Source organism: Pseudonocardia sp. Ae331_Ps2 (assembly GCF_001932405.1).
Taxonomy (GTDB): domain Bacteria; phylum Actinomycetota; class Actinomycetes; order Mycobacteriales; family Pseudonocardiaceae; genus Pseudonocardia.
In genome coordinates this window covers 1338305-1393335 of the sequence record NZ_MCIM01000001.1, presented here as the reverse complement: position 1 = coordinate 1393335, position 55031 = coordinate 1338305, and the positions used below count along the sequence as shown (strand labels likewise).

59 protein-coding genes, 3 tRNA genes and 1 pseudogene (2 of these 63 running past the window's edge) are annotated in these 55031 nt (G+C 72.9%); 44 read left to right on the top strand and 19 right to left on the bottom strand.

Annotation, left to right across the window (positions count from 1 at the left end):
- Together Ae331Ps2_RS06600 and Ae331Ps2_RS06595 are read left to right on the top strand one after the other, a co-directional pair.
- Positions 1 to 121 carry the 3' end of a GNAT family N-acetyltransferase gene (locus Ae331Ps2_RS06600; protein WP_170918308.1) on the top strand. 1046 nt of this gene lie to the left of the window's left edge, so the window shows 121 of its 1167 coding nt (coding positions 1047-1167); its start codon lies off the left edge, out of view; it ends in the stop codon at positions 119 to 121.
- Positions 122 to 140: 19 nt separating this feature from the next.
- Positions 141 to 350 (top strand): hypothetical protein, encoded by a 210-nt coding sequence (locus Ae331Ps2_RS06595; protein ID WP_226358927.1) that lies wholly within the window; start codon positions 141 to 143, stop codon positions 348 to 350.
- Positions 351 to 368: 18 nt separating this feature from the next.
- Here the strand turns inward: Ae331Ps2_RS06595 and Ae331Ps2_RS06590 are convergent, their stop codons facing one another.
- Entirely contained in the window at positions 369 to 632 is a 264-nt protein-coding gene (locus Ae331Ps2_RS06590) for a hypothetical protein (RefSeq protein WP_075310084.1), read from the bottom strand.
- Between the two features lie 92 nt (positions 633 to 724).
- Complete coding sequence (locus Ae331Ps2_RS06585) at positions 725 to 1711, bottom strand: patatin-like phospholipase family protein (protein ID WP_075310086.1); 987 nt, start codon at positions 1709 to 1711, stop codon at positions 725 to 727.
- A gap of 185 nt (positions 1712 to 1896) precedes the next feature.
- On the opposite strand from Ae331Ps2_RS06585, the gene Ae331Ps2_RS06580 reads away from it, so the two are divergent.
- The 3 genes from Ae331Ps2_RS06580 to Ae331Ps2_RS06570 are packed head-to-tail and all read left to right on the top strand — an operon-like array spanning position 1897 to position 4406.
- The gene (locus Ae331Ps2_RS06580; RefSeq protein ID WP_139318920.1) at positions 1897 to 2697 is read left to right on the top strand and encodes a class I SAM-dependent methyltransferase; all 801 of its coding nucleotides are present in this window, start codon (positions 1897 to 1899) and stop codon (positions 2695 to 2697) included.
- 51 nt (positions 2698 to 2748) lie between these two features.
- The gene (locus Ae331Ps2_RS06575) at positions 2749 to 4005 is read left to right on the top strand and encodes a serine hydrolase (RefSeq protein WP_075310090.1); all 1257 of its coding nucleotides are present in this window, start codon (positions 2749 to 2751) and stop codon (positions 4003 to 4005) included.
- Positions 4002 to 4406 carry a phage holin family protein gene (locus Ae331Ps2_RS06570; protein WP_075310092.1) on the top strand — a complete coding sequence of 135 codons (405 nt, stop codon included), beginning with the start codon at positions 4002 to 4004 and terminating at the stop codon, positions 4404 to 4406. The genes Ae331Ps2_RS06575 and Ae331Ps2_RS06570 overlap by 4 nt, the downstream gene beginning before the upstream one ends.
- Positions 4407 to 4411: 5 nt before the next feature.
- On the opposite strand, the gene tenA is transcribed toward Ae331Ps2_RS06570, so the two are convergent.
- Positions 4412 to 5080 carry a thiaminase II gene (tenA, locus tag Ae331Ps2_RS06565; RefSeq protein WP_075310094.1) on the bottom strand — a complete coding sequence of 223 codons (669 nt, stop codon included), beginning with the start codon at positions 5078 to 5080 and terminating at the stop codon, positions 4412 to 4414.
- Between the two features lie 211 nt (positions 5081 to 5291).
- On the opposite strand from tenA, the gene Ae331Ps2_RS06560 reads away from it, so the two are divergent.
- Positions 5292 to 5522, top strand: coding sequence for a hypothetical protein (locus tag Ae331Ps2_RS06560; RefSeq protein WP_020623463.1), 231 nt, complete (start codon positions 5292 to 5294; stop codon positions 5520 to 5522).
- Between the two features lie 7 nt (positions 5523 to 5529).
- Here Ae331Ps2_RS06560 and Ae331Ps2_RS06555 read toward each other — a convergent pair whose 3' ends face one another.
- The 6 genes from Ae331Ps2_RS06555 to mrf form a co-directional block, all read right to left on the bottom strand.
- Positions 5530 to 6156, bottom strand: a complete 627-nt coding sequence (locus tag Ae331Ps2_RS06555; RefSeq protein ID WP_139318921.1) for a hypothetical protein — start codon at positions 6154 to 6156, stop codon at positions 5530 to 5532.
- Between the two features lie 210 nt (positions 6157 to 6366).
- The gene (locus Ae331Ps2_RS06550) at positions 6367 to 8067 is read right to left on the bottom strand and encodes a class I adenylate-forming enzyme family protein (RefSeq protein WP_075310098.1); all 1701 of its coding nucleotides are present in this window, start codon (positions 8065 to 8067) and stop codon (positions 6367 to 6369) included.
- Positions 8068 to 8247: 180 nt separating this feature from the next.
- Complete coding sequence (locus Ae331Ps2_RS06545; RefSeq protein WP_075310100.1) at positions 8248 to 11292, bottom strand: LuxR family transcriptional regulator; 3045 nt, start codon at positions 11290 to 11292, stop codon at positions 8248 to 8250.
- A 70-nt stretch (positions 11293 to 11362) separates the two neighbouring features.
- Positions 11363 to 11656 (bottom strand): hypothetical protein, encoded by a 294-nt coding sequence (locus Ae331Ps2_RS06540; protein ID WP_075310102.1) that lies wholly within the window; start codon positions 11654 to 11656, stop codon positions 11363 to 11365.
- 91 nt (positions 11657 to 11747) lie between these two features.
- On the bottom strand, positions 11748 to 11927 hold the full coding sequence (rpmF, locus tag Ae331Ps2_RS06535; RefSeq protein ID WP_060710513.1) for a 50S ribosomal protein L32: 180 nt from the start codon (positions 11925 to 11927) through the stop codon (positions 11748 to 11750).
- Positions 11927 to 13177: a ribosome hibernation factor-recruiting GTPase MRF gene (gene mrf, locus Ae331Ps2_RS06530; RefSeq protein WP_075310104.1), complete on the bottom strand. Its 1251-nt coding sequence runs from the start codon at positions 13175 to 13177 to the stop codon at positions 11927 to 11929. Before mrf ends, rpmF begins: the two co-directional genes overlap by 1 nt.
- 81 nt (positions 13178 to 13258) lie before the next feature.
- Here mrf and rpmG (Ae331Ps2_RS06525) point away from each other — a divergent pair, with 81 nt between their 5' ends.
- The 14 genes from rpmG (Ae331Ps2_RS06525) to rplA all read left to right on the top strand — a co-directional run bounded on the left by rpmG (Ae331Ps2_RS06525) (position 13259) and on the right by rplA (position 18634).
- Entirely contained in the window at positions 13259 to 13426 is a 168-nt protein-coding gene (gene rpmG, locus Ae331Ps2_RS06525) for a 50S ribosomal protein L33 (RefSeq protein ID WP_020623297.1), read from the top strand.
- Positions 13426 to 13668 (top strand): 30S ribosomal protein S18, encoded by a 243-nt coding sequence (gene rpsR, locus Ae331Ps2_RS06520; protein WP_020623296.1) that lies wholly within the window; start codon positions 13426 to 13428, stop codon positions 13666 to 13668. Before rpmG (Ae331Ps2_RS06525) ends, rpsR begins: the two co-directional genes overlap by 1 nt.
- Positions 13669 to 13671: 3 nt before the next feature.
- Positions 13672 to 13908 carry a 50S ribosomal protein L28 gene (rpmB, locus tag Ae331Ps2_RS06515; RefSeq protein WP_020623295.1) on the top strand — a complete coding sequence of 79 codons (237 nt, stop codon included), beginning with the start codon at positions 13672 to 13674 and terminating at the stop codon, positions 13906 to 13908.
- Entirely contained in the window at positions 13908 to 14213 is a 306-nt protein-coding gene (rpsN, locus tag Ae331Ps2_RS06510; RefSeq protein ID WP_020623294.1) for a 30S ribosomal protein S14, read from the top strand. The genes rpmB and rpsN overlap by 1 nt, the downstream gene beginning before the upstream one ends.
- Before the next feature lie 127 nt (positions 14214 to 14340).
- A tRNA-Thr gene (locus tag Ae331Ps2_RS06505) sits at positions 14341 to 14413 on the top strand.
- A gap of 40 nt (positions 14414 to 14453) precedes the next feature.
- A tRNA-Met gene (locus Ae331Ps2_RS06500) sits at positions 14454 to 14529 on the top strand.
- 42 nt (positions 14530 to 14571) lie between these two features.
- Positions 14572 to 14739 (top strand): 50S ribosomal protein L33, encoded by a 168-nt coding sequence (gene rpmG / locus Ae331Ps2_RS06495; RefSeq protein ID WP_020623293.1) that lies wholly within the window; start codon positions 14572 to 14574, stop codon positions 14737 to 14739.
- Positions 14740 to 14765: 26 nt separating this feature from the next.
- On the top strand, positions 14766 to 15233 hold the full coding sequence (locus tag Ae331Ps2_RS06490; protein WP_075310106.1) for a MaoC family dehydratase N-terminal domain-containing protein: 468 nt from the start codon (positions 14766 to 14768) through the stop codon (positions 15231 to 15233).
- Positions 15230 to 15679: a MaoC family dehydratase gene (locus tag Ae331Ps2_RS06485; RefSeq protein ID WP_020623291.1), complete on the top strand. Its 450-nt coding sequence runs from the start codon at positions 15230 to 15232 to the stop codon at positions 15677 to 15679. The genes Ae331Ps2_RS06490 and Ae331Ps2_RS06485 overlap by 4 nt, the downstream gene beginning before the upstream one ends.
- A 109-nt stretch (positions 15680 to 15788) precedes the next feature.
- Positions 15789 to 15864: transfer RNA gene (locus tag Ae331Ps2_RS06480), tRNA-Trp, on the top strand.
- Positions 15865 to 15993: 129 nt separating this feature from the next.
- Complete coding sequence (secE, locus tag Ae331Ps2_RS06475; protein ID WP_075310108.1) at positions 15994 to 16341, top strand: preprotein translocase subunit SecE; 348 nt, start codon at positions 15994 to 15996, stop codon at positions 16339 to 16341.
- A gap of 58 nt (positions 16342 to 16399) precedes the next feature.
- Positions 16400 to 17323, top strand: a complete 924-nt coding sequence (nusG, locus tag Ae331Ps2_RS06470; RefSeq protein WP_075310110.1) for a transcription termination/antitermination protein NusG — start codon at positions 16400 to 16402, stop codon at positions 17321 to 17323.
- A gap of 71 nt (positions 17324 to 17394) precedes the next feature.
- A complete protein-coding gene (gene rplK / locus Ae331Ps2_RS06465; protein ID WP_020623288.1) occupies positions 17395 to 17829 on the top strand; it encodes a 50S ribosomal protein L11 in 435 nt (144 codons plus the stop codon).
- Positions 17830 to 17911: 82 nt separating this feature from the next.
- Positions 17912 to 18634 carry a 50S ribosomal protein L1 gene (gene rplA / locus Ae331Ps2_RS06460; protein WP_020623287.1) on the top strand — a complete coding sequence of 241 codons (723 nt, stop codon included), beginning with the start codon at positions 17912 to 17914 and terminating at the stop codon, positions 18632 to 18634.
- 72 nt (positions 18635 to 18706) lie between these two features.
- On the opposite strand, the gene Ae331Ps2_RS06455 is transcribed toward rplA, so the two are convergent.
- The 4 genes from Ae331Ps2_RS06455 to Ae331Ps2_RS06440 all read right to left on the bottom strand — a co-directional run bounded on the left by Ae331Ps2_RS06455 (position 18707) and on the right by Ae331Ps2_RS06440 (position 21459).
- Positions 18707 to 19807: a CaiB/BaiF CoA-transferase family protein gene (locus tag Ae331Ps2_RS06455; RefSeq protein ID WP_020623286.1), complete on the bottom strand. Its 1101-nt coding sequence runs from the start codon at positions 19805 to 19807 to the stop codon at positions 18707 to 18709.
- 59 nt (positions 19808 to 19866) lie between these two features.
- The gene (locus Ae331Ps2_RS06450; RefSeq protein ID WP_020623285.1) at positions 19867 to 20151 is read right to left on the bottom strand and encodes a hypothetical protein; all 285 of its coding nucleotides are present in this window, start codon (positions 20149 to 20151) and stop codon (positions 19867 to 19869) included.
- 92 nt (positions 20152 to 20243) lie between these two features.
- Positions 20244 to 20654, bottom strand: coding sequence for a sterol carrier protein (locus tag Ae331Ps2_RS06445; RefSeq protein WP_020623284.1), 411 nt, complete (start codon positions 20652 to 20654; stop codon positions 20244 to 20246).
- Between the two features lie 130 nt (positions 20655 to 20784).
- Entirely contained in the window at positions 20785 to 21459 is a 675-nt protein-coding gene (locus Ae331Ps2_RS06440; RefSeq protein WP_020623283.1) for a response regulator transcription factor, read from the bottom strand.
- 53 nt (positions 21460 to 21512) lie between these two features.
- Between Ae331Ps2_RS06440 and Ae331Ps2_RS06435 the strand changes: the two genes are divergently transcribed.
- The 9 genes from Ae331Ps2_RS06435 to Ae331Ps2_RS06395 all read left to right on the top strand — a co-directional run bounded on the left by Ae331Ps2_RS06435 (position 21513) and on the right by Ae331Ps2_RS06395 (position 30117).
- Entirely contained in the window at positions 21513 to 22796 is a 1284-nt protein-coding gene (locus Ae331Ps2_RS06435; protein ID WP_043277602.1) for a sensor histidine kinase KdpD, read from the top strand.
- A gap of 83 nt (positions 22797 to 22879) precedes the next feature.
- Positions 22880 to 23986, top strand: a complete 1107-nt coding sequence (locus Ae331Ps2_RS06430; RefSeq protein WP_043277598.1) for an NDMA-dependent alcohol dehydrogenase — start codon at positions 22880 to 22882, stop codon at positions 23984 to 23986.
- Between the two features lie 86 nt (positions 23987 to 24072).
- Positions 24073 to 24765, top strand: a complete 693-nt coding sequence (locus Ae331Ps2_RS06425) for a GntR family transcriptional regulator (protein ID WP_020623280.1) — start codon at positions 24073 to 24075, stop codon at positions 24763 to 24765.
- Between the two features lie 65 nt (positions 24766 to 24830).
- A complete protein-coding gene (locus Ae331Ps2_RS06420) occupies positions 24831 to 26189 on the top strand; it encodes an allophanate hydrolase (RefSeq protein ID WP_075310112.1) in 1359 nt (452 codons plus the stop codon).
- 59 nt (positions 26190 to 26248) lie between these two features.
- Positions 26249 to 27004, top strand: coding sequence for a cysteine hydrolase family protein (locus Ae331Ps2_RS06415; protein ID WP_170917007.1), 756 nt, complete (start codon positions 26249 to 26251; stop codon positions 27002 to 27004).
- Positions 27001 to 27678 carry a cysteine hydrolase family protein gene (locus Ae331Ps2_RS06410; RefSeq protein WP_075310114.1) on the top strand — a complete coding sequence of 226 codons (678 nt, stop codon included), beginning with the start codon at positions 27001 to 27003 and terminating at the stop codon, positions 27676 to 27678. The genes Ae331Ps2_RS06415 and Ae331Ps2_RS06410 overlap by 4 nt, the downstream gene beginning before the upstream one ends.
- A complete protein-coding gene (locus Ae331Ps2_RS06405) occupies positions 27675 to 29345 on the top strand; it encodes a regulator (protein WP_075310116.1) in 1671 nt (556 codons plus the stop codon). Before Ae331Ps2_RS06410 ends, Ae331Ps2_RS06405 begins: the two co-directional genes overlap by 4 nt.
- Complete coding sequence (locus Ae331Ps2_RS06400) at positions 29342 to 29746, top strand: AtzH-like domain-containing protein (protein WP_075310118.1); 405 nt, start codon at positions 29342 to 29344, stop codon at positions 29744 to 29746. The genes Ae331Ps2_RS06405 and Ae331Ps2_RS06400 overlap by 4 nt, the downstream gene beginning before the upstream one ends.
- A complete protein-coding gene (locus Ae331Ps2_RS06395) occupies positions 29740 to 30117 on the top strand; it encodes a hypothetical protein (RefSeq protein ID WP_075310120.1) in 378 nt (125 codons plus the stop codon). The genes Ae331Ps2_RS06400 and Ae331Ps2_RS06395 overlap by 7 nt, the downstream gene beginning before the upstream one ends.
- Before the next feature lie 48 nt (positions 30118 to 30165).
- Here the strand turns inward: Ae331Ps2_RS06395 and Ae331Ps2_RS06390 are convergent, their stop codons facing one another.
- From Ae331Ps2_RS06390 to Ae331Ps2_RS06375, 4 genes are read right to left on the bottom strand one after another with little or no spacing between them, the layout of a single operon-like run.
- Entirely contained in the window at positions 30166 to 31182 is a 1017-nt protein-coding gene (locus Ae331Ps2_RS06390) for an LLM class F420-dependent oxidoreductase (protein ID WP_075310122.1), read from the bottom strand.
- Positions 31179 to 32453 carry a cytochrome P450 gene (locus Ae331Ps2_RS06385; RefSeq protein ID WP_075310124.1) on the bottom strand — a complete coding sequence of 425 codons (1275 nt, stop codon included), beginning with the start codon at positions 32451 to 32453 and terminating at the stop codon, positions 31179 to 31181. Before Ae331Ps2_RS06385 ends, Ae331Ps2_RS06390 begins: the two co-directional genes overlap by 4 nt.
- 37 nt (positions 32454 to 32490) lie before the next feature.
- Positions 32491 to 33270 (bottom strand): coniferyl-alcohol dehydrogenase, encoded by a 780-nt coding sequence (locus Ae331Ps2_RS06380; RefSeq protein ID WP_075310126.1) that lies wholly within the window; start codon positions 33268 to 33270, stop codon positions 32491 to 32493.
- A complete protein-coding gene (locus Ae331Ps2_RS06375) occupies positions 33267 to 33683 on the bottom strand; it encodes an SCP2 sterol-binding domain-containing protein (protein WP_020625180.1) in 417 nt (138 codons plus the stop codon). The genes Ae331Ps2_RS06380 and Ae331Ps2_RS06375 overlap by 4 nt, the downstream gene beginning before the upstream one ends.
- 405 nt (positions 33684 to 34088) lie before the next feature.
- Here Ae331Ps2_RS06375 and Ae331Ps2_RS06370 point away from each other — a divergent pair, with 405 nt between their 5' ends.
- The 14 genes and pseudogenes from Ae331Ps2_RS06370 (at position 34089) to rplL (ending at position 48419) form a co-directional block, all read left to right on the top strand.
- Positions 34089 to 34667, top strand: a complete 579-nt coding sequence (locus tag Ae331Ps2_RS06370) for a TetR/AcrR family transcriptional regulator (protein WP_020625179.1) — start codon at positions 34089 to 34091, stop codon at positions 34665 to 34667.
- Between the two features lie 308 nt (positions 34668 to 34975).
- Positions 34976 to 36088, top strand: a complete 1113-nt coding sequence (locus tag Ae331Ps2_RS06365; protein WP_075310128.1) for an ABC transporter ATP-binding protein — start codon at positions 34976 to 34978, stop codon at positions 36086 to 36088.
- Positions 36085 to 36858 carry an ABC transporter permease gene (locus tag Ae331Ps2_RS06360; RefSeq protein WP_020622220.1) on the top strand — a complete coding sequence of 258 codons (774 nt, stop codon included), beginning with the start codon at positions 36085 to 36087 and terminating at the stop codon, positions 36856 to 36858. Before Ae331Ps2_RS06365 ends, Ae331Ps2_RS06360 begins: the two co-directional genes overlap by 4 nt.
- Complete coding sequence (locus Ae331Ps2_RS06355) at positions 36858 to 37700, top strand: ABC transporter permease (RefSeq protein ID WP_020622221.1); 843 nt, start codon at positions 36858 to 36860, stop codon at positions 37698 to 37700. Before Ae331Ps2_RS06360 ends, Ae331Ps2_RS06355 begins: the two co-directional genes overlap by 1 nt.
- Positions 37697 to 39148, top strand: a complete 1452-nt coding sequence (locus tag Ae331Ps2_RS06350; RefSeq protein WP_075310130.1) for an MCE family protein — start codon at positions 37697 to 37699, stop codon at positions 39146 to 39148. Before Ae331Ps2_RS06355 ends, Ae331Ps2_RS06350 begins: the two co-directional genes overlap by 4 nt.
- Positions 39149 to 39159: 11 nt before the next feature.
- Positions 39160 to 40149: pseudogene (locus tag Ae331Ps2_RS06345) on the top strand (MCE family protein); the annotation flags it as partial.
- A gap of 245 nt (positions 40150 to 40394) precedes the next feature.
- The gene (locus Ae331Ps2_RS06340) at positions 40395 to 41360 is read left to right on the top strand and encodes an MCE family protein (protein WP_075310132.1); all 966 of its coding nucleotides are present in this window, start codon (positions 40395 to 40397) and stop codon (positions 41358 to 41360) included.
- Entirely contained in the window at positions 41360 to 42754 is a 1395-nt protein-coding gene (locus Ae331Ps2_RS06335) for an MCE family protein (RefSeq protein ID WP_020622225.1), read from the top strand. The genes Ae331Ps2_RS06340 and Ae331Ps2_RS06335 overlap by 1 nt, the downstream gene beginning before the upstream one ends.
- A complete protein-coding gene (locus Ae331Ps2_RS06330) occupies positions 42751 to 44070 on the top strand; it encodes an MCE family protein (RefSeq protein ID WP_075310134.1) in 1320 nt (439 codons plus the stop codon). Before Ae331Ps2_RS06335 ends, Ae331Ps2_RS06330 begins: the two co-directional genes overlap by 4 nt.
- Positions 44067 to 45362 carry an MCE family protein gene (locus Ae331Ps2_RS06325; protein WP_075310136.1) on the top strand — a complete coding sequence of 432 codons (1296 nt, stop codon included), beginning with the start codon at positions 44067 to 44069 and terminating at the stop codon, positions 45360 to 45362. The genes Ae331Ps2_RS06330 and Ae331Ps2_RS06325 overlap by 4 nt, the downstream gene beginning before the upstream one ends.
- Before the next feature lie 190 nt (positions 45363 to 45552).
- Positions 45553 to 46200 carry a hypothetical protein gene (locus Ae331Ps2_RS06320; RefSeq protein WP_083695288.1) on the top strand — a complete coding sequence of 216 codons (648 nt, stop codon included), beginning with the start codon at positions 45553 to 45555 and terminating at the stop codon, positions 46198 to 46200.
- 79 nt (positions 46201 to 46279) lie between these two features.
- Positions 46280 to 47101 (top strand): nuclear transport factor 2 family protein, encoded by an 822-nt coding sequence (locus tag Ae331Ps2_RS06315; protein ID WP_075310138.1) that lies wholly within the window; start codon positions 46280 to 46282, stop codon positions 47099 to 47101.
- Positions 47102 to 47422: 321 nt separating this feature from the next.
- Entirely contained in the window at positions 47423 to 47989 is a 567-nt protein-coding gene (gene rplJ, locus Ae331Ps2_RS06310; RefSeq protein WP_020622230.1) for a 50S ribosomal protein L10, read from the top strand.
- A 40-nt stretch (positions 47990 to 48029) separates the two neighbouring features.
- Entirely contained in the window at positions 48030 to 48419 is a 390-nt protein-coding gene (gene rplL, locus Ae331Ps2_RS06305; RefSeq protein WP_020622231.1) for a 50S ribosomal protein L7/L12, read from the top strand.
- Between the two features lie 66 nt (positions 48420 to 48485).
- Here the strand turns inward: rplL and Ae331Ps2_RS06300 are convergent, their stop codons facing one another.
- Positions 48486 to 50153, bottom strand: coding sequence for an AMP-binding protein (locus tag Ae331Ps2_RS06300; RefSeq protein ID WP_075310140.1), 1668 nt, complete (start codon positions 50151 to 50153; stop codon positions 48486 to 48488).
- Positions 50153 to 51124: a cyclase family protein gene (locus tag Ae331Ps2_RS06295; RefSeq protein WP_075310142.1), complete on the bottom strand. Its 972-nt coding sequence runs from the start codon at positions 51122 to 51124 to the stop codon at positions 50153 to 50155. The genes Ae331Ps2_RS06300 and Ae331Ps2_RS06295 overlap by 1 nt, the downstream gene beginning before the upstream one ends.
- Before the next feature lie 514 nt (positions 51125 to 51638).
- On the opposite strand from Ae331Ps2_RS06295, the gene Ae331Ps2_RS06290 reads away from it, so the two are divergent.
- On the top strand, positions 51639 to 55031 hold the 5' portion of the coding sequence (locus Ae331Ps2_RS06290) for a DNA-directed RNA polymerase subunit beta (protein WP_075310144.1). The gene runs 117 nt beyond the window's last position; 3393 of the gene's 3510 nt are visible here — the first part of the coding sequence; the start codon lies at positions 51639 to 51641; its stop codon lies off the right edge, out of view.

The following is a 55031-nucleotide window of genomic DNA, read 5'->3' as shown; positions in this document are numbered from 1 at the left end:
CCCGCGGGCCGACGGGGTGCACGGCACGGAGAACGAGATCGTCGACGACGGGGTCTGGTACGACCTGCTCGCCACCGACCCGGTCCCGCCGCCCACCGGAACTGTCGGGGGTGCCCCGTAGCCTGCCCGCCGTGCGGATCATGCGGATGTCCTGTTGCGGGACCGAGTGGGTGGGGCCGGACCGGGCGCACTGCTGCCGCAGGTTCGGTGGCTGCGGAGCCGTCTTCGACGACGCGGCGCTGTGGGACACCCACCGCCCCCGCGGCGTGTGCGTGACCGACCCGCGCGAGCTCGGGCTCGTCGCCACCCGCAACGGGATCTGGCAGCGGGCGCTCGACGCGGCCGGCTGAGCGGAGGGAACCGGCGGGTCAGGGCGGCCCGCGGGTGATGCCGCGGAACACCGCCTCGTCCGGGCCGGGGTTGCGGATCCGGACCAGGCTCAGCCCGGTGAACCACAGCACCGAACCGGCGCCGAAGGTCCGGCTCCCGCCCGCGGCGCAGCACAGCTCGATCCGCCCGGCGTCGACCACGACGACGGCGCCCCGCCACTCGTCCTCGACGTGCGGGCGGACCTCACCGGGGGCGAGCACGACGGTGCGGGTCCATGTCCGCGACGGCGTGTCGTCGTGCACGGGCCACCCCCGTTCCGGTGCGGGGCACGGTGCCCACACCGGCTCCGACCGCCCGGGAGCGCCGAAGTCATCGACGCACGTCGGGACGGGGCTCAGGCCGCGGCGGCGGGTGCCGTCGCGGACAGCACCGTCTCGTAGCCGATCCGGGCCGCGGCGGCGACCCGCCCGGGGTCGGTGGACAGGCCGTGGACGCCGGCGGAGGAGTGCGGGCTCAGCGTCAACAGGTGCGCCCCGGACCGGTCCGGGTGGGCGGCGTCGGCGAGCAGCGGCAGGCACTCGCCGTGCCGGGCAGCGTCCTGCGCCATCCGCCCCAGGCCCGGTGCGAGCCGGTCCAGCGAGCGGGCCCACAGTGGGGTACGGGCATCCGGTGGAGTGCCGGTGAGGTCGTCGGCGGTGCGCGTGAGCAGGGCCAGGACGTGCGTGGCGCCGTCGCGCAGGGCTCGGGCCACCGGGAGCGGGTCACCGACCGAGCCGTCGACGAAGTCCTCGGCGTCCTCGCCCGAGCCGACCCGTACCGGGGGGCCCGCCAACAGCGGGATCGCCGCCGTCGCCCGCATGGCGGCCTTCCACGTGGCGCCGTCGGGCAGCGCGGTCAGCACCCGCGGGCGCAGGTCCACGGCCCCGGTGACCACCACGTTCAGCGGGACCGGCGGGTCGACCAGCCGTGACCAGTCGGTGGGCAGGGAGTCGACGAGGATCCGGTCGAACAGGTGGTCCAGCGACACCATCGGGCGGCGGCTGCCGAACCGGCGCGGGTCGATGAACTCGCGGCACGCCATGTCCCGGACGAACACCCGGGACACCTCGGCGCCGTGCCCCATGACCAGCGCCGTCCCGACGAACGCCCCGGCCGAGCTGCCCCACACCTCGTCGACGCCGGCGGCGAGCCCGAGGTCGGACAGTGCGTGCACCATCCCGGCCGCGTAGGAGCCGCGCATCCCGCCCCCGCCGACGACCAGCGCGACCCGCGCCCCGTCGGCGTGCCCACCGGGGCGAAGCCCGGCGTCGCGCCGACGCTCGAGCAGGCGCAGGACCTCGGCGTCGCCGTGCGCGGCGGAGGTGAGGAGGGCGGGGGACACGGCCCCATCATGGAGGTCCGCGACCCCGCGGCCGCGCCCCGGTGGCAGGACCGTCCACGGGCCTCCGACCGCGAGCCACCCACCGCCCGACGCCTCCCGGCTCGGGCACCCCGCCGGGCAACTAGTACGTTCGCGCGACCAGCGCCGACGCCACGCGGAGGCCCGCTGGAGGGGGGAAGGACACCGTGACGCAACGACGCCGTCCGCGGTTGCACGCGCTCGAGGCGACGTCGCTGCCCGCGGCACACGCCAGGGCCCGCGATGCCCGTCGCCGCCATCCGGTGGTCGGGGGCCACGCCGCCGCCGTCGTCGCCGAGGACCTGGACCTGGGCTCGGCGCCCGGACGGGCCGACACGCTGTCCACGTTGCTGCGGGTCGCCGTGTTCGACGAGTGGGTGCGCGAGTTCGCGCGCCGGCACCCGGGCGGCACCGTGGTCGAACTGGGGCCGGGGCTGGGCGACCGCGCGGGACGACTCGGCGACGAGGGCCCGGCGCACTGGGTCGATGTCGAGCTGCCCGGGGTGGCCGAGCTGCGCCGCGAGCTGCTGGCGGGCCCGGCGCACCTGGTGGCCGGGTCCGCGCTCGACGAGGACTGGCTGGAGCTGGCCCGCGACCTGCCCGGCCCGCACCTGGTCGTCTCCGACCGGGTGCTGACGCTGCTGCCCGAGCAGGGCGTGCAGCGGATCGTGTTCACCGCCGCCCGGATGCTCCCGGGCGCCGAGCTCGTCACCGACCTGCTGTCCCGCGGCGCGGCCGGGCGGCTCGCCGCGGGCCCGCTGCGCGAGCTGGAGGTCGACTGGACCTGCGAGGACCCGCGCGAGCTGGAGCCGTGGGGGCTGCGCCTGGCCGCCTCCTGCGACGCGGCGTCCCCACCCGCCGAGGTCGCGGCCCGGCTGCCGCGGGCGTCGCGGGCACTGGCGGCGGCGCTGCGGGCGACCGCGCTGCGCGGCGAACGCCTGGCCCGCTACGAGATCGTGCCGGTCTGAGCCGGGGCAGCAGGATCGTCAGAACCGTGGACGCGGCTCGCGGGTAGGGTCGTGACCGTGACCTCCCCGACCTTCGGCACGCTCGAGGCCGACCCGGCGGAGGTCGGCCTCGACCCCGCCCGGCTGGCCCGGATCGACGGCCACTTCCGCCGCTACATCGACGACGGCCGCCTCGCCGGCGCGACGATTGCCGTCGCCCGCCACGACCGGCTCGCACACCTGACCCACCTCGGCGTCCGCGACCTCGACTCCGCGGCCCCGGTGACCGACGACACGCTGTGGCGCATCTACTCGATGACCAAGCCGATCACCTCGGTCGCCACGCTGATGCTGGCCGAGCGTGGCGCGCTGGAGCTCACCGACCCGGTGTCGCGCTACATCCCGGCGTTCGCCGAGCAGCGCGTCTACAGCGGCGGCTCCGCGCAGAACCCGGGCACCGTGGCCGCGCTCGGACCGGTGCGGGTGCACCACCTGCTGACCCACACCGCGGGCCTGACCTACGGCTTCCACCACGCCCACCCCGTCGACGAGATGTACCGGGCCAAGGGCTTCGAGTTCGGCGCACCGTCCGGGATGGACCTCGCGACCGCGAGCGAGCAGTTCGCGTCGTTCCCGCTGCTGTTCCAGCCGGGCACCGAATGGAACTACTCGGTGGCCACCGACGTGCTCGGCCGGGTCGTCGAGGTCGCCTCCGGGCGCCGTCTCGACGAGTTCCTCCGCGAGGAGATCACCGAGCCGCTCGGCATGACCGACACCGCGTTCTGGGTGCCGGAGGACTCCCCGCAGGCCGGCAGGCTCGCCACGCTCTACAACGCCCGGCCCGGCGGCGGCCTGGTCGAGAACAAGGTGCTCGCCCGGGCCGCGACCCGCGAGCCCACCTTCCTCTCCGGCGGCGGCGGACTGCTGTCCACCACCGGCGACTACCTGCGGTTCGCCCGGATGCTCGCCCGCGGCGGTGAGCTCGACGGCGCCCGGATCCTCGGCCCGCGCACGCTGGCCAGGGCCACCCGCAACCACCTGCCCGGCGGCGGGGACCTCGACACCGTCGGGCGCCCCATCTTCTCCGAGTCCGCGTTCTCCGGTGTCGGCTTCGGCCTCGGCTTCTCCACCGTGATCGACGGCCCGGCGACGAAGGGCTTCGCCAACGAGGGCACCTTCGCCTGGGGCGGGCTTGCCTCCACCGCGTTCTGGGTGGACCCGGTCGACGACATCGCGGTCGTCTTCATGACCCAGCTCGTCCCCTCCAGCACCTACCCGATCCGATCCCAGCTCCAGACGCTGGTCCAGCAGGCGGTGACCGACCGATGACCCCACCGAGCCCCGTTCTCACCTTCACCATCCGCACGCTCGTCGTCGCCGCCTCGCTGTGGGTGGCGACGGTGCTGGTCGGCGGCATCCGGCTGGAGAGTGCGGGCACCACCACCTCGATCCTCACGCTGATCGGCGTCGCCCTGGTGTTCGGCCTGGTCAACGCCGTGGTGAAGCCGATCGTGGCGACGTTAGGCTGCCCGCTCTACCTCCTCACGCTGGGACTGTTCGCGCTCGTGGTGAACGCGCTCATGTTCCTGCTGACGGGATGGCTGTCGTCCGTGCTGAACCTGCCGTTCGCCGTCGACGGCTTCTGGGCGGCGTTCTGGGGCGCGATCGTCGTCGGGATCGTGTCGTTCTTCCTGCACCTGGTGATCCCGGACCGGTTCGACGACCGCTGAGGCGGTCAGACCGGCCAGGTCTCGCGGCGGTACGCGCCGTCCCAGAACATCCACTCGTAGCGCGAGGTCGTCGTGAAGTGCTCACGCATGCGACCGAGCTCGGTCGGCGACGCGGCGGCGCCGACCCGGTCGGTCGCGTCCAGCACGGCCTCGACGACTGCGTGGTACTCCTCGCCCGCGTACATGTCGATCCAGCGCTGGTAGACCGGGTCCGGGGAGCCGGCGCCGACCAGGTGCTCGCCGACCCGGCCGTAGATCCAGTAGCAGGGCAGCACCGCGGCGACGCCCTCGGCGTAGGACCCGCCGTACGCGGTCGCGAGCAGGTAGCTGACGTAGGCGCGGGTGGCCGGGGCGACCGGGATCTCGCGGGCCTGCTCCGCGGTGAGTCCGAGCGCGCCGAGCAGGTCGGCGTGCAGCTCGCGCTCGGCGGCGATGGCGCCGGCGGCGTGCTCGGCGAACATCAGGGTGTCGTCGTCGCTCGGGGCCTTCGCCGCGCACACGGTGAGCGCCGTGGCGTAGCCGCGCAGGTAGTGCGCGTCCTGGACGATGTAGTGCCGGAACGTCTCGTGCGGCAGCGAGCCGTCGGTCAGCCCGGTGACGAACGGGTGGGCGAGGATCGCCTGGTACAGGGTGTCGACGTCGGACCAGAGCAGGTCCCGGGTGCGGTCGGCCATGCGGTCACGGTAGCCACCGGGGCCCGGCCGGTCGGGTGATCGCCCGTGCAACGTCGGCGTGACCGGGGAGGAACACCGCGGTGACGCGGGGCCTGAGATCCTGCGCACGTCGTCTGCTGCTCGGGCGTGGGGGTGTCACCATGGAGGGCAGGCGAGCCACTCAGTGTGGAGGACGCGCCACGTCCAGTCCCCCTGACGTGGAGGTGAGGGTATGACCGACCCGCAGCCCATGGATCACCACGAGAAGATGCGGATCCGCGCGGCCGCGTTCCGTGCGACCCGGATCTACCCCGGACCGGTCGGCGAGCTGATCTCGCGCGAGCTGCTCGGCTGGGAGGACTTCGGATACCGTCTCGGCGGCAACCGGATGGTCCTGAACCTGGTGGACCATGTCATGAAGGCGGTACCGCCGGAGCGGGCGACGCGCTCCGACGCGGCCTGACCCCTGCTCAGCGCAGGGTCGTCACGGCGACCTCGGCTGCGGCTCCGGTCGGCGGGGTGTCGTCGGCGAGCCCGGCCAGCGCGGCGGACAGGACCAGCATGGCCGCGATCGTGGTGATGCTGCCGACCCGGCCCAGGACGTCCAGGGTGCGGGCGACGGGTGACGGCCCGTCGGCGCGTCCGTCCCCGGCGGCGGCCTGAGCCGCGACGACGCCGTGCGGCCGGTCGGGAGTGCCGGTACGGGGTGCCGGGACGGGACTGCCCGTGGGCAGCGTGGGCGTGCCGGCCGGACGCGGGGCCGGAGCCGGGGCCGGACGCTGAGCCGGAGCCGAAGTGGTGCGGTACTGCTGCGTGGCGCGCTGCTGCTGCGTGGTTCGGTGCTGCTGCGCCGCACCCGCACGCCCCGCCGACGCCGGCCGCGGTGCGGGGACGCCCGGTGCCTGCGGGGAGGTCGACCGCGGACGCTCCCGGCGGGGCGCGGGCAGGTCGACGTGGTCCTCGCGACGACGGTGCCGCCCCTCGACCCGGTCCGTCGGCACGGCCCCACCGACCCGCGGTGCGGGGACCGACGGGGTGGCGGGGACAGCGCCCAGGGGGCGGCGCGGGCTGGGGATGCGGACGGCTGGCGCGGACATGACGATCACCACGATCTCGGGGGAGTCGATACGGGGTTCTTCGGGACCCGGTGCGCGCCGCCGGCTCCTGCTTCCACCCGTCTGTCGTGTCGTACGACCACCCTGTTATCCGGTCACCCCCTGCGCCAACCGTCGGAGTGACTACTCCACTCGTTGGGGGTACACGCCCACCCGTGTAGCGGTCTTTCACTCACGTAGCGTGGCTGTGCATCACTCCTTTGCTGCGCGCGGGGGCGGCGTCGGCAGCTGCTCGCGGAGGTCCCGCTTGAGCACCTTGCCCGCCGCCGAGACCGGGATCGCCCCGACCAGGTGCACCTCCCGCAGACGTTGGTAGGGCAGCAGACGCTCGTTCAGCCCGTCGACGCCGGCGCGGACCGTGTCCTCGTCGACATCGGGCGCGGTGGTCAGGAACGCGACCGGGTGCTCGCCGTCGACCCCGACCGGGCGCCCGACGACGGCCGCACCGGTCACGCCGGGCAGCGCCAGCAGCCGCTCCTCCAGGTCGCGCGGGTACACGTTGTAGCCCTTGTGGAGCAGCATGTCCTTGAGCCGGTCCACGATGCGCAGGTAGCCGTCCTCGTCGAGGACGCCGACGTCGCCGGTGTGCAGCCACCCGTCGCCGTCGAAGGCGGCCGCGGTCTCGGCCGGGCGCCGGTGGTAGCCGCCGGTGACCTGCGGCCCGCGGATCCACACCTCGCCCTCGGCCCCGGCGTCGAGCTCCTCACCGTCCGGTCCGGAGATGCGGATCTCGGTGCCCGCGACCGGCAGCCCGACGGTGCCCGGTCGCCGGTCCGCCGAACGGGCGGCGGGGCCGAGGGTGGCGGCCATCGTCACCTCGGTCAGGCCGTAGCCCTCGGAGATGACGAGGTCCTCGCCGAGCCAGTCGCGCAGCGCCCGGATGATCTCGGCCGGCAACGGCGCCGCGCCCGAGGTCAGCGACCGCACCGACGACAGGTCCCCGGCCGTCTCGCGGTGGGCGAGGAGCGCGGCGTACACCGGTGGCGCCCCGGACAGCGTGGTGACGGCGAACCGGGTGGCGTCGGCCAGGTAGGCGCGCGGGTCGAAGCGGGCGTGCACGATGGTCGTCGTCCCGGTGAGCAGCGGGACGTTGAGCCCGCCGATCGTCCCCATCGCGTGGAACCAGGGGGCGATGCCGATCGCCCGTCCGGTGCCGATCGGGGTCGGGAACTCCGAGACGGGGCCGGGGTGGGCCAGGACGACGCCGGGCCCGTACCCGGTGGCGGTCACGTCCGGCCGGGCGCCGGTGCCCCAGCAGGCGGCCTGCAGGGCGTTGGTGAGCACGTGCCGGTGGGTGACCCGCACGCCCTTGGACCGGCCGGTGGTGCCACCGGTGTAGGCCAGGTGGGCGAGGTCGCGGTCCGGGTCCACCTCCAGGTCGGTGCCCGGCGGTGTCGACGGCCTGCCGTCGAGGTACGCACCGAGCCCGGTCACCTCCGGCCCCGGCTGCTCCGGGTCCCCGTGGGCGCCGGTGACGAGCACGCGCTTCAGCGAGGTCGCCGGCCGTGCGGCGAGCGCCGCGGGCAGCGCCGCCTCCCAGCTGAGGACGACGACGGCTCCCGCGTCGGCGAGCTGTGCCCCCAGGTCGTCCGGGGCGAGCAGCGGGTTCGCCGGGGTCACGGTGGCCCCGGCCAGCAGCGTCCCCCAGTAGGCGATCGCGTACTGCGGGCAGTTCGGCAGGTGCAGCGCGACGACGTCGCCGCGGCCGACCCCGTCGGCGTGCAGCGCGTGCGCGAACGCCGAGGCACGCTCCAGCAGCCCGCGGAACGAGAGCTCGTGCCCGGCCTGGTGCAGCACCGTGGTGTCGCCGAACCGCTCGGCGGCGCCGCGGATCGTCGCCGAGGCCGGCAGCGCGGGCACGTCCAGGTCCGGGGCGGGCGAGCGGGCGATCATGCGGTCACCCCCGCTCCGTTGCCGGTCCGGGACGGCGGGACGACCCCGTGGGCGACCATGCGACCTCCATCGGTCTGCCGGTGACGTGCGGTGCGACCGACCCTAGGTACGACCGGTGGCGCACGTCACGGCCCGCACGGGCCCGGTCCGGTCCGGAGGGGACAGCCGGTGGGCACGGGTTCACTCCCGTGGGGAGAGCAGACCCCGGGAGTGTGCGAGCGCGACCGCCTCGGCGCGGCCGGAGGCGCCGAGCTTCGCCATCGCCCGGGACAGGTGCACGCTCACGGTCTTCTCGGAGATGAACAGCCGCTCGCCGACGGCCCGGTTGGTCAGCCCGTGCGCGACCAGCTCCAGCACCGCGTGCTCGCGCGGGGTGAGCGGGGAACCACCGGCGCCGGCCGCCGGACCGGGCCGGGGACCACCGTCGCCGGCCCGCACCCGCAGCGCGGCGACGGCCTCGGCGAGCGGGCGGGCGCCGAGCCGGTCGGCCTCGGACGCGGCGACCGCCAGGTCCTCGGCGGCGGCGCGGCGGTCGGCCTCGCCGTCGGTGCCGGGGCCACCGCGGTGCGCCCGTCCGAGCAGGGCCTCGGCCCGCCGCCACCGGGCCTCCGCGGCGCGGTAGAGGTCGCCGTACCCGGCGAAGGTCTCCACGACGGGGTCCCAGACCTGCGGCGCCGTGTCGCCGCGGGCCCGGGCGGCCTCGGCGCTGGCCCGGGCCAGCCACGCCCGGCCCTCCGGCCCGACCGAGGTGCCGCGGGGCAGGCCGCGTTCGGCGGTGCGTGCCGCCTCGTCGACGAGCCCGGTCGCCGCCCCGGCGTGCGCGTCGGCCCCCGCCGGGTCGCCCGCTGTACGGGCCGCCTCCGCGAGGTCGGCCCGGGCCGCCGCGCCCAGCGCACACAGCGCCAGCTCGCCGAGGTGGTGCGGGTACTCCGCCCGCAGCACCCCGAGCGCGCCGGCGACCCGGTCCACGGCCAGGGCGGGATCCCCGCGCCAGCGCGCCGACTCGGCCCCGACGACGCCCTGCAACAACGCGGCCTGGTCGTGCGCCGGCGGCTCGGCGGCCAGCGCGGCGAGCAGCTCTTCGGCGTCGTCGAGGTCTCCGCGGGCCACACCGACCACCGCGCCCGCCACCGCCAGCATCCCGGTGACGCGCAGCGGCAGCGTGGGGTCGACGTCCGCCGCGGTGCGGACGGCGGCGTCCCACTCCCCGCGCTGCACGTCGACGCGGACCTGCGCGATCCGGAACTCCAGGCCGTACCCGCCCCAGAGCAGCCCGTACGCGGCCGCCCGGCGGGCCCCCTCGGCGAACTCCTCGGCGGCGGCGTCGAGCAGGCCGTCCTCGACGAACGACACCCCGCGGTTCCACACGGTCCGCAGCTCGACGACCTGGTTCCCGGAGGCGGCGGCCAGCGAGGCAGCCCCGGCGAGCCGGTCCCGGGCGGCCTGCGGGTCCCCCTCCAGCCGGGCGCAGAAGGCCAGGGTGATCAGTGCGTCCGCGCAGACCGCGCTGAGGTCGCGGTACCCGGCCGACCCGTCCGCGGGGGGCGCGGTGTCGTGCACCGCCCGGGCCACCGCCAGCGACGCGCGGGCGTGCGACCAGGCGGGCTCGGCGTGGTCGGCGTTCAGGTGCGCCCGCGCGAGCACGGCGTGCGACCAGGCCAGCTCCGTGTCGGGCGGGCCCCCGGAGTGCAGCTCGACGGCCTCCGTGGCCGCGGCCACCGCCGCGTCCACCCGGGACCCGCTGTCGAGCAGCCGCATCGCGTAGTGCCGGCGCGCCTCGGCCCTGACCCGCGGATCCCCGCCGAGGTCGGCGACCCGGACCGCCCGGGCCCCGAGGGTGGTGCCCCGTTCCGGGTCGCCCGAGGCGCTCGCCGCCCAGGCCGCCTCCCGGGTCAGCGCGCTCTCGGTGACCCCGGTGAGCCGCTCGGGGTCCTCGACGGCGGACCACAGCTCCAGTGCCCGCTCGGCGTGGGCCAGCATCTCGGCCGGGCCGTGCCGCCGGCGGGCCTCCTCGGCGGCTCGTACCGACGCCGCGAGCGCCCGCGGCAGGTCGTGGGCGGCCAGCGAATGCCGGGCGAGCGCGGCGGCCACCCCGGGGGCGTCGTCCCGGCGGGCGAGCAGCGCGGCGAGCCGGGAGTGCAGCCGTACCCGTTCGCCCGGGAGCAGGTCGTCGTGCACGGCCTCGCGGAGCAGTGCGTGCCGGAAGGCGTAGGACTCCGCGCCGGGCGCCGGATCCGCGACGAGCAGGTGGTGCGACACCGCCTCCCGCAGGCCCGCATCCAGATCGGCCGCGGAGAGCCCGGACGCGTCGCGCAGCAGGTCGTGGGAGATGCTCCGCTCGGCCAGCGAGGCCACCCGCAGCACCTCCCGCGCCGGTGGGCCGAGCCGGTCCAGCCGGGTCAGCAGCACGTCGGCCAGTCCGCCCGGCAGCCCGTCGGACCCCGCCGCGACGAGCTCCTCGGCGTAGAAGGCGTTGCCCTCGCTGCGGGCGGCGATCCGGCGCAGGGTGGCCTCGTCGACGCCCCCGGTGGCCGCCCGGGCCCGGACCAGCGCCAGCACGGCGTCGGGCGCGAGCGGCCCGAGCTCGACCCGACGGACGGCGGGCAGTCGGACGAGCTCCGCCAGCGACGCGCGCAGCGGATGCCTGCGGTGCAGGTCGTCGGAGCGGTAGGTGCCCAGCACCAGCAGCCGCTGCGAGCCCAGCCGGGCGAGCAGGAAGGCGAGCAGCTCCCGGGTGGAGCGGTCCGCCCAGTGCAGGTCCTCCAGTACGACGAGCAGCGGGGCCGCCGCGGCCGCGTCGCGCACGGCACCGGCCACCGCGTCGAACACCTGCAGGCGCCCTGAGTCCCCGTCGCCCGCGGCGGGGCGGGGTGCCTCCGCCGCACCGGGCAGCAACCCGTGCAGCACCGGCCGCAGCGCGGTGCCCGCCCGGTCCAGCGCGCCGAGTACCTCGGAGAAGGGCAGGTAGGGGAGTGCGGCGCCGCCCTCGTCCAGGCACCGCCCGACGACGACCTGCACGCCCGCCTCCGCGGCGGCCCGGCCGAGCGCGGCGGCGAGCCGGGACTTTCCGATCCCCGCCTCCCCGGCGAGCAGCACGGCGCGGGCCCGCCCGGCCCGGGCCGCGTCGAGGTCGCGGAGCAGTCCGGAGAGCTCCTCCGCACGGCCGACCAGCTCGTCCGTGTCCGGGCCGGTGGGGCCGCCCCCGTGGGTCGCTGCCGCCGTCATGGAGCGCATCGTGGCACGGGACACCGACACTCCCGGGCCCACGACGGCGGGCCCGGCCCGGACGCGCGGCTCAGCCACGCGACCCGGCCCGCACCGGGTGCGGCGCACGGCCCGGTTCCGGTGCGGCCGCGGTGGCTCCGGGCGGGAGCGTCGCTGGCCCGGCCGGCCCGGGGGCCCGTCCCGGCCGCCGGGCGGCGGTGAGTCGAGCACGTAGCCGCAGCCACAGCCGTCCCACCGCCGACGGGCCGGTCGCGCCGCGCAGCAGCCGCGCCGCGCGGTACCGGTCCGCCTCCTCCCGCAGCCGGGCCTGCCGCTGTTCGGCGAGGGCGACGAGGGAGTCCATCGGGATGTGTGTCATCAGCATGGTGACGACACTGCGGCTGAGGGGACCGCCCGGGCATCGGGCGATCACGCCGTCCCGCGGGCCGCGCGGGGCCCGCGGGTAAGGGGTCTCCTCAGTCCCGCCCGGTGGGCGGCGGCAGCAGACCCCGTCGGTAGGCCGGGACGAGCGCGCGCGGCACCAGGTGTCGGCGTCCCTCCAGGGTGACCGGCACGAGGTCGGGCGTGGTCGCCTTCCACTGCGACCGGCGGTGCCGGGTGTTCGATCGCGACGTCCGTCGCTTGGGAACGGCCATCAGAGGTCTCCTTCTCGGTCGGAACGGACGGTGGGGTCGTCCAGGGCGGCGGGCCCCACGGGCTCGGACTCGGCGCAGGGCTCGTCGTGGGCCCAGCCGAACGGGTCGGGCAGCGCGGACCAGGCGTCCTCGCCGGCCGCGATCTCGGCGTCGGTGAGCAGCGCGGCGCGCAGGGCCGCGTCGATCTCGTCGGGGTCGGCGTCGTGGCAGATCGCGACGACGTCCTGGGCACGGTCACCCCAGCGCGGGTGCCAGGCCAGCGCGGCCATCGCCCGGCGCTGGTCGCCCGCCTCGGTCCAGGCCTGCTCGTCGGCACCGGCGAGCCAGTCGCCGGCGTGCCCGATCCGCATGCCGCCGCCCGCGCTCTCCAGCCACAGCACGGCGTCCGGCCGGGTGGCCAGCCAGATCCGGCCGCGGGCCCGGACGACGCCGTCGAGCAGGCTGTCGATGGCCTCGTGCAGCCGGTCCGGGTGGAACGGGCGACGGGCGGAGAACAGCAGGGTGCGGACGCCACTGGCGGCGTCCAGCGGGGGTGCGCCGCGCAGCAGCGGGTCGTGCACCCCGCCGGGGACGCCGCGGCGGGACTCGGGGCCGAGCCCGTCGCAGAAGACCCGGTGGTCGGCACGTCCGGCGAGCAGCCGGGGTGCGGTCGGGCACAGCCGGTCCAGGACGGCGGCGGTCCGGTCCGCACCCCCGGGCCCGACCGCGCGGGTCAGCACCAGGACGTCGGCGAACTCGGCCTGGCCGACGGCGAGCTGGGCGACGGTCCGCTCGTCGTCGGGCAGCGTGGACAGCCCGCGCTCGGGCAGCGTCGCGTCCCCGGTGGCGTCGTCCAGCCAGCTGTCCGGGTCGAGCACGGCCACCACGCCGCGCAGGTCGACGAGGTCGGTCGCGGTACAGGCCTCGCGCCCCGGCGGCTCGAACACCACCGCCCCCAGGGCCCAGCACACCGGCTCGGGCTCCAGACGCGGGTCCAGGTGCAGCACCACCCGGTCCACCGTCCCGGACAGCGCGGCCAGGGTCGGCAGCACGTCCTCGCGGATGGTGCAGCTGACACAGCCGTGGGCGAGCTCCAGGACGGTGCGCTCGTCGCGGTCCGCGTCGCGCAGCCGCCGGTGCACCACACCGCGGCCCAGGTCGCGCAGGTCGTGGTGGAGCACGACGACACCCGGGTCCAGCTCGCGCATCCGCGTGATCGTCCGCTCCACCCCGTCGGCCTCGGTCCCGCACAGGACCACCAGCTCGGTCATGTCTTCCTCCCGGAGTCGGACGTGGTCGCGGTCCGGTGTATCGTAAACGAAAACGATTCCCATGTTGAGAGGAGGGGCGCGATGGCGAAGTCGACCGACGTCCGGCCGATCGTGAAGCTGCGCTCGACGGCGGGGACGGGCACGACGTACGTGACCCGCAAGAACCGCCGCAACGACCCCGACCGCCTGGTCCTGCGCAAGTACGACCCGAAGGTGCGCAGGCACGTCGAGTTCAAGGAGGAGCGCTGATGCCCGCACGCGCCAAGCCGGTGCGCGCGCCGCGCCGCAAGGCCAACCCGTTGAAGCAGCGGGGGATCGAGCACGTGGACTGGAAGGACGCCGCGCTGCTGCGCACGTTCATCTCCGACCGCGGCAAGATCCGCGCCCGCCGGGTGACCGGACTCACCGGCCAGCAGCAGCGGCAGGTGGCCACCGCGATCCGCAACGCGCGGGAGATGGCCCTGCTGCCCTACCCGCACGCGGGACGGTGAGCGATGGCCAAGCGCTGTGACCTGACCGGCCGTGAGCCGGGCTTCGGCAAGTCGGTCTCGCACTCCCACCGGCGGACCAGCCGGCGCTGGGACCCCAACGTGCAGACCCGCCGCTACTGGCTGGCCGAGGAGAACCGCTGGGTGAAGCTCACGCTCTCGGTCAAGGGGATCAGGACGGTGGACCGGATCGGCGTCTCCGCCGCGGTGGCGAAGGTCCGGGCGAACGGGGTGAAGGTCTGATGGCCACGACCGGACAGATCGCGAAGAACGAGCGGCGGAAGGCGATCGTCGCCCGCTACGCCGAGCGCCGCGCCGAGCTGAAGGCGATCATCGCCCGCCCGACGACGCCGGAGTCCGAGCGGGCCGCCGCGGTCGCCGAGCTGCGCCGCCAGCCGCGCGACGCCAGCGCGACCCGGGTCCGCAACCGCGACTCGGTCGACGGCCGTCCGCGCGGACACCTCCGCAAGTTCGGGGTGTCCCGGGTCCGCCTGCGCGAGCTCGCGCACGACGGCGCACTGCCGGGTGTCCGCAAGTCGAGCTGGTGACGAACCGTGGTTGACGTGCGGTGACCGGGTTCCGGGGCCCCCCGTTCGGGGCCCTGGAACCTCGGTGTAAAGTTCTTCCCGTCGGTGAGAGCGAGCCCCTCGGGGCCCGCGGGACACCGGTGCTGCCGCCCCCTTAGCTCAGTCGGCAGAGCGTCTCCATGGTAAGGAGAAGGTCTACGGTTCGATTCCGTAAGGGGGCTCGACAAGGGGCCTCGCCGCATGCGGCGAGGCTTCTTGCATGACGGTGTAGCTCAGTTGGTAGAGCAAGCGGCTCATAATCGCTGTGTCGCCGGTTCAAGTCCGGCCATCGTCACCACGTTGGCGCATCATTCACGAGACATGCTGGGAGGCACCCGCGATGGCCAAGGCCACGGACGTGCGGCCGAAGATCACTCTGGCCTGCGAGGAGTGCAAGCACCGCAACTACATCACCAAGAAGAACCGGCGGAACGACCCCGACCGGCTCGAGATCAAGAAGTTCTGCCCGAACTGCGGCACCCACCGGGCGCACCGCGAGACCCGCTGAGTGCGTAGCGACTCCCGGAGCTGACGGTGGTCGACCAGTCCTGGGTCGGGCACAGCTCGGACCCGGTCGGGCCGTACCAGGTCGGTCGCGAGAAGATCCGCGAGTTCGCCGTCGCCATCGGTGACGACGACCCGCTCTTCCGTGAGGTGGACGCGGCGCGTGCCGCGGGCCATGCCGACCTGGTGGCCCCGCCGACGTTCTCGACCTGCTTCACGATGCCGGTCATCGAGGACTTCCTCCGGGACCCCGCCTTCGGGTGGGACTGCACCCGCATGGTCCACGGCGACCAGCGGGTCACGTTCCGCAGGCCGCTCGTCGCCGGCGACGAGCTCACCACGGTGCTGCACGTCGACGAGCTGCGCACCCGGGCCGGCAACCACATGCTGACGCTGCGGTGCGAGATCACCGACGCGGCGGGCGAGCCGGTCGCGACCACGCACTCGATGCTGGTCAGCCCCGCCGGCGAGGACACGGGCACCGAGGGGGACGCGTGAGTGCACCGCTGACCTCGCGGACCGCCGCGGACTGCGCCAAGGGCGACGCACTGCCGTCGCTGACCGTCCAGGTCACCCGCGCCGACCTGGTGCGCTACGCCGGTGCCTCCGGCGACCTGAACCCGATCCACTGGAGCGACCGCGTCGCCGCGGTCGCCGGGCTGCCGGGTGTGATCGCGCACGGGATGCTCTCGATGGCGCTCGCCGGGCGCGTGCTGACCGCGTGGACCGGGGACCCGGCCGCGATCCGCAGCTACGGCACCCGCTTCACCCGGCCCGTCGTCGTCCCGGACGACGACACCGGTGCGACCGTCGAGCTCTCCGGCACCGTCGCCGAGGTGCGCGAACAGGACGGCGAGCGGATCGCCGTCGTCGATCTCAAGGCGACCTTCGAGGGGAAGACGGTGCTCGGCCGCGCCCGCGCCGAGGTCGTCCTCCCCGGGTGAGACGACCCGGCGTACGGGCCCGCGGGAGCGGGTGCGTACACTCGTTCCAGCCGGGCGCACCGGATGATCCGTTGCGTCCGCCCCGCGGCCACCTGGTGGACCGGGGCAAAGGGGTGTAGCTCAATTGGCAGAGCAGCGGTCTCCAAAACCGCAGGTTGCAGGTTCAAGTCCTGTCACCCCTGCCACGACGCCGCAGGCCACCGGAGATCACGGCGGCGCGGCAGACGGCACGGACGAAGCGACGAGGGTTCTCCCGAAGCGGAGGACGTGACCGAGGGCGGGCGGACGCCCGCCACCTGCGGAGGGCGACACGCGTGAGCGACGAGCACGAGTCGGAGCGGCCCGGGCGGGAGCGCCCGAGCAACGCCGCCGACCGTCGTGGACGGCGGGCCTCCGGGCCCGCGAGCACCCCCGGCAAGGGTCGCGCCACCCCAGGTCGCGCCGCCGCGGCGACGAAGGAGAAGAAGCCGTCGCTCTTCGCCCGGCTCGCCCGGTTCCTGCGCGAGGTCGTCGCGGAGCTCCGCAAGGTCATCTGGCCCGACCGCAGCCAGATGGTGAAGTACAGCATCGCGGTCCTGATCTTCGTGTCGATCATGGTGGCGCTGGTGTTCGTGCTGGACTCGGCGTTCGCCGAGGGCGTCGCCCTGCTGTTCGGCAACTGACGCGAGTACGAACGCCGACCGGCTCCGACCGACACCGAACAATGGAAGCGAGTAGGACGTGACCTCCGACAGCAAGGCGTACGACGAGGCGGCCGACGAGGCCGCGATCGACGCCGTCGCCGAGAACGCGGCCGACGAGACGCTGCCCGAGCAGTCCGTCCAGGACGCCGACGTCGAGGCGGCGCACGGTGAGGACGCCGTCTCCGGCGACTACACCGAGGCCGAGGACGACAGCACCCCCGGCGCCGAGGCGGAGACGCTGGACGGCGAGGGCGAGACGGTCCCGACCGCCGACGGCACCGACGAGGCCGGTGAGGCCGACGAGGCCGAGGCCGTCGCGGAGGAGCCGGACGAGGACGTGGATCCGGAGGAGGAGCTGCGCGCCGCACTGCGTCGCGCGCCCGGCGACTGGTATGTCGTCCACTCCTACGCGGGCTACGAGAACAAGGTGAAGTCGAACCTCGAGACCCGGGCGCAGACCCTGGACGTCGAGGACTACATCTTCCAGGTCGAGGTGCCCACCGAAGAGGTCACCGAGATCAAGAACGGGCAGCGCAAGAAGGTCCAGCGCAAGGTGCTGCCCGGCTACATCCTGGTGCGGATGGAGCTCAACGACCAGTCCTGGGGCGCGGTGCGGAACACGCCGGGCGTCACCGGGTTCGTCGGCGCGACGTCCAAGCCGTCGCCGCTGACGATCAACGAGGTCGTGAAGTTCCTGCTGCCCAAGGTCGAGGCCCCCAAGAAGGACGCCGAGGCCGGCAGGTCCGCGTCCGGCGGTTCCGCCTCCTCCGGCGGCGCCCCCACCGTCGAGGTCGACTTCGAGGTCGGCGAGTCGGTCACCGTCATGGACGGCCCGTTCGCCACGCTCCCCGCGAGCATCTCCGAGGTCAACGTCGACGCCCAGAAGCTCAAGGTGCTGGTCTCGATCTTCGGCCGGGAGACCCCGGTCGAGCTCGGGTTCAACCAGGTCTCCAAGATCTGATCGCACCCGTGAGGAACGTCCGCGGCATGGCAGGGCCGCGTGGCGTGCACATCGATCACTGAGGAACGGACATGCCCCCCAAGAAGCGGAAGCTCTCCGCGATCATCAAGCTCCAGATCCAGGCAGGCGCAGCGACGCCGGCCCCGCCGGTCGGCCCCGCACTGGGCCAGCACGGCGTCAACATCATGGAGTTCTGCAAGGCCTACAACGCGGCGACCGAGGCCCAGCGCGGCAACATCGTGCCGGTCGAGATCTCGGTCTTCGAGGACCGGTCGTTCACCTTCGAGCTGAAGACCCCGCCCGCGGCGCGGCTCCTGCTCAAGGCGGCCGGTGTCGAGAAGGGCTCCGGCGAGCCGCACAAGACCAAGGTCGCCAGCGTGACCATGGCCCAGGTCCGGGAGATCGCCCAGGTCAAGATGAACGACCTGAACGCGAACGACCTCGACCAGGCCGCCAAGATCATCGCCGGCACCGCCCGGTCGATGGGCATCACGGTCGACGGCTGAGCGAGCCCCCACACCACCCGTACGCGTGGGAGAGCCGGGCGCGGCTCCTACCACGACCTGACCTCAGAGGAGACGAGGACAGATGGCACAGCGCAGCAAGGCCTATCGTGAGGCCGCCGCGAAGATCGACGCGGACCGCCTCTACTCGCCGCTCGCCGCGGCGAAGCTGGCCCAGGACACGTCCAGCAAGAACACCGACGCGACCGTCGAGGTCGCGATGCGGCTGGGCGTCGACCCCCGTAAGGCGGACCAGATGGTCCGCGGCACCGTGAACCTGCCGCACGGTACCGGCAAGACCGCCCGGGTCATCGTGTTCGCCACCGGCGACAAGGCCGCCGAGGCCGAGGCCGCCGGCGCCGACGCCGTGGGCGCCGAGGACCTCATCGAGCGGATCCAGGGCGGGTGGCTCGACTTCGACGCCGCCATCGCGACCCCGGACCAGATGGCCAAGGTCGGCCGCATCGCCCGCATCCTCGGCCCGCGTGGCCTGATGCCGAACCCGAAGACGGGCACCGTGACGCCGGACGTCACGAAGGCCATCAACGAGATCAAGGGCGGCAAGGTCAACTTCCGGGTCGACAAGCAGGCCAACCTGCACCTCGTCATCGGCAAGGCCTCGTTCGACACCGAGAAGCTGGTGGAGAACTACGGCGCCGCCTACGACGAGATCCTGCGGCTCAAGCCGTCGGCCGCCAAGGGCCGCTACGTCAAGAAGATCACCGTCTCCACCACCACCGGGCCGGGCATCCCGGTGGACCCGAACCGCACCCGCAACCTGCTGGTCGCGGACGAGGAGACCGACTGATCGCCTGATCAGCGCCTGACACGACGACGCCCCCGGTTCCCTGCGGAACCGGGGGCGTCGTCGTCTGCGGGGTCAGGCCCAGTCGCGCAGGACGTCCTCGACGTCCTCCGGGCCGGTACCGCGACCGGCGGTCTCGGTGACCGTGCGGGAGAACCGCGGCGCCGGTGCGGCCTGGGGCACGCCGTCGGAGGTGACGATGGTTCCGCGCGCGGCCAGGTGCGCGTTCTCGCGGGCCTCGGCGAACGACAGCACCGGGGTGGTGCACGCGTCGGTGCCCTCGAAGACCGCGGCCCACTCGTCGCGGGGCTTGGAGGCGAACACCTCGGTGAACCGGGCCCGCATGGCGGGCCAGCCGGCGCGGTCGTACTGCGGGCCCAGCTCGTCCTCGGTGAGCCCGAGCCCGGCGATGAGCTGGGCGTAGAACTGCGGCTCCAGGGCCCCGACGGCCATGTGGCCGCCGTCGGCGCAGGTGTAGGTGTCGTAGAACGGGGCGTGCCCGTCGAGCAGGTTCGAGCCGCGCTCGTCGACCCAGGCGTCCTGGGCCAGGAAGCCCCAGAACATCTGGTTGAGGACGCTGACGCCGTCGACCATGGCGGCGTCGACGACCTGCCCCTGCCCGGAGGCCTTCGCCTCCCAGAGCGCGGCCAGCACGCCGACGACGAGCAGCATGGAGCCGCCGCCGAAGTCACCGACCAGGTTCAGCGGTGGGACAGGGCGTTCCCCGGCGCGGCCGATGGCGTGCAGCGCACCGGTCAGCGAGATGTAGTTCAGGTCGTGCCCGGCGCGCGGCGCCATCGGGCCGTCCTGGCCCCAGCCGGTCATCCGGCCGTAGACCAGGCGCGGGTTGCGGGCGTGGCAGTCCTCCGGGCCGACGCCGAGGCGCTCGGTGACGCCCGGCCGGTAGCCCTCCAGCAGGACGTCGGCGGACTCGACCAGCCGGAGCACGGTCTCCCTGCCCGCCGGGTCCTTCAGGTCCGCGGTGACCGAACGGCGGCCGCGTGCCGTCGGGTCGGGTACCGAGTCGGACCCGAGCTTCAGCCCGCCCGACGGCCGGTCGATGCGGACGACGTCCGCCCCGAGGTCGCCCAGGATCATCGCCGCGTGCGGCCCCGGCCCGATCCCGGCCAGCTCGATCACCTTCAGTCCGGCCAGCGGACCCCTGCCCCGTGTCACCGTGGACCTCCTCGTCACGCGAATGGTTCCCGGCGACGGTAGCGGCCCGGCGCCGGTGGTCAGCCGGTCGGCTCGCGAGCCGGCTCCTCGTAGTCCCAGATGTCCTTGCCGATCTCACGGACGGGATGGCCGGTCGTGTCCCGCTCCTGGATCGTGTACGCGTAGCGCCCGTGCTGCCAGCCGTCGCGCAGCGCGACCTCCAGCAGGCAGGCCTCGGCCCAGTCGTGCCACTCGTCGAAGCCGTCGGGCAGCGGGTCGGGTGCGTCGCACTGGATCTCGGTCATCCGGTGCAGCACACCCCGCAGCGGCTGCCAGGCCTGCACGTCCAGCCAGATGTCGTCCATCGCCGGCGCCTCCGTCGGGTGGGTCGGCCCCCAGTCTCGCCGGGCGCCGTCGCGGCGGGCCGGACGGCCGGGGGGTCTTCACCCGATCGTGGTCAGGCCTTGAGCAGGTCCTCCCGGCCCTCGGCCTGGAGCTTGGCCTTGTACGGGCCGAAGAGCTGCTTGGCGATCGGCAGCAGCTTGAGGACCTTCGAGACCGGGCCCTTGGCGCGGACGTCGCCCTTGGCCAACGCGACCGGGAGGATGACCTTGCCCAGCCAGAACCGGTTGCCGGTGTCGGCGGACATGAACAGCTCGATGTTCGGGTCGGGGCCCTGCCCGGCGCCGGTGTGGATCTCGGAGTTCGGCATGTCCACGGTGAGCACCGCGTCCGGGTTCGTGTAGGTGATCCGCAGGACGACGCCCGACGGCTTCAGCTTCGCGACTAGGTCCGGGTCGGCCATGCCGATCCGGAACACCCCGCCCAGGTACTCGTAGACCTCGGCCTCGTCGGCGAACACGGCCATCAGCGCCTCCTCGCGGGATGGGGGCCGGACGTGGGGTCGCCCGGTGCGTCGCGGCGAGTGTGTCCGGTGTGGTCCGGGGCGCGCAGCCGATCACCGGGCCAGGGTTGGCCCGCCCGGGCCGTGCCGCCCCTCAGCGCCCGGCCGGGTGCTCGTCGAGCAGCCCGCAGCGCCCGGCGAGCGCGGCCGCCTCGATCCGGTTGGCCGCGCCCAGCTTGTGCAGCAGCGAGGCGATCATGCGCTTGGCGGTGCGCTCGCTGACCAGCATCGGGCGCGCGATGTCGGCGGTCTCCAGGCCCCGGGCCAGCAGCGTCCACAGCTCGATGTCGCGCTCACCGAGCCGGTCGAGCAGGCCGTCGGCGGTGCGGTCGGCCGCGACGAGCAGCGCGTCGAGCAGCTCCGCGCGCAGCACCCGCACCCCGGCAGCGATCGACAGCAGCGGGGCGACCAGCACCTCCGGGTCGGCGGACTTGCCCAGGTAGCCGTCGGCGCCCGCGCGCATCGCGGCCGCGGCCAGGTCCAGGTCCTCGGTGCCCGACAGCGCCAGCACCCGGGTGGCGGGGTAGGCGGCCTTGATCCGGCGGATCGTCTCCACCCCGCCCAGCGGCGGCAGCGCGAGGTCGACGATCGCGATCCCGGCCCGGTGCCGCCCGACCAGCGCGACAGCCTCCTCCCCGGCCGTGGTGGAGCCCGCGACCCGGAAGGTGTCCCCGGCGCGGGACTCCAGCAGCAGGGCGAGCCCCTGCGCGAACAGGGCGTGGTCGTCGACGATGACGACGACGTGCGGCGCTGTCGGCGCGGGCGGCATGCCCCGAGCCTAATGTGGCCCCGACCCGCGTCCCCGTCCGAGAGGCCCCGACCGTGACCGCGCACCCCGGTGAGCTCCCCGAACGCACCCGGGAGGAACGCCAGGCCGTCGTGCTGCGGCTCTGCGTGGTGCTCGCCGCCGTGGGCCTGGTCGTGAGCCGCCCGGACCTGACCGGCGAGCGGCCGGTCGTCGCCGCGGTGCTGGTCGGGCTGAGCACGGTGTACGCGGCGGTGCTCGGCGTCGTCTCGCTGGTGCGGGGGCGGCTGCCGGTGCCCCCGGCCGTGTTGACCGGGCTCGACGGCGTGCTCAGCGTGCTCGCCTGCGGCTTCACCGGCGGCGTCGCGAGTCCGATGGTGGGGGCACTGCCGCTGGTCGTCATCGCGATCGCGTTGCGCGGGGGGCCGCGCGTCGCGCGGTTCGCCGCGCTCGGGCTCGGTGCCGGCTACACCGTCGCGGTACTGCTCGGGTCCGGGCCGCGCGTCGCCCTCGCCGACGCGCTCCTGGCCGGGCTGTGGTGGACCGGCTTCCTGTTCGCGACCGCCGTGCTCACCGGGGTGCAGGTGCGGCTGCTGGAACACCAGCTGGCCGACATCGCGACCACCCGGGCCCGCGCGGAGAACGAACACGAGCGCTACCTGTCCGAGCGTGCGCTGCGGGACCGGATCGTGTCCCAGAGCCGGGCCCGGCTCGACGGTGCCCGTGTCGTGCTGCACGAGTTCCGGACCCCGGTCGCCTCGCTGACCGCGCTGTCGTCGGACCTCGCGGCGGGCAGGCTCGACGGTGACGCGGCCCGGCGTGCGTCGCGGCTGCTCGCCGACCACGCCGCCCACCTCCAGGACATGCTCGACGGGCTGGCCGACCTGGCCGTCGCCGACGGCAGCCCGCTCGGGCGCGACCGGCCCCGGCGCGTCGCGCTCGCCGAGCTCGCCGACGCCGTGCTCGACGCCGCCGGGATCGCCGCCCACCGGCGACACCCGGTCGTCGAGCCGGCCGGGGCCGCGGTCCACTGCGACCCGCAGCGGCTGCGCCGGATGCTCACCAACCTGGCCGAGAACGCCGCCCGGCACTCCGGCGACGAGGTCGTGGAGCTGCACCTGTCGCACGACGGCGCCGTGCTCACCGCCGAGGTCCGGGACCGCGGTCCCGGCCTGCCCGCGGGCCAGGAGGGCGTCGTGACGGCCAAGGGCGTCGCGCTGGGGGAGCGCCGCGGCACGGCCGGGCTGGGCCTGTGGATCGCCGAGGCGCTCGCGTCCGCGATGGACGGTGAGCTGAGCCTGCTCCCGCGCGAGGGCGGCGGCCTCGTCGCCCGGCTCACCCTCCCGCTCGCCGGCGCCTGAGGACCTCCCCTGGCACCCGGGGGCCAGCGCTGGCGCGGACGACGGGTGTGCCGGAGGTCTCGGCGCGACCAGGATCCACCACCATGCGTACGACGGCAGCGGTGCTGTGGGAACCCGGTGGCAAGTGGGAGATCGAGGAGGTCGAGCTCGACTCCCCGAACGCCGGCGAGGTGATGGTCGAGCTGACCGCGTCGGGGCTGTGCCACTCCGACGAACACCTCGTGACCGGTGACCTGCCCGCGGTCCTGCCGATGGTCGGCGGCCACGAGGGCGCCGGCCGGGTCATCGAGGTCGGCCCGGGTGTCACCGAGCTCGAGGTCGGAGACCCGGTCGTGATGACCTTCCTGCCCTCCTGCGGGCGCTGCCCGTACTGCTCCAAGGGCCAGCCGAACCTCTGCAACGACGGCGCCGGAGCCACCCTCGGGCCGCAGCTCGACGGCACCTACCGGTTCCACGCCCGCGGCGAGGACCTGGGCCAGATGTGTCTGCTCGGCACGTTCGCCCGGCACACCGTCGTCCCGGTGAAGTCCGCCGTGAAGATCGACGAGGGCTTCCCGCTCGACCTGGCGGCGCTGGTCGGCTGCGGCGTCACCACCGGCTTCGGCTCCTCGGTCCGCACCGCGGACCTGCGGGCCGGGGACACCGCCGTCGTCGTCGGCATCGGCGGCATCGGCGCGAACGCGGTGCAGGGCGCCCGCGCGGCCGGGTGCCGGTACGTCGTGGCCGTCGACCCGGTCGAGCACAAGCGGGAACGGTCCCGCGAGCTGGGCGCCACGCACGTCGCCGCGAGCATCGACGAGGCCTGGGAGATCGTCAGCGAGGTGACCCGCGGGCAGATGGCCGAGGCGGCGATCCTGTGCACCGGCGTCGCGATGGGTGAGGACCTGCAGCCCGCGCTGCAGCTGGTCGGCAAGCGCGGCCGGGTCGTCGTCACCGCGCTGGCCCGGGCCGAGGAGGAGACGGCGTCGCTGTCGCTGCTCGACCTCACGCTCTACGAGAAGCAGATCCGCGGCGCGCTGTTCGGCAGCTCCGCGGCGCAGTTCGACATCCCGCGGCTGCTGGAGATGCACAACCTGGGACAGCTCAAGCTGCGTGAGCTGATCACCAAGGAGTACACCCTCGACCAGGTCAACGAGGGCTACGAGGACATGCGTTCCGGGCGCAACATCCGCGGGCTCATCCGGTACTGAGCACGACCGGGGCGACTCGCACCGACCCGGATCTGACAGGCTGGTGGGGTCACCCTCCCGTCCCGTCGTCCCCAGGAGTCGCCCCGGTGAGCTCGGAGGCCCCGCTCGAGGAGCTCGGTTCCCCGAGCCTGGTGGAGCTGGCGCTCGACCGGATCCGCCGGGACATCCTGCGGGGTGTGTTCGCGCCGGGGGAGCGCCTGGTCGAGGAGCAGCTGACCCGCCGGTTCGGCATCAGCCGGGCGCCGGTGCGCGAGGCGCTGCGTCAGCTCGGTGAGCAGGGCCTCGTCGAGCACCTCCCGCGGCGCGGGGTCCGGGTCTGCGAACTCTCGGCCCGGGACATGACCGAGCTGTTCGGGCTGCGCGACGCGCTGGAGCGGTTCGCCGTGGACGAGATGTTCGCCGGGAGCGGGCGCCGGGACCCGGCCCGGCTCGCCCGTCTCCAGCGGGCCACCGAACGGATCGAACGCGCCGCGGCCGACGACGGCGAGGGCGCCGCGGTCGACCGTGCCGAGGCACACCGCGAGTTCCACCTGGCCCTGGTCGGGCTGGCCGGGCACCGGCACCTCGTCCGGGTCTTCGAGCCGGTCATCCTGCAGCTCCAGCTGTACATGGCGACCAACATGCGTCGCGAGGCCGAGCAGCGCTCCCCGGCCGAGGGGGCGCGACGGCACCGCCGGCTGTACGAGGCGGTCGTGGCCGGGGACCGGGCGGCTGTGCTCGACGCGCTGGCCCACCACGGGGGCCGCGCCTACCTCGGCCCCGAGCTGCACGAGCAGTAGCAGACGTCACGCAGCTGTTACCTCGGACACCTTGAGGTGACACCAAACTGTCGACAATCGACGGAATGCAGCTGCTGTCCAGCCCCTCGGCGACGGTGTCCGGCCTCCGTGCCGGCTACGCCTCCGGCGCCCTCCGACCCGCGGACGTCGTCGCGGAGCTGACCGCCAGGATCGACGCCCGCGGCGACGACCACGTCTGGATCTCCCGCACCCCGGTCGACGAGCTGCACCGGCGGGCCCGTGAGCTGGAGGGACTCGACCCGGCCGGCCACCCGCTGTGGGGCGTGCCGGTGGCGGTGAAGGACAACATCGACGCCGTCGGGCTCCCCACCACCGCCGCCTGCCCGGCGTTCACCCGCACCCCCGACGCCGACGCCACCGCGGTCCGGCGGCTGCGCGCGGCGGGCGCGATCGTCGTCGGGAAGACCAACCTGGACCAGTTCGCCACCGGTCTGAACGGGGGCCGCTCGCCCTACGGGGCGCCGGAGAGCGTCTTCGGCGGCGACCTGATCTCCGGCGGGTCCAGCTCGGGGAGCGCCGTCGCCGTCGCGGCCGGGCTGGTGCCGGTCGCGCTGGGCACCGACACCGCCGGGTCCGGGCGGGTGCCCGCCGCGCTGAACGGCGTCGTCGGGCTCAAGCCCACCCGCGGCCTGATCGGCACGGCCGGGATGCTGCCCGCCTGCCGGTCGCTGGACTGCGTCAGCGTGTTCACCCGCGACCTCGCCGGGGCCGCCGAGGTGCTCGCGGTGCTGGCCGGGCCGGACCCGGACGACCCGTGGTCCCGGGCCGCCCCGCCAGAGGCCCCCGGCGCCGGCCCGGTCGTCGTCGCGCTGCCGGAGGACCTGGATCTCGACCGCGGTGACGGGACGGTCGACACCGGGTTCGCCGACGCCTTCGCCCGGGTCGCGGCGACCGTCGCCGCCCGGGCCGCGAGCACCGTCGGCACACCCACCGCGGCCCTGCGCGAGGCCGGGGACCTGCTCTACGGCGGGCCGTGGGTGGCCGAACGGCTCGCCGTCCTCGCCGACGTCCTCGACACCCACCGCGACGCCGTGCTGCCGGTGACCCGCGCGGTGATCGAGGCGGGTGCCCGGTTCTCCGCCGTCGAGGCGTTCCGCGCCCGGTACCGGCTGCAGGAGCTGCGCGCCGAGGTCGCCCGGCTGTTCGCGACCGCGGACGTCCTGCTGCTCCCGACCGTGCCGACGACGTTCACCCGGGCGGAGCTGGCGGCCGAGCCGGTCGTGCGCAACCTCGTCCTGGGCCGCTACACCCAGGCCACCAACCTGCTGGACCTCGCCGCCGTCGCGGTGCCCGCCGGGACCACCGACGACGGGCGGCCGTTCGGGGTCACCCTGCTCGGCCCCGCCTTCTCCGAGGCCCGGCTGCTGCACGCCGCGGCCGCGCTGCTCGGGCCGCCGCGATGAGACCGCCCGCACCGTGCCCGTCCTCTCTGCCCGCACCGACCACCGGAACCGGAGGCGCCATGACGACCGACGCACTCGACACCGCACCCGACCCCGCACTCGACGCCGCGACCCGCACCGCCACCATCGGGCCGGTCGCGGCCCGTCCCTACCCCTGGCCCTACGACGGCACCGTCCCCGCCGCCCGCACCGCGCTGATCTGCATCGACTGGCAGGTCGACTTCTGCGGGCCCGGCGGCTACGTCGACCGCATGGGCTACGACATCGGGCTCACCCGACAGGGCCTCGCCCCGACCGCCCGGCTGCTGGCGCACGCCCGCGAGACCGGGATGCTCGTCGTCCACACCCGGGAGGGACACGCCGCGGACCTGTCCGACCTGCCCGCGAACAAGCGCTGGCGGTCGCGGCGGATCGGGGCGGAGATCGGCAGCCCCGGACCGGCCGGGCGGATCCTCGTCCGCGGCGAACCCGGCTGGGAGATCGTGCCGGAGGTCGCCCCGGTGCCCGGCGAGGTGCTGATCGACAAGCCCGGCAAGGGCGCGTTCTACGCCACGCAGCTCGACCTGGTCCTCCGCTCCAACGGGATCACCCACATCCTGCTGACCGGCATCACCACCGACGTCTGCGTGCACACCACCATGCGCGAGGCGAACGACCGCGGCTACGAGTGCCTGATCCTCGCCGACTGCACCGGCGCCACCGACCCCGCCAACCACGACGCCGCCCTGCACATGGTGACCATGCAGGGCGGGGTGTTCGGCGCCGTCGGGTCGTCCGACGCCGTCGTCGGGGCGACCACCTGGAGTGACTCGTGATCTCGGTCGACGCCGACCCCGGCACCTTCGCCTTCGACCCCGCGACCACCGCCCTGCTGATCATCGACATGCAGCGGGACTTCTGCGAGCCCGGGGGCTTCGGCGAGACCCTGGGCAACGACGTGTCGTTGCTGCGCAGCGTCATCCCGCCGCTGCAGGAGGTACTGCGCACCGTCCGCGCGCTGGGCATGACCGTGATCCACACCCGCGAGGGCCACGTCCCGGACCTCAGCGACTGCCCGCCCGCCAAGCTCAACCGCGGCGAGCCGAGCCTGCGCATCGGCGACCCGGGGCCCAAGGGCCGCATCCTGGTCCGCGGCGAGTACGGCCACGACATCATCGACGAGCTGAGGCCCGAGTCCGGCGAGCTCGTGATCGACAAACCCGGCAAGGGCTCGTTCCACGGCACCACCTTCGGCGCCGAGCTGCGGTCCCGCGGCATCACCAGCCTGATCGTGGCCGGCGTGACCACCGAGGTCTGCGTGCACACGACCGTCCGGGAGGCCAACGACCGCGGCTACGAGTGCCTCGTGCTCTCGGACTGCACCGGCTCCTACTTCCCCGAGTTCCACCGCGTCGCACTGGAGATGGTGGCCGCCCAGGGCGGCATCTTCGGCTGGGTCGCGCCCTCGTCCGCACTGCTCACCGCACTGACCAGGGAGGCCGTGGCATGACCACGACGGATACCGCACCCCAGCCGATGAGGCTCTCCTGGTGGGTCGCGGGGGACACCAACGCGTTCTTCGGGCTCGGGTTCAACACGCTGGTCAACGTGTTGACCCTGACCGGGCTGTGCATCGGGGTGGTGAACATCCCCGGCGCCGAGGTGTTCGGGGTGATCCTCCCGGCGCTCGGCGTCCAGCTGCTGATCGGCAACGTCTACTACACCTACCTCGCCCGTCGACTGGCGCACCGCGAGGGCCGCACGGACGTCTGCGCCATGCCCTACGGCCCGTCCGTGCCGCACATGTTCATCGTCGTCTTCGTGATCATGCTGCCGATCGCGCTGGCCACGGGGAACCCGCTCACCGCCTGGGCGGCCGGTCTCGCCTGGTCGTTCATCATCGGGTTGATCGTGCTGCTCGGCGCGTTCGTCGGTCCGTGGATCCGGCGGTTCACCCCGCAGGCCGCGATGCTCGGCACGCTCGCGGGCGTCTCGATCGCGTTCATCTCGATGCGCCCGGCCGCGCAGATGTTCGAGGCCCTGTGGATCGCGCTGCCGGTCATGGTGATCATCCTGATCGGGTTCTTCACCGACCTGAAGCTGCCCGGGAACATCCCGGTGGGGCTGGCAGCGCTGCTCGTCGGCACCGCGATCGGCTGGGTCGGCGGGTACATGTCGGTGCCCGACGTCGTCTCCGCCGCCGGCGACGTCGCGATCAGCCTCCCGACCGTCGACCTCGCCCGGCTCGGTGCCGGGCTCGCCGACGTCGCCCCGCTGCTCGCCACGGCGATCCCGCTGGGCATCTACAACTTCACCGAGGGCATGACGAACATCGAGTCCGCGGCCGTCGCGGGCGACGAGTACAACATGCGCGCGGTGCTCGCCGCGGACGGCGCCGGCGCCGTCGTCGGTGCCGCGATGGGCTGCCCGTTCCCGCCCGCGGTCTACATCGGACACCCGGGTTGGAAGGCGGCCGGCGGCCGGACGACGTACTCGCTGGCGTCCGGGGTGTTCATCTCCCTGATGTGCTTCCTCGGGCTGTTCTCGCTGCTCGGAGCGTTGCTGCCGACCCCGGCGATCGTGCCGATCCTGCTCTACATCGGCCTGCTGATCGGGGCCCAGGCGTTCCAGGAGACCCCGCGCCGCCACGCCGTCGCCGTCGTCATCGCGATCGTCCCGAACATCGCGGCCTGGGCCACCGGGCTGATGAACAACGCGCTGTCGGCCGCGGGGACGACCGCGGCCCGGGTCGGGGAGGAGGCCCTCGCCGGGGCCGGGCTGGTCTACCACGGCACCGTGCTGCTCGGCGGTGGCGCGATCCTCGCCGGTCTGGTGCTCGGCTCGATCACCGCGTTCGTCATCGACAAGAACTTCTTCGCCGCGGCCGCGTACTCCGCCACCGGGGCGGTGCTCGGGTTCGTCGGGCTGATGCACGCCGAGGCCGTCGGCTGGAACGTGGGCGGGCAGATCGCGCTCGGCTACCTGTTCGCCGCGATCGTGCTGGCCGCGTTCGGGTGGGGCACCCGACGTGGCGCCACCGCCCGGCAGGCCGTCGCGCCGGAGCCCGCCGCCGCGCCGGTCGCCCCGGCGGAGCCGCAGCCGGCTCGGCCGGCCGCGGCTCCGGCCACGACCGAGGGGCCCGACGCCGTCGGCGGACCCCGCCCGGCCACGGCATGACCCGCGGCACGGTCACCACGGCCGACGAGCTGGACCGGCCCGACGTCGTCGCGCAGGTGCGGGCTGCGTTCGACCGGTACGAGCGGGCGCTGCGCGACGCCGACGTCGCCGTCCTCACCGAGCTGTTCTGGGACGACGACCGCTGCGTCCGCTTCGGCGTCGCCGACCGCCAGCAGGGCGGCGCCCAGATCGCCGCGTGGCGCCGGGTGAACCCCGGGGTCCCGGCCGGGCGGACGCTGTCCGGCACGACGGTCCTCGCCCTCGGGAGCGACGCGGCCGTCGTCAGCACACGGTTCGGCTACCCGGACGGCGCGCGGGAGGGCCGGCAGACCCAGACCTGGGCGCGGCTCGGCGGCGCCTGGCGGATCGTGGCAGCACACGTCTCGGAGGTGCCGTGCTGACCGGGGGATTCGCGGTCGTCGCCGCGCACCGGCGGGGCCAGCCGCTGCACCACGAGCTGCTCGCCCTCGGGGCCCGGTTCCGGGCGGTGCGGGTGACCGCGCCGGAGTACCGGCTGCTCGCCCTCGACGGCGACGTCCCGCGCGGCGGGCTGCTCCGGGTCGGCGCGGGCGGCGCGGCGATCGAGGTGGAGGTGTTCGACCTGCCCGCCGCGGCCGCCGCGGGCCTGGTGCTGCCCGCGCCGCTCGCGCCGGGCCGGGTCCTGCTCGACGACGGCGATCCGGTCGCCGGGATCGTGTGCACGACGGCGACGCCCGGGGCCCGGGACGTCACCGAGCACGGCAGCTGGCCCGCCTACCTCGCGGCACGGTGATCCGGGGCCGTCCCACCGCATCCGTGCGGGTGGGACGGCCCCGGGGCCTCAGCCGACCAGGTCGCGGATCGTGCGCAGGTGGTCGGGTGCGCCGTCCACGACCATCGTCGTGATCAGCGAGTCGCGGAACACCGGCAGCTCCTCGGCGATCTTCGCCGTCGGACCGACGAGTGCCACCTGCTCGACCATCGAGGTCGGGACGGCCTTCGCGGCCGCGTCCTTGTCGCCGGCGAGGTAGAGCTCCTGGATGCGGGCGCACTCCTGCTCGTAGCCCATGCGGGCGAAGACCTCGTAGTGGAAGTTCGCACCCCTGGCGCCCATCCCGCCGACGTAGAGCGCGAGGAACGGGCGGATCCGGTCCGCGGCAGCCTCGACGTCGTCGTCGACGACGACCTGCACCATGCAGACGACCTCGAAGCCGTCCGGGCGCCCGCCGCGGGCGGCGAACCCGGCGTCGAGGGACTCGCGGTAGTGCGCGTCGTTCCGGGGTGCGTAGAACAGCGGCTGCCAGCCGTCGGCGATCTCGGCGGCCAGCGCGACGTTCTTCGGGCCCTCGGCGGCGAGCAGGATCGGCAGGTCGGTCCGGTACGGGTGCAGCGTCGAGCGCAGCGGCTTGCCCAGCCCGGTGCCGCCCGGGTACGGGATCGGGTGGTGCGGGCCGTCGGAGAGCACCTTCTCCCGCGCGATCGCGGCGCGCAGGATCCGGACGTACTCCCGGGTGCGCGCGAGCGGCTTCGGGTACGGCTGCCCGTACCAGCCCTCGACGACCTGTGGCCCGGACGCGCCGATGCCCAGCACCATCCGGCCGCCGGAGAGGTGGTCCAGCGTCATGGCGGCCATCGCCGTCGCGGTCGGGGTGCGCGCGGACATCTGCACGACCGAGGTGCCCAGGCGCATCCGCGTGGTGCGGGAGCCGAGCCAGGACAGCGGGGTGAACGCGTCCGAGCCGTACGCCTCGGCCGTCCACATCGAGTCGAAGCCGAGGTCCTCGGCGGCGTCGACCTTCTCCACCGTTCCGGGCGGCGGCCCGGCGCCCCAGTAGCCCAGCGCCAGGCCGAGCTTCACGACGCCGTCCCGAACGTCACCGGTAGCCGCTTGATGCCGTTGATGAAGTTCCCGGTCAGGAACTCCGGCTCGCCCACCGACAGGTCCGGGACCCGGGTGAGGAGCTGGTGGAACAGCGCGCGCAGCTGGGTCTTGGCCAGGTGGTGGCCCAGGCAGAAGTGCGGGCCGCCGCCGCCGAAGCCGACGTGCGGGTTCTCGGCGCGGGTGATGTCGAAGACGTGCGGGTCGGTGAACACGGACTCGTCACGGTTGCCGGAGTGGTAGAAGAGCACGACCCGCTCGCCCTCGGCGATCCGCTGCCCGCGGATCTCGGTGTCGCGGGTCGCGGTGCGCCGGAAGGTCAGCACCGGGCTGGCCCAGCGGACGAACTCCTCGACGGCGGGCTTGATCCGGTCGTCGAACTCCTCGGTCAGCAGCCGCTTCTGGTCCGGGTTGCGGTCCAGCGCGAGGATGGCGTGGCTGGAGGTCTGCCGGGTGGTGTCGTTGCCCGCGACGCACAGCAGCACGAAGAACGCCGCGATCTCCTCGTCGGTGAGCGCGTCGCCGTCGACCTCGGCCTGCACCAGGGCGGTCATCAGGTCGTCGGCGGGGTCCTCGCGCCGCAGCGCCGACAGCTCGAACGACGCGGTGTGCAGCGTCATCAGCCCGTTGAGCAGCACCGCCATCGGGTCGCCGTCGCCGATGTAGTCCGGGTCGTTCCAGCCGACCATGGCGTTGGCGGCGTCGGCGACCTCCTGCCGCCTCTCCGGCGGGATGCCGATCATCTGCGAGATCGTCCACATCGGCAGCCGCGCCGCGACCGCGGTCACGAAGTCCGCCGAGCCGTCACCGGCGAGCAGGTCGTCGACGATGAGCCGGGCCTGTTCGGCGATCTGCTCCTCGATCTGACGGACCCGGCGCGGGGTGAACACCGAGCTGATGACCTTGCGCTGGCGGTGGTGGCGCGGCGCGTCCATCGCGAGGATGGAGTGCGCGGCCTCCAGCATGTCCTCGGGCACGTCCTCCAGCATCACGCCGCCGTACTGCTGGCCGGAGGCGAAGGTCTCGGCGTCGCGGCTGACGGCCTGGATGTCGGCGTGGGTGACCAGCGCCCAGAACCCGGGGGCGTCGGGGTCGGGCAGCAGGTCGGTCTCGGCCGGCGGGTGCCAGGACAGCGGGCGCTCGCGGCGCAGCTCGGCGAACCGCTCCTCGCGGGCATCGGGGGTCTGGGCCCAGAACGCCTGGGTGGAGATGTCGAGCGGGTCGTACGGGCGCTTCTCCGTGGTGGTCACGGGATTGCCTCCTCGCGGTTGCGTCGTCGGAACCGGATCAGATCTCGGGTGGGGGGATCATGCCCGTCAACACGGCACCGCTGATGCCGCCGTCGGCGACGAGCGCGTGACCGTTGATCCAGGCGGACTCCGGACCGGCCAGGAACAGGACCGGGCCGGCGATGTCGGCGGGGGTGGCGTGCCTGCCGAGGAACGCGGCGAGCGCGTCGAGGTTCTCCTTGCCCATCGACTCCTCGAAGTCGCCGAGGATGGGGGTCTCGACCGGGCCGGGGCAGACGGCGTTCATCCGCACCCCGTTCTCGCCGAACACGGGGGCCATGAGCATCGTGTAGACGATCAGGGCCTCCTTGGAGAAGTTGTAGGCGTTGCCCGCCTGCGGATGCGCCGCGAACCAGGCGAGCCCCTCGTCGAGGGTGTCGGTGGCGAGCAGCTCACGCAGCGCCGCCAGCCGGTCGGCCCAGCCGTAGCCGGCGATGGAGGCGACGTTCACGATCGCGCCACCCGGGCGGATCCGTTCGACGGCCGACTCGGTCAGGTGACGGAGCCCGAGCAGGTTCACCCGCAGCACGAGCTCGGCCGGCGCGGTGCCGGGCACTCCCGCCACGTTGCACAGGGCGTCGAACTCCCCGTCGAGCGCGGCGACGGCGGAGTCGATCGACGCGACGTCGGACAGGTCGCAGTGCACGTGCCGCGCGACGCCGACGGGGGTGTCCTTCAGGTCCAGCGAGACGACCTCGTCGCCGGCATCGACGAACCGGCGCGCGACCTCGGCGCCGATCCCGGACGCGGCACCGGTCACCAGTACCCGGCGGCTCACTTGGTGACCAGGAGGTCCTCGCGGCCGTCGGCCTTGAGACGTTCGACGTAGGTGGGGAACAGGCGCTTGGACAACGGCGCGAGCTGCAGGAGCTTGGTGACCGTGCCCTCGACCTTCACCTTGCCCTTGGCCATGGCGAAGGTCAGGTTGACCGTGCCCTGCCAGTAGGCGTTCGCGGTCTCGGTGGACATGGTCATCGTGGCCTGCGGCTCGGGGGCGCCGGCGTCGGAGCCCTTCCAGACCTTGGCCCCGGGCAGGTCGATGATCAGCGCGGAGTCCGGGTCGGTGCACTGCTGACGCAGGACCAGGCCGGTGCTGCGGAGCTTCGGCGACAGCTCGGGGTCCGCCAGCGCGGTCTCGAAGATGCCGCCGATGTAGCGGTACAGCTCGTCCTCGTCGGTGAATCCGGGCACGGTTCCTCCACGTCGTCGTGAGTGTGCGTCGTTGCCACCGGAACGTAACGTAGATTACGTTACTGGGGAAGTACTCCGACTCGGAGGACGCGGAGGTCGACGCGGACGTGGCCGTGGACGCGTCGACGACGGTGGTCGACGACCCGACGGTCCCCGTGCCGGTGTCCCGCGGGCCTTCCGGGGGAGTGGGGCGCAGCCGCTCCGCCGCCCGCCACGGTCGTTCGGGACCGACGCCGTCCCGCCCCGGCGGGCAGCGCCGGGTCGGCCGGTCCGGCTCTGCTCCGGGTTCCGTCCGCCCGACGCGTGACGCGCGGACCGGACGCCCGCCGCGCAGGATCTCCTGATCGGACGCGCGTCCGGCGTGGCACCCTGGTGGGCCGGCACGGGTGGTGGAGAGGGGGCGGGGTGGCCAGGAGGACGGGTCGGCAGATCGCTGCCGAGCAGTACTACGACGCCGCGATGTCGATCCTCGCGCGCGAGGGCGCGGCCGGGCTGAAGATCGGCCCGCTGTGCCGGTCCCTCGGCGTGACCAGCGGATCGTTCTACCACCACTTCGGCGGCTGGGCGGGCTTCGTTCGCGGGCTGCTGCGCTACTGGGAGGCCGAGCAGACCGACCGGATCGTCGAGCTGGCCCGGGCGACCGCGGACCCGGTCGAGCGGATCGACGTGGTCAAGCAGCTCACGGTGGCCCTGCGACACGACGCCGAGGCCGCGATCCGGGCGTGGGCCCAGATCGACCCGGAGGTCGGTCGTGCCCAGGCGCGCGTGGACGTGCAGCGCAGGATCGCGCTGGAACAGGTGGTGGCCGAGGTGGTGCCCGACCCGGACGACGCCCGCAGGCTCGCCGTCTTCGGCATCTCGCTGATGGCCGGGTACCAGCAGACCTGCGACCCCCGCGACCGCGATCTCCTGCGTGCCCTGTTCGACGACTACCAGCGCCTCATCCTGTCGTACGCCCCGCACGTGACGCCGCCGATCGGGTGATCCTCTGTGCGGGTGGGGCGGTGGTGGCCGAACCGGCCGACCGCGCCCATTCAGGCCGTTCGGACCAGCCCTGCTACCCGACCGGGAGCACTGTTACCCACGGTCCGCAACAATCTGCGGTGATCTGTAACCCTCGGTAACCGTAACGTAGACTACGGTACGGTGACTGATCGGCGACCCCGCCGACCCGCAAGTAACCCCTGACGCGCAGACTCGTTGTGCCGTTCAGCACCGACGACTGGCCCCCGCTCCCCAGCGTTCCCGGGCCCCGGTGCGGTTCGTCGGTCTATTGCGCGAGGAGGCGACACGTGACCGGTGTCGAGGTGAAGGTCGAGGGACTGACGAAGTCCTTCGGTCGGGCCAACATCTGGTCGGACGTGAGCCTGACCCTGCCCGCGGGCGAGGTGTCGGTGTTGCTCGGGCCGTCGGGTACCGGCAAGTCGGTGTTCCTGAAGTCGCTGATCGGGCTGCTGAAGCCCGAGCGGGGATCGATCGTCATCGAGGGTGTGGATCTGTGCAAGTGCTCGGAGTCGGAGCTGTACGAGATCCGGAAGCTGTTCGGGGTGTTGTTCCAGGACGGTGCGTTGTTCGGGTCGATGAACTTGTTCGACAACATCGCGTTCCCGTTGCGGGAGCACACGCGCAAGTCGGAGTCGGCGATCCGGGACATCGTCATGGAGAAGATCGACATGGTCGGTCTGGTGGGTGCGGAGGGGAAGCTGCCGGGGGAGATCTCGGGTGGTATGCGCAAGCGTGCGGGGTTGGCGCGGGCGTTGGTGTTGGATCCGAAGATCATTTTGTTCGATGAGCCGGACTCGGGTCTGGATCCGGTGCGTACGGCGTATCTGAACCAGTTGATCATCGATTTGAACGCGATGACGGATTCGACGTTCCTGATCGTGACCCATGACATCAACTCGGCGCAGACGGTGCCGGACAACATCGGTCTGCTGTATCGCAAGCATCTGGCGATGTTCGGTCCGCGGGAGGTGTTGTTGACCTCGGACGAGCCGGTGGTGGCGCAGTTCCTGAACGGGCGTCGTGAGGGTCCGATCGGGATGTCGGAGGAGAAGGACGCTGCGCAGGCTGCCCGGGAGATGGAGGAGGCGGGTGAGCTGGAGGGTCGTCCGCCGATGAAGCCGCAGTTGGTGGCTTCGACGGGGATGCCGGACCGGAAGGCGGTGCACCGTCGCCGGGAGCGGGTCGAGGCGATGCTGCACGAGCTGCCGCAGTCGGCGCAGGAGGCGATCCGCGAGCAGCACGCCGAGACCGACGCGACCTCCCGGTTCGCCCGCCCCGCGCAGGACGGGAGCACGATCTCCGAGGCCCGCGACGAGCACCCGACCGACATCCACCCGCGGATCACCGACGACACCCCCGACCCCCGTGGCCGGCACCAGCTCTCCGGCGGTGACCGATGACCAGTCCCGTCACCCGGGCGCTCACCCCGGTCGGCAAGTTCTTCGGCCTGTTCGCCGAGATCGGCCGCCAGGGACTGCGCCGGCCGTTCCAGTGGCGTGAGCTCGTCGAGCAGACCTGGTTCGTCACCAAGGTCTCCGCGCTGCCGACCGCGCTGTTCACCATCCCCTTCGGTGCGACGATCGCGCTGCTGCTCGGTGAGCTGACCCGCCAGTTCGGCGCCCAGTCCCAGACCGGCGCCGGCGCGGTCCTCGCGATCGTCCAGCAGGCCGCACCGATCGTCACCGCACTGCTGATCTCCGGTGCCGGCGGCTCCGCCGTGTGCGCCGACCTCGGTGCGCGGACCATCCGCGAGGAGATCGCGGCGATGGAGGTGCTCGGCATCTCGCCGATCCAGCGCCTCGTCGTCCCGCGGGTGCTCGCCATGGGCATCACCGCGGTCGTCCTGAACGGCCTCGCGACCTGCGTCGGCGTCGCGGGCGGGTACTTCTTCAACGTCATCATCCAGGGCGGCTCGCCCGGCGCCTACATCTCCAGCTTCTCGGCGATCGCGCAGGTCAGCGACATCGTCGTGTCCGAGCTGAAGGCGTTCCTGTTCGGCATCGTCGCCGGCGTCGTCGCCGCGTTCCGCGGGCTGAACCCGCCGCCCGGTGCGAAGGGGGTCGGTGACGCGGTGAACCAGGCCGTCGTCATCTCCTTCGTCCTCGTCTTCCTCATCAACCTCGTGCTCACCGCCCTGTACCTCGAGCTCGTCCCGCCGAAGGGCTTCTGATGGTTACCCGACTCGGAGCGCGGACCCGCCGGGCCGCCCAGGCGCCGCTCAACCAGCTGGAGGAGCTGGGCGACCAGCTCTCGCTCTACATCCGGTCCATCCTCTGGATCCCGAAGACGCTGACCCGCTACAAGAAGGAGGTCGCCCGGCTGCTCGCCGAGGTCTCCTTCGGGTCCGGCGCGCTGATCGTCATCCTCGGCACCGTCGGTGTGATGGCGTCGCTGTCGCTGTTCGTCGGCTCGCTGGTCGGCCTGCAGGGCTTCCGGGCCCTGGACGCCCTCGGCGTCGAGGCGCTGACCGGCTTCATCACCGCCTACTTCAACACCCGCTCGATCGCCCCGCTGGTCGCCGCCTCGGCACTGACCGCGACCCTCGGCGCGGGGTTCACCGCCCAGCTCGGTGCGATGCGGATCTCCGAGGAGATCGACGCCCTCGAGGTCATGGCCGTGCCCTCGGTGCCCTACCTGGTCACCACCCGGGTGGTCGCCGGCATCGTCGCGATCATCCCGATCTACACGCTCGGCCTGCTCGCCAGCTACGCCGCGTCGCGGATCAACGTGACGCTGCTCAACGGTCTGCCGGGTGGCACGTACGACCACTACTTCGACCTGTTCCTGCCGGTCAGTGACGTACTGCTGTCGTATCTCAAAGTGATCGTGTTCGCGACGGTGATCATCCTGATCCACTGCCACTACGGCTACTCCGCCAAGGGCGGCCCGGCCGGCGTCGGCGTCGCGGTGGGCCGGGCGGTGCGGCTGTCGATCGTCAGCACCGCGGTGCTCGACTTCTTCCTCACCCTGGTCATGTTCGGCACCTCCACCTCGGTGCGGGTGGCCGGATGAGGTCCACCAAGCGCGTGCTGCAGGGCCTGGCCTTCGTCACGGTCATCGTCGTCCTGCTCGGCCTCGCCGTCGCCCAGTACGCCGGGGTGTTCTCCTCCGGCGTCCCGGTCACGCTCAACGTCGCGCGGGTCGGCACCCAGATGCAGGAGCGCTCCGACGTCAAGATCAACGGTCTGATCGTGGGGCAGGTCGACAAGGTCGTCTCGGACGGCACGACCACCAGCATCGACATGTCGATGGACCCGCAGTACCTCGACGAGATCCCGGAGAACGTCACCGCGCAGCTGCTGCCGAAGACGCTGTTCGGCGAGAAGTTCGTCTCGCTCGTCCCGCCGGCCGCGCCCTCGACCACCCGCCTCGCCGCGGGTGACGTCATCCCCGAGGACCGCAGCCAGGCCGCTCTGGAGGTCGAGCGGGTGCTCGACGATCTCCTGCCGCTGCTCCAGACCGTCCGCCCGCAGGACCTCGCGACCACCCTCGGCGCGCTGTCCCAGGCGCTGCAGGGCCGCGGCAACCAGCTCGGCGAGACCCTCACCCAGCTCAACACGCTGGTCGAGGGCCTCAACCCGGCCGTGCCCGACCTGCAGGAGGACATCCGCCAGCTGGCGACGTTCTCCGACAACCTGAACCAGGCGGCGCCGGACCTGCTCGACGCGCTCGACAACCTGACGGTCACCAGCCGCACGATCGTCGAGAAGCGCGAGGGGCTGCGGAACCTCTACCGCTCCATCACCGGCGCGTCGGACGACCTGCGGGCCTTCCTCGACGCCAACGGCGAGAACATCATCGGGCTGTCGGCGGCCAGCCGGCCGACGCTGGAGACGCTCGAGCGCTACTCGCCCGAGTTCCCCTGCCTGACCCGCCAGCTCGTCGAGCTGATCCCGAAGATCAACAACGCGATCCGGCCGGGCACCGACCGGGTGGGCATCAACATCACCCTCGAGATCGTCTCGAGCAAGGGCAAGTACCTGCCCAACCAGGACGAGCCCCGCTACGGCGACGACCGCGGGCCGCGCTGCTACCCGATCCCGTCGCCGGCCGGCACCCAGTACCCGCCGGACGGCCCGTTCCGCGACGGCTCCGTCCCCGGCCCGGCCCCGGCCGGGCAGCCGATGGGCAACCCCGAGGACTTCGGGACCGACACCTTCGGCACCTACGACGGCACGAACAGCTTCGGCCTGATCCAGGACCAGAGCGCGCAGAACGGTGCGGGCGTGCTGCCCCCGCTGACCAGCGCGCTCGGCCAGGCCGGCATCCAGCCGTCGTCCTACGACGGGGCGCACCAGAGCGGCTCGGTCGACATGGGCGTCGCGAACTCCACCGGTGAGCAGCAGGTCGTCGCCCAGCTGCTGGCCGCCCACCAGGGCGGTTCCCCGCAGGCCGTCCCGGCCTGGAGCACGACCTTGGTCGGCCCGCTCCTGCGCGGCACGGAGGTGACGCTGACGTGAGCAGGCTCCCGATCTCGGCGCTGGTCAAGTTCCTGGTCTTCGCGCTGATCACGGCACTGGGCACCACGATGCTCGGCCTGACCATCGCGAACGCCCGCGGTGGCCAGGTCACCGAGTACACCGCCCGGTTCACCGACGCGACCGGCCTGCTGGCCGGCGACGACGTCCGCATCGCCGGCGTCGTCGTCGGGTCGATCAAGGACGTCCGCATCGTCGACCAGCGGGTCGCCGAGGTGGCGTTCGACGTCGACTCGTCCACCCCGCTGCCGGCGACGGTCAGCGCGACCCTGAAGTACAAGAACCTCATCGGCCAGCGGTACATGGCGCTGGACCAGGGCGCGGGCCCGACCGGGGAGGACCTCCCCCCGGGCGGCCAGATCCCGATCGAGCGGACCCGGCCCGCGGTCAACCTGACCGTGCTGTTCAACGGCTTCCAGCCGCTGTTCCAGGGCCTCGACCCGGATCAGATCAACAAGCTGTCGATGGAGATCGTCCAGGTCCTGCAGGGCGAGGGCGGCACGGTGCAGAGCCTGCTCGCCTCGACGTCGTCGCTGACCAACTCGATCGCCGACCGCGACCAGGTCATCGGTCAGGTCATCGACAACCTGAACCTGACCCTCGACACCGTCAACCGCAACGACGAGGGCCTCAACGAGCTGATCAGCTCGCTGCAGGCGCTGGTGTCCGGACTCGCCCAGGACCGCGAGCCCATCGGCAACGCGATCCAGTCCATCGGCGAGCTGACCCAGGTCACCGGGTCGTTCCTGGAGGACGCCCGCCCGCCGCTGCGCGACGACATCCGCAACCTCGGCGATCTGGCGACCCAGCTCGACCAGGGACGCCCCACGATCGAGCGGTTCCTGCAGTACACGCCGTTCAAGCTGAACCGGATCGCCCGCGTCGGCTCCTACGGCAGCTGGTTCAACTTCTACCTCTGCGGCCTCGACGGCCAGATCGGCATCTCGCCGATCCTGCCGCCGACCTCACTGGAGGACCTGGGCATCGGCCCGATCCGCAACCCCGAGCGGCGCTGTGGCCCGGACCCGTCCGGGATCGGGGCGGGCAACACCGCCCCGACCGACGGCTCGCAGCCCGGCGACCAGCCGGACAACCGGGCCCAGAACAACCCGTTGATGCGTGAGCCGACCACCGAGTCGGTCGGCGGCCTGCTGGGCCAGGCGGCAGGCCGCGGCCCGGTCGACTCCAGCAGCGACCCGACAGCAGCGCTGCAGCCGGGAGGCAACTGATGGCACAGGCAGGGCAGAAGCGCCCCGTCCTGACGGCGGTGATCGGAATCGTGCTGATCGCGGCGCTGACACTGGCTGCGTTCAACTACGAGGCGATCTTCTCCGGGGCCACCCGCTACACCGCGGAGTTCCCCGAGGCGGCGGGCCTGCAGGCCAACGACCGTGTCACCGTGGCCGGCGTCGAGGCGGGCCGGGTGCAGAAGGTCTCCCTCGACGGCGACCACGTGAACGTCGAGTTCACCGTCGACGACGCCTGGGTCGGCAACCGGACCACGGCGTCGATCGAGATCGCGACGCTGCTCGGCTCCAAGTTCCTCGCCCTCGACCCGCGCGGCGACGGCGAGCAGAACCCCGACGAGCCGATCGGCCGGGACCGGACGAAGTCCCCGTTCGACGTCGTGGACGCCTTCAACGGCCTCTCCGGCACGATCGACCAGCTCGACACCACGCAGCTCGCGTCGAGCCTGACCACGCTCTCGGACACCTTCCGCGACACCCCGCCGGAGATCCGTGGGGCCCTGGACGGACTGTCCCGGCTGTCGAACACCATCTCCAGCCGCGACGGCGAGCTGAAGAAGCTGCTCGCCAACACCCGGCAGCTGTCGACCACGCTGGCCGACCGCCGCGGCGACGTCGTGAAGCTGGTCAACGACGGCAACCTGCTGCTCGGTGAGCTGCAGCGCCGCAAGGACGCGATCGCGAACCTGCTCGACGGCGTGCAGCGCCTGTCGATCCAGCTGCGCGGTCTCGTCGCCGACAACCAGGCGCAGCTGCGTCCGGCGCTGGAGACCCTCGACCGCGTGCAGGCGGTGCTCGAGGAGAACCGCGACAACCTCGGCGAGATCCTCGACAAGGAAGCGGTGTTCATCCGCGTGTTCGGCAACGCCCTCGGCAACGGCCGTTGGTTCGACAACTACCTGTGCGGCCTGCTGCCGCCGGTCGTGCCGCTCGGGGGTGACTGCTGATGGGGTCCTGGGCCAACGACCGGCGCCAGATCCAGCTCGGTGCCCTGATCGCCGTCGTCGCCGTCCTGGTGGCGAGCGCGATCTGGCTGATCACCTCCGGCGGGGGCCGCCAGATCACCGCCTACTTCACCAGTTCCGCCGCACTGTTCGAGGACAACGACGTGCGCGTGCTCGGCGTCCCGGTCGGCAAGGTCGACCGGATCACGCCCGAGGGCGACCGGGTGCGGGTCGACATGACCATCACCGACGACGAGGTGCGCCTGCCCGCCGACGTCAAGGCCGCCGTCGTCTCGCCGAGCCTGGTCACCGGCCGCTACGTGCAGCTGACCCCGGTGTGGACCGGCGGCCCCGAGTGGAACGGCGAGCCGATCCCGCTGGAGCGCACCGCGTTCCCGCTCGGCGTCGACGACCTCACCCGGACCGCCACCGAGCTCTCCCGGGCCCTCGGCCCGCAGGGGGCGAACAAGACCGGTGCGCTCAACGACGTCCTGGACGTCACCGCGAAGAACCTCGACGGCAACGGCCGGGCGCTCAACGACACCATCCGCAACCTCGGCGGACTCTCGGCGACCCTGAACGGCTCCAGCGGTGACCTGTTCGGCACCGTCACCGAGCTGCAGAAGTTCGTCGGGACGCTGCGAGAGAACGACCCCGGCATCCGCGAGCTCAACGGGAAGCTGGCCGACGTGACCGGCTTCCTCGCGAGCCAGCGCGGCGAGCTCGGCGGCGCGCTGAACCAGCTGTCCTACGCGCTCGGCGAGGTCGCGCACTTCGTGCAGGACAACCGGGCGACCCTGCGGTCGAACGTCGACAAGCTCGCGAGCGTGTCGCAGGAGGTCGTCGACCACCAGCGGGCGCTGTCCGAGATCGCCGACGTCGCCCCGGCGGCACTGAGCAACCTCACCAACATCTACAACGGTGCCTCGGAGACCCTGGACACCCGGGCCAACATCAACGAGCTGGCCTACCCGCTGCCGGTCGCGATCTGCGAGATCCTCCGCCGCGGCGCTGGCCAGCTCCCGGGTGGCCTCGACCAGCCCACGGCCGCCCTGTGCGACGGCCTCGCGCCGATCCTCGACGGCGCCGTGCCGCTGCCGACCCCGCAGCAGGTGCTCGAGCAGCTGCAGGCCGGCGGCTCCGGGGTCAACCCGGCCGTGCCGCAGCTGATGCGGGGCTCGCCGCTGTCGTTGACCGACCCGGGCTCCCAGCTGCGCGCCCCGGCCGACCCGCAGGCTCCCGCCCCCGCCGGGCAGCCCGCACCGGGTGCCACCAGCACCCCGGCCACCCCGGCGCCGTCGACCACGACGGCCCCGCAGGCCACTCCCACCCCGGTCCCCGAGACCGAGGAGCGCGGGGGCGGCGGACTGTTCGGCCTGTTCGGAGGTGGATCGTGATCGGCTCCAGCGGCCGCGTCGGCCGGGTGTCGGCGCTGCTGACGGCCGTGGCGCTGTTCGCGGGCGGCTGCGGCGCGGTGGACGGCGGCCTCCGGGGCATCCCGCTGCCCGGTGGCGCGAACCTGGGCGACGACCCGTACTCGGTGCAGATCGAGTTCGCCGACGTCGTCGACCTCGTCCCGCAGTCGATCGTGCGCGTCGGTGACGTGCCGGTCGGGGCGGTCGAGAAGGTCGCCGTCGAGCCGGGGTCGTGGAACGCGCTGGTCACCGTGTCGGTGAACCGCGACGTCAAGCTCCCGGCCAACGCGACCGCGCGGGTCCGCACGACCTCGCTGCTCGGCGAGAAGTTCGTCGAGCTCTCCCCGCCGACCGTCCCCGCCGAGGGCGACCTCGCCCAGAGCGGGAAGATCGGGCTGCAGGCCAGCGGGCGCGCGGCCGCGGTCGAGGAGGTCCTCGGGGCGCTGTCGCTGCTGCTCAACGGCGGCGGCGTGGCCCAGATCCGGACCATCTCCACCGAGCTCAACAACGCGCTGTCCGGGCGCGAGCCGCAGATCCGCGGTCTGCTGGACAACCTGAACCGGCTCGTCGGCTCGCTCGACAGCTCCAAGGACGACATCAACCGGGCGCTCGACGGGCTCAACCGCCTGTCCGCCACGCTCGCCGAGCGTCGCCCGCAGATCGAGAACGCCCTGCAGAACATCAGCCCCGGCCTGCGCGAGCTCGAGGCCCAGCGCACCCAGCTGGTCGGCATGCTGCAGGCGCTCGACCGGCTGTCCGGCGTCGCGACGAACGTGGTCAACCGGTCCCGCGACGACCTGCTCGCCGACCTGGAGGCGCTGCGCCCGGTGCTGCGCAACCTGGCCGACTCCGGCCAGAACCTGCCGGACTCGCTGCAGCTGCTGCTGTCGATCCCGTTCACCGACGCGGCCACCGACGCCGTCGCCGGCGACTACGCCAACCTGTACGCCAAGCTCGACCTGGACCTCGGGTCGATCCTGCGCAACATCCTCAACTCCAACCAGCTCGGGCTCCCACTCGACCCGACGCAGCTGGCCCAGCTGCCGCCCACCGCGCAGCTGCTGACACCGCTGCTCGGGGCGACGCCGCGGCAGCCGGACCCGGCGGTCCCGGGTGCGCCCGCGCTGCCGCTGCTGGGGCCCGAGCAGCCCACCACCGAGCCGGCGCCGCCCGCATCGGGTTCCGCGCCGGCCACCCCGGCGCCCTCGGCGACCCCGACCCCGACACCGAGCCCGACGCCGGAGCGGGGCTCCGGCGGCGGCGGCCTGCTCGGCGGACTCTTCGGAGGCGGATCGTGATCACCAAGACCGTCCGCTGGCAGCTGATCGCGCTGGTGCTCGTCACCGTCGTGGCGGTCGGCTACGGGGGCTTCCGCTACGCGGGTCTCGACCGCATCTTCGGTGCGACGACCTACCCGGTGACGGTGCAGCTCGCCGACTCCGGCGGGATCTTCACCGGTGCCGACGTCACCTACCGCGGCGTGAGCGTCGGCCGGGTCGGTCAGCTGTCGCTGACCGCCCGCGGCGTCGACGTCCAGCTGGACATCGACAACTCCGCGCCGTCCATCCCGGCCGACGCCCGGGCCGTCGTCGGGAACCTCTCGCCGATCGGTGAGCAGTACGTCGACCTCCAGCCGGTCGCCGACGGCGGTGAGGCGCTCGCCGCCGGCTCGGTGATCCCGCAGGACCGCACCCGGACCCCGATCCAGATCAACACCTTCCTGACCGAGCTGGACCAGCTCGTCTCGACGGTGCCGAAGGACTCGTTGCAGACCGTCGTCCGCGAGCTCGGCCAGGGCTTCGAGGGCACCGCGCAGCCGCTGCAGCAGCTGCTCGACACCACCGGGGAGTTCAGCAGGGCCGCCACGGACGCGCTGCCGCAGACGACCGCGCTGATCCGCGACTCCCGCCCGGTGCTCACCACGCAGAACGAGGTGGCGCCGCAGTTCCAGGAGTTCAGCCGGGGCCTGCGCGAGGTCACCGAGCAGCTCAAGCAGTCCGACCCGGACCTGCGTCGGATCATCGACGACGGCCCGCGCCTCGGCGACCAGGTCAGCGGCCTCCTCCGGGAGAGCGGCCCCGGGCTCGGCGAGTCGATCGCGAACCTGCGGACGGTGACCGAGCTGCTGGCCCCGCGTCAGGCGGGCCTGCGTCAGCTGCTCGTCACCTACCCCGGCCTGGTGTCGGTCGCGCCGAAGGTCGTGCCCGGCGACGGGACCGCGCACCTCGGCCTGGTCGTCAACATCGCCGACCCGCCGGTCTGCACCCGGGGCTACGAGGGCACGCCCAACCGCGGTGGCCTCGACGTCTCCGAGCGCCCGGTGAACGAGGACGCCCGCTGCGCCGAGCCCCCCGGCAGCCCCACCAACGTGCGCGGAATGCAGAATGTGCCCAGGCCCCAGCCGCTCGAGGTGCCGGACTACTCCGGCAACTCGGGGTTCGGCGGCCACGGTGACGGTCAGCACGGCGGCGGCGACCCCGCCGACGGGCCGGCCCCGCGGCCGAATGCCGGGTCGCTCGGCGACGACCGTGCCGAGCGGGTCGCGACGCCGGGCCTGGTGACGAGCTTCGCCCAGATCCTGGGCGGTTGAGCACGACGGTCGTGCCCCGTCCGGGGCGCGACCGGCACGACGGCCGGGCCACACCCGGGCCCGGCCGGCACGACGACCGCGGGGGACCGCCGTCCGCCGGACGACGCGGACCCCCACGGCCGGCCCACGGCCGCCCGGTGCGGTCGCCGAGCGGCTGTGCCCCCGCAGCCGGGAGGAGGAACGCTCCCCGATGAACACCGACGTTGCCGGCTCCGACGCCGACACGAAGGCCGACACGAAGGCCGACCCGAAGGCCGACACGACGGCGGACACCCCCGACGGTGCCGCGCCCGTGGAGCCTGCCACCGGCCGGGACGGCGGCCAGACCCCGCCTGGGCCGCTCGCCAGGGCGCTGCCCGTGGCCGCCGTCGTCGCGGCGGTGCTCGCGGTCGTGCTGGGCTGCCTGTGGCTGTTCGCGCTGAACAGCGACGCCACCCAGGTCGCGCAGGCCCGCGACGCTGCACTCCGTGACGCCCGCCAGGCGGTGATCAACCTGAACACCCTGGACCACAAGGACGCCCAGAAGGGACTGGACCTGTGGATCCAGTCCTCGGCCGGGTCGGTCCGCGACGAGTTCGTGTCCAACCGCGACGCCTACGCCAAGCTGGTCACCGACCAGAAGCGCACCACCACCGCGACCGTCACCGACGCCGCGGTGACCGAGGTCGACCCGCGCGCCGGGACCGCCCGGGTGCTCGCCGGCGTCGACGTGAACGTCACGCCCGAGGGCGGTCAGCCCACCGTGACCCGCCAGCGCATCGAGCTCGGCATGGTCCGTACCGACGACGGCTGGAAGGTCGACGCCCTGGAGCCGCTTGTCACCCCGGGCACGGGCTGACCCTCCGGCCCGACCCCCGGCCCCCGGCGGTGCCCCGCGCCGCCCCGCACCCAGGTCGACCACCCCAGGAGGTCACCGCATGTCCACCCCCCGCCGCCGCCCCGCGGGCGGCATCCGCAGGCCCCAGGTCGCGGGCCGCCCGCGCACCCGCACCGACGAGCCCGACGAGGAGGAGACCGGCACCGGCGGTGTCGCCCTCGACGAGCGCTCCGGTGCCGCGGTCCCGTCCGCCGCACCGGTCCGCTCCGGCGACGCCGGGCGCACCGACGCATCCGACACCCCCGGCACGACCGACGCCTCCGACCCGGCCGACGCCGGCGACGCGGACGATGCCGGTGCGGCCGACGCCGACGGCGCCCCGCGCCGCCGGTCGTTGCTGTCCGCCCCGACGACCCGGTGCGCGACCGGGCTGTTGCTCGCCGTCACGGTGCTGCTCGTCGCGGCCGCCGCGTTCTTCGGCGCCGAGTGGTACCGCACGACCTTCACCGGCTCGGCGGCCAACACCGCGCTGAGCGACGTCGGCACCACCACGCAGGTCAGCGAGCAGGTCGGCGAGGCGATCACGAAGGTCTACTCGTTCGACTACGCCCGCCTCCAGCAGGCCGAGGACGATGCCCGCGCCGTCATCACCCCGGGCTTCCAGCCGGAGTTCGACAAGATCTTCGGCAGCGTGAAGGACCTCGCCCCGCAGCAGAAGGCCGTGGTCACCGCGACGATCCCGAAGCTCGCCGTGGCCAGCATCGACGGGGACCGCGCGACCGTCTACGCCTTCGTCAACCAGGTCATCCGGCGCCAGGCCGACGGCGGTGCCCCGCAGGAGGGGGCCGCCGCGGCCCGGCTGCGGGTCGACGCCCAGTTCGTCGACGGCCGCTGGAAGATCTCCGCGATGACGCCGGCCTGACCCGGCCCCCGCGCCCGCGACGGTGCCCCGTACCCCCGGTCGACGGGGGTGCGGGGCACCGGCGTATGGTGGTCCACGATCCACCGAAGACCGCAGGTCCGCGCCCGGGTTCCGGGTGCACGAAGGTTCCGGGAACAGCCGGACGGCCCGCGCAGGAGGACGAGGCGACACCGGGCGCGCGAGCGCCCCACGAACTTCCGACGCCCCGTGCTGCTGCGCACGGGGCGTTCGTCGTCTCCGGGGTCGGAGTGGGAACTGCGTCGGTGGCACCCCCAAGCACGTCCCACGTGCACGAGACCGACCCCCGAGAGGAGGGCAGCGATGGCAGCACCTGAGAAGGTCGCAGCGGTCGAGGAGATCACCAACCGCTTCCGCGAGTCGGACGCCTCGGTCGTGACCGAGTACCGCGGGCTCAGCGTCGCCAAGCTGACCCAGCTGCGCCGGGACCTGGGTTCGGACGCGAACTTCCGCGTCGCGAAGAACACCCTGGTCAAGCGCGCGGCGGCGGAGGCCGGGGTCCAGGGCCTGGACGACCTGCTCGCCGGCCCGACGGCCATCACCTTCATCAAGGGTGAGCCCGTCGAGGCCGCGAAGGCGATCAAGCAGTTCGCGAAGGACAACCCCGGTCTGACGATCAAGGGCGGGTACATGGACGGGCGCGCCCTGTCCACCGCCGAGGTCGAGCAGCTGGCGGACCTCGAGACCCGTGAGGTCCTGCTGGCCAAGCTGGCCGGCGCGATGAAGGCCAACCTGTCGAAGGCCGCCGGGCTGTTCAACGCCCCGGCCTCGCAGGTCGCCCGCCTCGCGCAGGCGCTGGCCGACAAGAAGGCCGAGTCCGGCGAGTCCGCCGCTCCGGCCGAGGCCGACGGCGACTCCGCCGAGAGCTGACCACCACCCCCATCTGTCTTTCGTAGAAAGGACCGCCACCATGGCGAAGCTGTCCACCGACGAGCTGCTCGACGCCTTCAAGGAGCTCACCCTGCTGGAGCTCTCGGACTTCGTGAAGAAGTTCGAGGACACCTTCGAGGTCACCGCGGCCGCCCCGGTCGCCGTCGCCGCCGCGGGTGCCCCCGCCGCCGGTGCCGCCCCCGCCGAGGAGGAGAAGGACGAGTTCGACGTCGTCCTCGAGGCCGCCGGTGACAAGAAGATCCAGGTCATCAAGGTCGTCCGCGAGGTCGTCTCGGGCCTGGGCCTGAAGGAGGCGAAGGACCTCGTCGAGTCCGCGCCGAAGCCGCTGCTCGAGGGTGTCGCCAAGGAGGCCGCCGAGGCCGCCAAGACGAAGCTCGAGGAGGCCGGCGCCAAGGTCTCGCTCAAGTGACCTGAGCACCGCTCGCACGACGGGGCGCCGACCCACCGGGTCGGCGCCCCGTCGTCGTTCCGGCGGTCAGGTCCGTTCGCGGGCCCGCAGCTCGCGACGCAGCACCTTGCCCGTGACAGTCTTGGGCACCTCGTCGAGCAGCTCCACCTGCCGCGGGTACTTGTAGGCCGCCATCCGCTCCCTGGTGAAGGAGATCAGCTCCTCCGGGGTGACCGAGGCACCCGCCCGCAGGGACACGAAGGCCTTCACCGTCTCGCCCCGGTACTCGTCGTCGACGCCGACCACCGCGGCCTCCCGCACCGCGGGGTGCTCGTAGAGGACGTCCTCCACCTCGCGCGGCCACACCTTGTAGCCGCCCGCGTTGATCTGGTCCTTCTTCCGGTCGACGATGTAGAACCAGCCGTCGGCGTCCATGTAGCCGACGTCCCCGGTACGGAGCTCTCCACCCGGGATCGCCCCCGCCGTCTCCTCGGGCTTGTTCCAGTAGCCCGCGACGACCTGCGGCCCGGACGTGCAGATCTCCCCGATCTCGCCGGGCGGGAGCTCCGCGCCGTCGTCGTCGAGGATGCGGACGACGGTGCCGTAGATCGGGACACCGACCGACAGCGCCCCGGACGCGGAGTCCACCGGCCCCTGGGTGCCGATCGGTGTGGCGTGCGACGGCGAGGTGGTCTCGGTCAGCCCGTAGATGTTGTGGATCCACAGCCCGAACGCCTCGTGGAACGCGGTGACCGTCGACGGCGGGATCGGCGCCCCGCCCGAGCAGATCGTGCGCAGCGACGCGAGCGCCTCCCGGTCGGCGTTCGGGGCGTTCATCAGTGCGATGAACACCGTGATCGCCCCGACGGTGAAGGTCGGGCGCTGCTCGCGGATCACGTCGATGCCGAGCGAGGGCTCGAACCGGTGGAACAGCACGAGCGGTGCCGCGAGGTACTGGGCCACCGTGACGTGCGCGATCAGCCCGGTGATGTGGAACAGCGGGGCGATGCCGAGGACGACCTCGTCGTCGCCGAGGCCGCACCAGGTGGCGTAGGCCTGGCTGGTGAAGACGACGTTGCCGTGGGTGTTCATCGCGCCCTTGGGAGGCCCGGTGGTCCCCGAGGTGTAGGTGAGGAACGCGGTGTCCCCGGCGCCGAACGACACCGGCGGGGGAGCGGTGCCCCGGTGCGCGTCCAGGAACGTGCCGAGGTCGGTGACGTCGTCGCCGGACAGGTCCGGCCGCGCCGTCTCGGGGAGGGCACGCGGGTCGTCGCGGGTCTGGAACTCGCGCTCGGAGGTGGTGAGCACGGTGCGCACGCCGGACAGCCCGGCCAGCACGGTCCGCGCGACGCCGTCGTGGAGCGACTCCAGGCAGACCAGCACCGACGACCCGGAGTCGCGCAGCAGCAGCTCCAGCTCGCGCTCGCGGTTCATCGGGTTGATCGACACCGCGATCCCGCCCGCCTTCCAGGTGCCGACCAGGCCCAGGACGAACTGCGGCACGTTCTGCAGGTACATCGCCACCCGCTCGCCCGCGGTGAACCCGCCGGCGAGCAGCCCGGCGGCGAAGGCGTCGCTGAGCTCGTCGAGCTCGCGGTAGGTGAGCGCGCCGTCGAAGTAGCGCAGCGCGTCGCCGTCGGGGTTGCGCGCCACCGCGGCCCCGAACATCGACAGCGCGTCGGTGTGGTCCGGGGTGATGTCGTGCGGCATGCCCTCGGCGTAGCGGGCCAGCCAGGGGCGGTCGGCGTAGGACATCAGCGGATCACGATCGGGTTGACCGGTGCCCCCGTGCCGTTGACGACCTTCAGCGGGGCGGCGGCGTAGAGGAAGCTCCACCGGCCGTCGGCGGCGCAGGCGTCGGCGAGGTCGTCGAGCCAGGCGATCTCGGTGAGGGCGACGCCGAGGTTGCGCATCAGCGCGCAGTGCAGCGGGAGCGCGACGCCGGTGTGTGGCTCGCTGGTCACCTCGTTGGCGATGGTGTCGGTGACGAGGTTCGGGATCTCCTTGCGCTGGAACCACTCCACGAGCTCGCGCGAGTAGGTGAGCCCCGGCTCGGTGAAGTCGGTGTAGAAGGTCGCCGGGTCGTTCAGCTCGTACCAGTACTTCATCCATCCGGTGCGGATGACGAGCACGTCGTGCGGCTCGATCGTGACGCCCTGCGCCCGTGCCGCGGCCTCGAGGTCGGTGTGGTCGAAGGTCTCGCCCTTGTCCAGCCACTCCTTGCCGCGGTGCCGGGCCATGTCGATGAGCACCCCCCGCCCGACGACGCCCTTCTCCGCGATGGGCAGCACCGACGCCTGGTCCATCGCCTCGACGGTGGAGCGCGCGTCGTAGCCGTTCCAGAGCTTGCCGTCGTACCAGACGTGGCCGAGCGCGTCGTACTGCGTGGAGCCCTGCAGGAAGATGAGCGCGGTGTCGTCGGCGTAGTGCAGCCCGCCGGGGAACTGCGGCGCGTCGGCCGAGTCCCAGGTGGCCTCGTCCATGACGTTCTGCCGCTTGATGCCCTCGCGGCCCGGCCACAGCGGGTCGCCCGGCGACTCGGTGCGTCCCATGTGGATCTGCAGGGTGAACACCTCGCCCGAGCGGACGTGCCGCACGCCGCGGAGGACCTCGCCCGCGTCCAGGTAGTTCAGGCAGCCGAGCTCGTCGTCGGGACCCCACTTGCCCCAGTTGCTGGGGGCGTCGTCGCCGAGGACCTCGCGCATGGGAGGAGTGCTGTCGGACATCGTCGTCCTTTCGTCGCCGTCGGCCGTCACCGACCTGTGACCGATCGTTGGCGTCCCGACGACACCGTGTCAACCGTCACGCGGATCGACCTGAACGGTCGTCGGTGGACCGGTCGTCCCGGCAGGATGACCGCTCGTCGACGAAGTGGGACTTGACTCGGTGCGGCGTGCAGGTCACCCTTGGGCAACGGTGGTTGCCTGCATGCTGGAATCGGCGACCTGTCTCGACAGCTGCGCTCGCAGCGTCTATAGTCATTCTTTGCACTGTCTGCGTCCAGGCTCACGCGCTCATGACCGGGGAAGACTTCCGGACCGATCCGTCGGCCGCCGGAGAGGGTTCGGCGGACATGGGTACGGGGGTTCGGTCGTCCGTCAGTGCCCGACAACAGACGGCGTGCGACGTGGCCGGCTACCGGCTCGCGATCCGGGGGGACCCCGATCGGATCGAGGGAGACGGTAGCGCCCGCCACCGGCGCACGCCAGACGAGAAGCGCAGTTCTCGGAAGGACGCATCTTGGCTGTCTCCCGCGCCGCCGCGACCACCTCGACCCTCTCCGCTTCGGCGAACCCGAACTACCCCGGCGCACCCACCCGGGTCACCTTCGCGAAGATCGCCCAGCCGTTGGAGGTCCCCGACCTTCTCGACCTGCAGATCCAGTCCTACGAGTGGCTGGTCGGCAGCGAGGCCTGGTTCCAGCGCCGGATCGAGGCCGGTGACGAGCTTCCGGTGAGCGGTCTGGAGGAGATCCTCACCGAGATCTCGCCGATCGAGGACTTCTCCGGGTCGATGTCGCTGTCCTTCTCCGACCCTCGCTTCGACGAGGTCAAGGCCTCCGTCGAGGAGTGCCGGGACAAGGACATGACCTACGGTGCCCCGCTGTTCGTGACGGCGGAGTTCACCAACAACACCACCGGTGAGATCAAGTCCCAGACGGTCTTCATGGGCGAGTTCCCCGTGATGACCGACAAGGGCACGTTCATCATCAACGGCACCGAGCGCGTCGTCGTGTCGCAGCTCGTCCGTTCGCCGGGTGTCTACTTCGACCACGCGATCGACAAGACGACCGAGAAGGACGTCTACTCGGTCAAGATCATCCCGAGCCGGGGCGCGTGGCTGGAGTTCGACGTCGACAAGCGCGACACCGTCGGTGTCCGCATCGACCGCAAGCGCCGCCAGCCGGTCACCGTGCTGCTGAAGGCCCTGGGCTGGACCGCCGAGCAGATCGGTGAGCGTTTCGGGTTCTCCGAGACGATCATGACGACGCTCGAGAAGGACAACACCGCGGGCCAGGACGAGGCGCTGCTCGACATCTACCGCAAGCTGCGCCCCGGCGAGCCGCCGACGCGCGAGTCGGCCCAGGCGCTCCTGGAGAACCTGTTCTTCAAGGACAAGCGCTACGACATGGCCAAGGTCGGTCGCTACAAGGCCAACAAGAAGCTCGGTCTCGACATCGACAACTCGGTCGGCACGCTGACCGAGGAGGATGTCGCCACCACCATCGAGTACCTCGTCCGGCTGCACGCCGGCGAGACCACGATGACCGTGGGTTCCGGTGACTCCGCGCGGGAGATCCCGGTCGAGACCGACGACATCGACCACTTCGGCAACCGGCGCCTGCGCACCGTCGGCGAGCTGATCCAGAACCAGGTCCGGGTCGGTCTGTCCCGCACCGAGCGGGTCGTCCGCGAGCGGATGACCACCCAGGACGTCGAGGCCATCACGCCGCAGACCCTGATCAACACCCGGCCGATCACGGCCGCGATCCGGGAGTTCTTCGGCACCTCGCAGCTGTCGCAGTTCATGGACCAGCACAACCCGCTGGCCGGACTGACCCACAAGCGTCGTCTGTCGGCGCTCGGCCCGGGCGGTCTGTCCCGTGAGCGCGCCGGCATGGAGGTCCGCGACGTCCACCCGTCGCACTACGGCCGCATGTGCCCGATCGAGACCCCCGAGGGTCCGAACATCGGTCTGATCGGCTCGCTGGCCTCTTTCGCGCGGGTCAACCCGTTCGGCTTCATCGAGACGCCGTACCGCAAGGTCGTCGACGGTGTCGTCACCTCGCAGATCGACTACCTGACCGCCGACGAGGAGGACCGCTTCGTCGTCGCCCAGGCGAACGCCCAGCTCAACGAGGACGGTTCCTTCGCCGACGAGCGCGTGCTGGTCCGCCGCAAGGGCGGCGAGGTCGACCTGATCTCGCCCTCGGGCGTGGAGTACATCGACGTCTCGCCGCGCCAGATGGTGTCGGTCGCGACGGCGATGATCCCGTTCCTCGAGCACGACGACGCGAACCGCGCGCTGATGGGCGCGAACATGCAGCGCCAGTCCGTGCCGCTGCTGCGCTCGGAGTCGCCGCTGGTCGGTACCGGCATGGAGCTGCGTGCCGCCGTCGACGCCGGTGACGTCGTCACCGCCGAGTCCGCCGGTGTCGTCGAGGAGCTGTGCGCCGACTACATCACCGTCATGGACGACGAGGGCCAGCGTCAGACCTACCGTCTGAACAAGTTCCGCCGCTCGAACCAGGGCACCTGCAACAACCAGAAGCCCATCGTCGACGAGGGGCAGCGGGTCGAGGTGGGCCAGGTGCTCGCCGACGGTCCCTGCACCGAGAACGGTGAGATGGCGCTGGGCAAGAACCTGCTCGTGGCGATCATGCCGTGGGAGGGCCACAACTACGAGGACGCGATCATCCTGTCGCAGCGCCTCGTGCAGGACGACGTGCTCACCTCGATCCACATCGAGGAGCACGAGATCGACGCGCGCGACACGAAGCTGGGCGCCGAGGAGATCACCCGGGACATCCCGAACGTCTCCGAGGACGTGCTGGCCGACCTCGACGAGCGCGGCATCATCCGGATCGGCGCCGAGGTCCAGCCCGGCGACATCCTGGTCGGCAAGGTCACGCCCAAGGGCGAGACCGAGCTGACCCCGGAGGAGCGCCTGCTCCGCGCGATCTTCGGTGAGAAGGCGCGCGAGGTCCGCGACACCTCGCTGAAGGTCCCGCACGGCGAGAACGGCAAGGTCATCGGCATCCGGGTCTTCTCCCGCGACGACGACGACGAGCTGGCCCCGGGCGTCAACGAGCTGGTCCGCGTCTACGTGGCCCAGAAGCGCAAGATCTCCGACGGCGACAAGCTCGCCGGCCGGCACGGCAACAAGGGCGTCATCGGCAAGATCCTCCCGCAGGAGGACATGCCGTTCCTCCCGGACGGCACGCCGGTCGACATCATCCTGAACACCCACGGTGTGCCGCGTCGTATGAACATCGGCCAGATCCTGGAGACCCACCTCGGGTGGATCGCCAAGTCCGGCTGGGAGATCGAGGGCAAGCCCGAGTGGGCGGCGCAGATGCCCGAGGAGCTCTACTCGGTGCCCGCCGACACGAACACCGCGACGCCGGTGTTCGACGGTGCGCGCGAGCACGAGATCACGGGTCTGCTCGGCTCGACCCGCCCCAACCGGGACGGCGAGCGGATGGTCGGTCCGGACGGCAAGGCGCAGCTGCTCGACGGCCGCTCCGGTGAGCCGTACCCGTTCCCGGTCGCGGTCGGCTACATGTACATCCTGAAGCTGGCCCACCTGGTGGACGACAAGATCCACGCCCGGTCGACCGGCCCCTACTCGATGATCACCCAGCAGCCGCTGGGCGGTAAGGCGCAGTTCGGTGGCCAGCGCTTCGGCGAGATGGAGTGCTGGGCGATGCAGGCGTACGGCGCGGCCTACACCCTGCAGGAGCTGCTGACGATCAAGTCCGACGACGTCGTGGGCCGCGTGAAGGTCTACGAGGCGATCGTCAAGGGCGAGAACATCCCGGAGCCGGGGATCCCCGAGTCGTTCAAGGTGCTCCTCAAGGAGCTGCAGTCGCTCTGCCTGAACGTCGAGGTGCTCTCCAGCGACGGTGCGGCG

Bases quoted from the DNA above. Each gene is read 5' to 3' on its own strand.
- Ae331Ps2_RS06595 (WP_226358927.1), top strand. From the start codon at position 141: ATGCGGATGTCCTGTTGCGGGACCGAGTGGGTGGGGCCGGACCGGGCG.
- Ae331Ps2_RS06570 (WP_075310092.1), top strand. From the start codon at position 4,002: ATGACCCCACCGAGCCCCGTTCTCACCTTCACCATCCGCACGCTCGTC.
- tenA (WP_075310094.1), bottom strand. From the start codon at position 5,080: ATGGCCGACCGCACCCGGGACCTGCTCTGGTCCGACGTCGACACCCTG.
- Ae331Ps2_RS06560 (WP_020623463.1), top strand. From the start codon at position 5,292: ATGACCGACCCGCAGCCCATGGATCACCACGAGAAGATGCGGATCCGC.
- Ae331Ps2_RS06555 (WP_139318921.1), bottom strand. From the start codon at position 6,156: ATGTCCGCGCCAGCCGTCCGCATCCCCAGCCCGCGCCGCCCCCTGGGC.
- Ae331Ps2_RS06550 (WP_075310098.1), bottom strand. From the start codon at position 8,067: ATGATCGCCCGCTCGCCCGCCCCGGACCTGGACGTGCCCGCGCTGCCG.
- Ae331Ps2_RS06545 (WP_075310100.1), bottom strand. From the start codon at position 11,292: ATGACGGCGGCAGCGACCCACGGGGGCGGCCCCACCGGCCCGGACACG.
- Ae331Ps2_RS06540 (WP_075310102.1), bottom strand. From the start codon at position 11,656: ATGCTGATGACACACATCCCGATGGACTCCCTCGTCGCCCTCGCCGAA.
- rpmF (WP_060710513.1), bottom strand. From the start codon at position 11,927: ATGGCCGTTCCCAAGCGACGGACGTCGCGATCGAACACCCGGCACCGC.
- mrf (WP_075310104.1), bottom strand. From the start codon at position 13,177: ATGACCGAGCTGGTGGTCCTGTGCGGGACCGAGGCCGACGGGGTGGAG.
- rpmG (WP_020623297.1), top strand. From the start codon at position 13,259: ATGGCGAAGTCGACCGACGTCCGGCCGATCGTGAAGCTGCGCTCGACG.
- rpsR (WP_020623296.1), top strand. From the start codon at position 13,426: ATGCCCGCACGCGCCAAGCCGGTGCGCGCGCCGCGCCGCAAGGCCAAC.
- rpmB (WP_020623295.1), top strand. From the start codon at position 13,672: ATGGCCAAGCGCTGTGACCTGACCGGCCGTGAGCCGGGCTTCGGCAAG.
- rpsN (WP_020623294.1), top strand. From the start codon at position 13,908: ATGGCCACGACCGGACAGATCGCGAAGAACGAGCGGCGGAAGGCGATC.
- rpmG (WP_020623293.1), top strand. From the start codon at position 14,572: ATGGCCAAGGCCACGGACGTGCGGCCGAAGATCACTCTGGCCTGCGAG.
- rplK (WP_020623288.1), top strand. From the start codon at position 17,395: ATGCCCCCCAAGAAGCGGAAGCTCTCCGCGATCATCAAGCTCCAGATC.
- rplA (WP_020623287.1), top strand. From the start codon at position 17,912: ATGGCACAGCGCAGCAAGGCCTATCGTGAGGCCGCCGCGAAGATCGAC.
- Ae331Ps2_RS06450 (WP_020623285.1), bottom strand. From the start codon at position 20,151: ATGGACGACATCTGGCTGGACGTGCAGGCCTGGCAGCCGCTGCGGGGT.
- Ae331Ps2_RS06445 (WP_020623284.1), bottom strand. From the start codon at position 20,654: ATGGCCGTGTTCGCCGACGAGGCCGAGGTCTACGAGTACCTGGGCGGG.
- Ae331Ps2_RS06440 (WP_020623283.1), bottom strand. From the start codon at position 21,459: ATGCCGCCCGCGCCGACAGCGCCGCACGTCGTCGTCATCGTCGACGAC.
- Ae331Ps2_RS06430 (WP_043277598.1), top strand. From the start codon at position 22,880: ATGCGTACGACGGCAGCGGTGCTGTGGGAACCCGGTGGCAAGTGGGAG.
- Ae331Ps2_RS06420 (WP_075310112.1), top strand. From the start codon at position 24,831: ATGCAGCTGCTGTCCAGCCCCTCGGCGACGGTGTCCGGCCTCCGTGCC.
- Ae331Ps2_RS06415 (WP_170917007.1), top strand. From the start codon at position 26,249: ATGACGACCGACGCACTCGACACCGCACCCGACCCCGCACTCGACGCC.
- Ae331Ps2_RS06405 (WP_075310116.1), top strand. From the start codon at position 27,675: ATGACCACGACGGATACCGCACCCCAGCCGATGAGGCTCTCCTGGTGG.
- Ae331Ps2_RS06400 (WP_075310118.1), top strand. From the start codon at position 29,342: ATGACCCGCGGCACGGTCACCACGGCCGACGAGCTGGACCGGCCCGAC.
- Ae331Ps2_RS06360 (WP_020622220.1), top strand. From the start codon at position 36,085: ATGACCAGTCCCGTCACCCGGGCGCTCACCCCGGTCGGCAAGTTCTTC.
- Ae331Ps2_RS06355 (WP_020622221.1), top strand. From the start codon at position 36,858: ATGGTTACCCGACTCGGAGCGCGGACCCGCCGGGCCGCCCAGGCGCCG.
- Ae331Ps2_RS06350 (WP_075310130.1), top strand. From the start codon at position 37,697: ATGAGGTCCACCAAGCGCGTGCTGCAGGGCCTGGCCTTCGTCACGGTC.
- Ae331Ps2_RS06340 (WP_075310132.1), top strand. From the start codon at position 40,395: ATGGCACAGGCAGGGCAGAAGCGCCCCGTCCTGACGGCGGTGATCGGA.
- Ae331Ps2_RS06335 (WP_020622225.1), top strand. From the start codon at position 41,360: ATGGGGTCCTGGGCCAACGACCGGCGCCAGATCCAGCTCGGTGCCCTG.
- Ae331Ps2_RS06320 (WP_083695288.1), top strand. From the start codon at position 45,553: ATGAACACCGACGTTGCCGGCTCCGACGCCGACACGAAGGCCGACACG.
- Ae331Ps2_RS06315 (WP_075310138.1), top strand. From the start codon at position 46,280: ATGTCCACCCCCCGCCGCCGCCCCGCGGGCGGCATCCGCAGGCCCCAG.
- rplJ (WP_020622230.1), top strand. From the start codon at position 47,423: ATGGCAGCACCTGAGAAGGTCGCAGCGGTCGAGGAGATCACCAACCGC.
- rplL (WP_020622231.1), top strand. From the start codon at position 48,030: ATGGCGAAGCTGTCCACCGACGAGCTGCTCGACGCCTTCAAGGAGCTC.
- Ae331Ps2_RS06300 (WP_075310140.1), bottom strand. From the start codon at position 50,153: ATGTCCTACGCCGACCGCCCCTGGCTGGCCCGCTACGCCGAGGGCATG.
- Ae331Ps2_RS06295 (WP_075310142.1), bottom strand. From the start codon at position 51,124: ATGTCCGACAGCACTCCTCCCATGCGCGAGGTCCTCGGCGACGACGCC.